Source organism: Kribbella sandramycini (assembly GCF_013131805.1).
GTDB classification, from domain to species: domain Bacteria; phylum Actinomycetota; class Actinomycetes; order Propionibacteriales; family Kribbellaceae; genus Kribbella; species Kribbella sandramycini.
Genome location: NZ_JABJRC010000005.1, coordinates 57,672 through 115,342, shown reverse-complemented (window position 1 = coordinate 115,342; position 57,671 = coordinate 57,672). Strand labels below are relative to the sequence as shown.

44 protein-coding genes (2 of these 44 cut by a window edge) are annotated in these 57,671 nt (G+C 69.2%); 27 read left to right on the top strand and 17 right to left on the bottom strand.

Going from position 1 to position 57,671, the window contains the following annotated elements; all coding sequences use genetic code 11:
- The 8 genes in view from HPO96_RS21220 to HPO96_RS21185 are tightly spaced (at most 31 nt apart) and all read right to left on the bottom strand, a layout consistent with a single transcriptional unit that may run on beyond the window.
- Positions 1-861 carry the 5' portion of an AMP-binding protein gene (locus HPO96_RS21220; RefSeq protein WP_171675269.1) on the bottom strand. It extends 678 nt beyond the left edge of the window, so only the first 861 of its 1,539 coding nucleotides appear in the window; its start codon is at positions 859-861; its stop codon lies off the left edge, out of view.
- A complete protein-coding gene (locus HPO96_RS21215) occupies positions 858-1,967 on the bottom strand; it encodes a Glu/Leu/Phe/Val dehydrogenase dimerization domain-containing protein (RefSeq protein ID WP_171675268.1) in 1,110 nt (369 codons plus the stop codon). Before HPO96_RS21215 ends, HPO96_RS21220 begins: the two co-directional genes overlap by 4 nt.
- Before the next feature lie 16 nt (positions 1,968-1,983).
- On the bottom strand, positions 1,984-2,547 hold the full coding sequence (locus HPO96_RS21210; protein WP_171675267.1) for a glutamine amidotransferase-related protein: 564 nt from the start codon (positions 2,545-2,547) through the stop codon (positions 1,984-1,986).
- Positions 2,548-2,549: 2 nt separating this feature from the next.
- A complete protein-coding gene (locus tag HPO96_RS21205) occupies positions 2,550-3,344 on the bottom strand; it encodes an amino acid kinase family protein (protein ID WP_171675266.1) in 795 nt (264 codons plus the stop codon).
- The gene (gene argC / locus HPO96_RS21200; RefSeq protein WP_171675265.1) at positions 3,341-4,396 is read right to left on the bottom strand and encodes an N-acetyl-gamma-glutamyl-phosphate reductase; all 1,056 of its coding nucleotides are present in this window, start codon (positions 4,394-4,396) and stop codon (positions 3,341-3,343) included. The genes HPO96_RS21205 and argC overlap by 4 nt, the downstream gene beginning before the upstream one ends.
- Positions 4,393-5,250 carry an ATP-grasp domain-containing protein gene (locus HPO96_RS21195; RefSeq protein WP_171675264.1) on the bottom strand — a complete coding sequence of 286 codons (858 nt, stop codon included), beginning with the start codon at positions 5,248-5,250 and terminating at the stop codon, positions 4,393-4,395. Before HPO96_RS21195 ends, argC begins: the two co-directional genes overlap by 4 nt.
- 1 nt (position 5,251) lies before the next feature.
- A complete protein-coding gene (locus tag HPO96_RS21190) occupies positions 5,252-5,437 on the bottom strand; it encodes a lysine biosynthesis protein LysW (protein WP_171675263.1) in 186 nt (61 codons plus the stop codon).
- Between the two features lie 31 nt (positions 5,438-5,468).
- Entirely contained in the window at positions 5,469-6,611 is a 1,143-nt protein-coding gene (locus HPO96_RS21185; RefSeq protein WP_171675262.1) for an isopropylmalate synthase, read from the bottom strand.
- 235 nt (positions 6,612-6,846) lie between these two features.
- Between HPO96_RS21185 and HPO96_RS21180 the strand changes: the two genes are divergently transcribed.
- The 6 genes from HPO96_RS21180 (at position 6,847) to HPO96_RS21155 (ending at position 13,299) form a co-directional block, all read left to right on the top strand.
- On the top strand, positions 6,847-7,911 hold the full coding sequence (locus HPO96_RS21180; RefSeq protein ID WP_171675261.1) for an acyl-CoA dehydrogenase family protein: 1,065 nt from the start codon (positions 6,847-6,849) through the stop codon (positions 7,909-7,911).
- Positions 7,908-9,104, top strand: a complete 1,197-nt coding sequence (locus tag HPO96_RS21175; protein ID WP_171675260.1) for an acyl-CoA dehydrogenase family protein — start codon at positions 7,908-7,910, stop codon at positions 9,102-9,104. Before HPO96_RS21180 ends, HPO96_RS21175 begins: the two co-directional genes overlap by 4 nt.
- 73 nt (positions 9,105-9,177) lie before the next feature.
- Positions 9,178-9,837: a HEAT repeat domain-containing protein gene (locus tag HPO96_RS21170; RefSeq protein WP_171675259.1), complete on the top strand. Its 660-nt coding sequence runs from the start codon at positions 9,178-9,180 to the stop codon at positions 9,835-9,837.
- Positions 9,824-10,813, top strand: a complete 990-nt coding sequence (locus HPO96_RS21165) for a HEAT repeat domain-containing protein (protein ID WP_171675258.1) — start codon at positions 9,824-9,826, stop codon at positions 10,811-10,813. The genes HPO96_RS21170 and HPO96_RS21165 overlap by 14 nt, the downstream gene beginning before the upstream one ends.
- Positions 10,814-10,823: 10 nt before the next feature.
- Positions 10,824-11,576 carry a hypothetical protein gene (locus HPO96_RS21160; protein ID WP_171675257.1) on the top strand — a complete coding sequence of 251 codons (753 nt, stop codon included), beginning with the start codon at positions 10,824-10,826 and terminating at the stop codon, positions 11,574-11,576.
- Positions 11,577-11,598: 22 nt separating this feature from the next.
- Positions 11,599-13,299 carry a right-handed parallel beta-helix repeat-containing protein gene (locus HPO96_RS21155; protein WP_171675256.1) on the top strand — a complete coding sequence of 567 codons (1,701 nt, stop codon included), beginning with the start codon at positions 11,599-11,601 and terminating at the stop codon, positions 13,297-13,299.
- Positions 13,300-13,345: 46 nt separating this feature from the next.
- Here the strand turns inward: HPO96_RS21155 and HPO96_RS21150 are convergent, their stop codons facing one another.
- Positions 13,346-14,263 carry an NADP-dependent oxidoreductase gene (locus tag HPO96_RS21150; protein ID WP_171675255.1) on the bottom strand — a complete coding sequence of 306 codons (918 nt, stop codon included), beginning with the start codon at positions 14,261-14,263 and terminating at the stop codon, positions 13,346-13,348.
- A 28-nt stretch (positions 14,264-14,291) separates the two neighbouring features.
- Between HPO96_RS21150 and HPO96_RS21145 the strand changes: the two genes are divergently transcribed.
- Positions 14,292-14,795: a MarR family winged helix-turn-helix transcriptional regulator gene (locus HPO96_RS21145; RefSeq protein ID WP_171675254.1), complete on the top strand. Its 504-nt coding sequence runs from the start codon at positions 14,292-14,294 to the stop codon at positions 14,793-14,795.
- Here HPO96_RS21145 and HPO96_RS21140 read toward each other — a convergent pair.
- Entirely contained in the window at positions 14,792-16,150 is a 1,359-nt protein-coding gene (locus HPO96_RS21140) for a hypothetical protein (RefSeq protein WP_171675253.1), read from the bottom strand. The genes HPO96_RS21145 and HPO96_RS21140 overlap by 4 nt on opposite strands.
- 166 nt (positions 16,151-16,316) lie before the next feature.
- Here HPO96_RS21140 and HPO96_RS21135 point away from each other — a divergent pair, with 166 nt between their 5' ends.
- Positions 16,317-17,564 carry an MFS transporter gene (locus HPO96_RS21135; RefSeq protein WP_171675252.1) on the top strand — a complete coding sequence of 416 codons (1,248 nt, stop codon included), beginning with the start codon at positions 16,317-16,319 and terminating at the stop codon, positions 17,562-17,564.
- Here HPO96_RS21135 and HPO96_RS21130 read toward each other — a convergent pair.
- Complete coding sequence (locus HPO96_RS21130) at positions 17,556-18,788, bottom strand: beta-ketoacyl synthase N-terminal-like domain-containing protein (RefSeq protein ID WP_171675251.1); 1,233 nt, start codon at positions 18,786-18,788, stop codon at positions 17,556-17,558. The two genes, HPO96_RS21135 and HPO96_RS21130, sit on opposite strands and share 9 nt — an antisense overlap.
- Positions 18,789-18,891: 103 nt before the next feature.
- Here HPO96_RS21130 and HPO96_RS21125 point away from each other — a divergent pair, with 103 nt between their 5' ends.
- The 14 genes from HPO96_RS21125 (at position 18,892) to HPO96_RS21060 (ending at position 37,259) form a co-directional block, all read left to right on the top strand.
- On the top strand, positions 18,892-20,655 hold the full coding sequence (locus HPO96_RS21125) for a non-ribosomal peptide synthetase (RefSeq protein ID WP_171675250.1): 1,764 nt from the start codon (positions 18,892-18,894) through the stop codon (positions 20,653-20,655).
- A gap of 71 nt (positions 20,656-20,726) precedes the next feature.
- Positions 20,727-21,089, top strand: a complete 363-nt coding sequence (locus HPO96_RS39185) for an acyl carrier protein (protein WP_202886279.1) — start codon at positions 20,727-20,729, stop codon at positions 21,087-21,089.
- A 42-nt stretch (positions 21,090-21,131) separates the two neighbouring features.
- Entirely contained in the window at positions 21,132-22,466 is a 1,335-nt protein-coding gene (locus tag HPO96_RS21115) for an aminotransferase class III-fold pyridoxal phosphate-dependent enzyme (protein ID WP_171675249.1), read from the top strand.
- A 14-nt stretch (positions 22,467-22,480) separates the two neighbouring features.
- On the top strand, positions 22,481-22,888 hold the full coding sequence (locus HPO96_RS21110; RefSeq protein ID WP_202886254.1) for a thioesterase family protein: 408 nt from the start codon (positions 22,481-22,483) through the stop codon (positions 22,886-22,888).
- Positions 22,875-23,363: a 3-hydroxyacyl-ACP dehydratase FabZ family protein gene (locus HPO96_RS21105; RefSeq protein ID WP_202886253.1), complete on the top strand. Its 489-nt coding sequence runs from the start codon at positions 22,875-22,877 to the stop codon at positions 23,361-23,363. The genes HPO96_RS21110 and HPO96_RS21105 overlap by 14 nt, the downstream gene beginning before the upstream one ends.
- Entirely contained in the window at positions 23,360-24,463 is a 1,104-nt protein-coding gene (locus HPO96_RS21100; protein ID WP_171675247.1) for a beta-ketoacyl synthase N-terminal-like domain-containing protein, read from the top strand. The genes HPO96_RS21105 and HPO96_RS21100 overlap by 4 nt, the downstream gene beginning before the upstream one ends.
- Positions 24,460-24,873, top strand: a complete 414-nt coding sequence (locus HPO96_RS21095) for a coronafacic acid synthetase component (RefSeq protein WP_171675246.1) — start codon at positions 24,460-24,462, stop codon at positions 24,871-24,873. The genes HPO96_RS21100 and HPO96_RS21095 overlap by 4 nt, the downstream gene beginning before the upstream one ends.
- Positions 24,870-26,189, top strand: coding sequence for a class I adenylate-forming enzyme family protein (locus HPO96_RS21090; RefSeq protein WP_171675245.1), 1,320 nt, complete (start codon positions 24,870-24,872; stop codon positions 26,187-26,189). Before HPO96_RS21095 ends, HPO96_RS21090 begins: the two co-directional genes overlap by 4 nt.
- On the top strand, positions 26,186-27,673 hold the full coding sequence (locus HPO96_RS21085) for an amino acid adenylation domain-containing protein (RefSeq protein WP_171675244.1): 1,488 nt from the start codon (positions 26,186-26,188) through the stop codon (positions 27,671-27,673). The genes HPO96_RS21090 and HPO96_RS21085 overlap by 4 nt, the downstream gene beginning before the upstream one ends.
- Positions 27,670-29,286, top strand: coding sequence for a condensation domain-containing protein (locus HPO96_RS21080; RefSeq protein WP_171675243.1), 1,617 nt, complete (start codon positions 27,670-27,672; stop codon positions 29,284-29,286). The genes HPO96_RS21085 and HPO96_RS21080 overlap by 4 nt, the downstream gene beginning before the upstream one ends.
- Positions 29,283-32,882, top strand: a complete 3,600-nt coding sequence (locus tag HPO96_RS21075; RefSeq protein WP_171675242.1) for a type I polyketide synthase — start codon at positions 29,283-29,285, stop codon at positions 32,880-32,882. The genes HPO96_RS21080 and HPO96_RS21075 overlap by 4 nt, the downstream gene beginning before the upstream one ends.
- Positions 32,797-34,572 carry an acyl-CoA dehydrogenase family protein gene (locus tag HPO96_RS21070; protein ID WP_171675241.1) on the top strand — a complete coding sequence of 592 codons (1,776 nt, stop codon included), beginning with the start codon at positions 32,797-32,799 and terminating at the stop codon, positions 34,570-34,572. The genes HPO96_RS21075 and HPO96_RS21070 overlap by 86 nt, the downstream gene beginning before the upstream one ends.
- The gene (locus tag HPO96_RS21065) at positions 34,562-35,983 is read left to right on the top strand and encodes an FAD-dependent oxidoreductase (RefSeq protein WP_171675240.1); all 1,422 of its coding nucleotides are present in this window, start codon (positions 34,562-34,564) and stop codon (positions 35,981-35,983) included. The genes HPO96_RS21070 and HPO96_RS21065 overlap by 11 nt, the downstream gene beginning before the upstream one ends.
- Positions 35,984-36,002: 19 nt before the next feature.
- Positions 36,003-37,259, top strand: a complete 1,257-nt coding sequence (locus HPO96_RS21060) for an NAD(P)/FAD-dependent oxidoreductase (protein WP_171675239.1) — start codon at positions 36,003-36,005, stop codon at positions 37,257-37,259.
- On the opposite strand, the gene HPO96_RS21055 is transcribed toward HPO96_RS21060, so the two are convergent.
- From HPO96_RS21055 to HPO96_RS21030, 6 genes are all read right to left on the bottom strand, one after another.
- The gene (locus HPO96_RS21055) at positions 37,256-37,693 is read right to left on the bottom strand and encodes a DUF6069 family protein (RefSeq protein ID WP_171675238.1); all 438 of its coding nucleotides are present in this window, start codon (positions 37,691-37,693) and stop codon (positions 37,256-37,258) included. The two genes, HPO96_RS21060 and HPO96_RS21055, sit on opposite strands and share 4 nt — an antisense overlap.
- A gap of 9 nt (positions 37,694-37,702) precedes the next feature.
- A complete protein-coding gene (locus HPO96_RS21050) occupies positions 37,703-38,497 on the bottom strand; it encodes an SDR family NAD(P)-dependent oxidoreductase (RefSeq protein ID WP_171675237.1) in 795 nt (264 codons plus the stop codon).
- Positions 38,494-39,393 carry an oxidoreductase gene (locus tag HPO96_RS21045; protein ID WP_171675236.1) on the bottom strand — a complete coding sequence of 300 codons (900 nt, stop codon included), beginning with the start codon at positions 39,391-39,393 and terminating at the stop codon, positions 38,494-38,496. The genes HPO96_RS21050 and HPO96_RS21045 overlap by 4 nt, the downstream gene beginning before the upstream one ends.
- An 84-nt stretch (positions 39,394-39,477) precedes the next feature.
- Positions 39,478-40,512, bottom strand: coding sequence for an MBL fold metallo-hydrolase (locus tag HPO96_RS21040; RefSeq protein ID WP_171675235.1), 1,035 nt, complete (start codon positions 40,510-40,512; stop codon positions 39,478-39,480).
- A gap of 102 nt (positions 40,513-40,614) precedes the next feature.
- Positions 40,615-45,816, bottom strand: coding sequence for a fibronectin type III domain-containing protein (locus HPO96_RS21035; RefSeq protein ID WP_171675234.1), 5,202 nt, complete (start codon positions 45,814-45,816; stop codon positions 40,615-40,617).
- Positions 45,817-45,916: 100 nt separating this feature from the next.
- A complete protein-coding gene (locus tag HPO96_RS21030; protein WP_171675233.1) occupies positions 45,917-49,075 on the bottom strand; it encodes a S8 family serine peptidase in 3,159 nt (1,052 codons plus the stop codon).
- 106 nt (positions 49,076-49,181) lie between these two features.
- On the opposite strand from HPO96_RS21030, the gene HPO96_RS21025 reads away from it, so the two are divergent.
- The 5 genes from HPO96_RS21025 to HPO96_RS21005 all read left to right on the top strand — a co-directional run.
- Positions 49,182-49,604, top strand: a complete 423-nt coding sequence (locus tag HPO96_RS21025; protein ID WP_171675232.1) for a DUF4345 domain-containing protein — start codon at positions 49,182-49,184, stop codon at positions 49,602-49,604.
- Between the two features lie 115 nt (positions 49,605-49,719).
- On the top strand, positions 49,720-51,405 hold the full coding sequence (locus HPO96_RS21020; RefSeq protein ID WP_171675231.1) for a S8 family peptidase: 1,686 nt from the start codon (positions 49,720-49,722) through the stop codon (positions 51,403-51,405).
- A gap of 169 nt (positions 51,406-51,574) precedes the next feature.
- Positions 51,575-52,576 carry a multicopper oxidase domain-containing protein gene (locus tag HPO96_RS21015; RefSeq protein ID WP_171675230.1) on the top strand — a complete coding sequence of 334 codons (1,002 nt, stop codon included), beginning with the start codon at positions 51,575-51,577 and terminating at the stop codon, positions 52,574-52,576.
- Between the two features lie 9 nt (positions 52,577-52,585).
- A complete protein-coding gene (locus HPO96_RS21010; protein ID WP_171675229.1) occupies positions 52,586-56,548 on the top strand; it encodes a ThuA domain-containing protein in 3,963 nt (1,320 codons plus the stop codon).
- 9 nt (positions 56,549-56,557) lie between these two features.
- Positions 56,558-57,671 carry the 5' portion of an OmpL47-type beta-barrel domain-containing protein gene (locus HPO96_RS21005; RefSeq protein ID WP_171675228.1) on the top strand. The gene runs 449 nt beyond the window's last position, so the window shows 1,114 of its 1,563 coding nt (coding positions 1-1,114); its start codon is at positions 56,558-56,560; the stop codon falls past the right edge of the window.

Genomic DNA, 57,671 nt, shown 5'->3' with positions numbered 1-57,671 from the left:
GACCGTGTGCTGCAGGCTTGAGACGTCGTGCGGATCGGCCTGCTGGACCCGGGCAACCCCGCTGAGGGTAGGAGGGGGTCCGTACAGAAGGGTCGCGCGATAGCGCTCCACGAGGTCCAGCAGGCCGGCTTTGTCGGGACCGTCCTGGAAGGCGACCGTCCCGCCGAGCAGAACGCTGGCGAGCACGCCCTGGCCGAAGCCCGAGTAGTGCACCAGCGGTGTGGTGTTCGCGACGACCAGGTCGTCGCTGAGCATGAACGCGTCCACGTAACCCCGGACACCGGAGTGCACAGTGTTCTGGCTGTGGACGACGCCCTTCGAGAATCCCGTCGTGCCGGAGGTGAACAGCACCACGAACGGCTCGTCCGGCCGCAGCTGGCGACCCGCGAGGTCGGCCGTTTCCTCCCAGCGCGTGCCGATGAAGTGGTCGTGGAACTCCGGACTGTCGAGCAGGAACAGCTGCTCGACCCGCAGGTCGGCGACCGCTTCGGCGGCGATCAGCAGCTTTGCCTCGGTCAGCGCGAGCCGGTGGTGCAGCTCATCGCCCTGGCACTCCGGAGCGATCGGGACGATCACCGCTCCGACCGCCATGGTGGCGAACATCAGCGGCACGATCTCCCACCGGTTCGGCGTCTGGACGGCGACCCGGTCCCCGCGCTCGATCCCCAACTGCAGAAGGGCTCCCGCGAACCTGTCGGTCAGCCGCGACAGCTCCGAGTAGTCGAGGGTGTCGGTGTGGGCCTCTTCGAGCCGGCGACCGGCGATGGCCAGTTTGCGGGGCCGCTCCCGGGCCTGCTTACGCAGGTCGTCGAGGAAGGTGTCGTCCCGCCACCAGCCGCGTTGCCGGTACTCCGCCGTCATTGCCCGCGCTCCGCACGTCGGGTGGCGAGCAGCTCGGGCAGCGGGTCGCCCGCGCCGGACCTGGCAATCTCCAACAGGGCCTCGGTGTTCAGCTTGACCCGGTTGCCGATCCAGTCGAAGACCCACGCCTTGCGCGCTTCGGCGGCCAGCTCGAACGGGACCACCCGCGTGACGGCCAGCGCCGCCGAACCCGCGCCGCCGATATTCGCGATCACGCCCGGCACCAGTACGGCGCCGGCCGCGCGGGCCTTCTCCTGAGCCACCGAGGTGGACGCGATGTTGGCGCCCTCGACCACGAGTTCGGCCCGCAGCCGGTGCACGTTGCCGTCGTTCAGGGCTCGCTTCTGCGCGGCGAGAATGAGCAAGTCCGCGTCGACGTCCAGCCAGGCGTCCGGCTCGGACGACTGAGTTACGCCGTCCGGCAGTCGCGTCCGGTCGATCCGGCCGAACTCGTCGGTGATCGCGATCAGGTCGTCGACCGGCAGCCGTTCGGCGCTGATCGTGCCGTCGATATCGGCGACGCCGACGACCACGTGACCGCGCTGCTCCAGGAACTGCCCCACGGCGCGGCCGACCGCGCCGAAGCCCTGGACGACGACGCGCGCCTGCTTGCGGCCGCTCGCCTCCAGCGCGGTGACCGCGGCGACGCCGACCCCGTGGCCGGTGCAGTCGATCAGCGGCTCGTAGTAGGTGCGCCAGTCGATCGGCATATCCGGCGCGCCGAGGCGGTAGCGCGGGTCGTACTTCGCCTCTTCGAAGAAGATCGCCCGGTCGGCCGGCGTCACGCCCATGTCGATACCGAGGTGGATTCCCCCGTGCAGCAAGGGTTTCACGGTCCGGCCGAAGATCTTGAACGTCGTCTCCCGGTCGGTGCCGTCGGAGACGATGCCGGCCTTCGCGCCGCCGATCGGGAGCCCGGCGAGGGTGAACTTGTGGGTCATGTCGCGGGCCAGCCCGGCGACCTCCTCCTCGGTGACGCCGGTGGTCATCCGGGTGCCGCCCATGGCCAGGCCGTTGTAGAGGGAGTCGATGACCACCCAGCCCTTGATCTCGCCGCCGGCGCCGTTCAGGTGCACGGTGAGGGCAGGTTTGTCGTGCTCAGTCATTGCGATGTCCTTCGGGTCAGAGGAAGAGTTGGGCGAAACCGCGGAGGATCTCCCGGCCGTCGTCGCGGAACTCCAGGTGGGCCTGGGATCCGAAGATCCGGCCGTCGTCGGAGCGCAGGAACTCGACCGGCGCGTGGTCGGAGCGGCCGATCGACCGGAAGCCGGCCGGCGCCGCCTGCAGGTAGAGCGTGTGCCGGTGGAACACCGTCACGGTCGGCTTCACGAAGGTGAACAGCGGCTCGCTCTTGTCCACTTCGGCCTCGTGGCCGCCGACCCGCTGCTGTCCCTCGGCCAGCTCGGCGCCCTGGGACACCGCGATGATCTGCATCCCACCGCAGATCCCGAAGACCGGGACGTCCGACGTCATCACCAGATCGATCAACGGCTTGTAGTACTCGGTGTCGTAGGCGCGCACCTTGGTCCCGCTGAGCACGATCGCCTGGTGGCTGCCGTTCAGCTTGGCCGGGACCTCGGTGCTGCTGACCACGTCGGTCGCGGCGCCGAAGTCCTCGAACCGCTTCCGTAGCTGGGGAAGTGACAGCGTCTTGTTGTTCACGACCAGGACTCGGGGTTGCGTCATGATCACTGCTCCTTGTCTCTGGTGATGACCGTGCCGGTCCGGCCGGCCAGCAGATCCGAGACCGGGGCGCTGCCGATGACGACCTCGCGGACGCCGTGCTCGAGCGCCTCACCGGCCGCCCGGAGCTTCTTCCGCATCCCGCCCCGCGCACCGCGATCCCGGAAGGCCGCGGCCGCCTCGGCGTCGATCCGAGCGACCGGCTCGTCGTCGATCAACAGATGCGAGACGTCGGTGACCAGGACCAGATCGTCGGCTCCGACGGCGCCCGCGATGGCGGCGGCTGCGCGATCGGCGTCCGTGTTGACCTCTTGACCGGCCTCGTTGCGGGCCAGCGGGGTGACCAGATAGGCGTGGCCGGCCCGGAGGTTCTTCAGAACCGACGCGTCGACCTTGGTGATCGGGCCGACCAGGTTCTCCAGCTCCACCAACTGCTTGCCCTGCCACCACCAACGCTCGCCTTGACCGGCGTGCACCAGGCCGTCGCTGCCCAGGACGCGCTCGACGGTGATCCCACGATGCTCCAGCCGGGCGATGACGTCGTCCGCCATCACGGTGCTGACGGTCTTGATGTCGTCGAGGACGTCGGGCGTCGTCCAGCGGCTCTGGTTGCCGTAGCGGTCGCGCAGGATCGCGGACGGGTCGCTGTAGCGCGAGCTCAACTCACGCAGCGGCTTGGACCAGCCGTGCACGAGGATCAGCGGGTGATCCGCGGCGTGCACAGCCAGGTCGTTCCACCACTCGCCGGCCAGGTCGTCCAGGCAGCTGCCGCCCAGTTTGACCACGATCGGGCGGCTCATGCGGGCATCACCGGTTGCATCGTCAGACCCGTCTCCTCGGGAAGGGAGAACCGCAGGTTCGCGGCCTGCACGGCCTGGCCGGCGGCGCCCTTGACCAGGTTGTCCAGGGCGGCGAGGGCCACGATCCGGCTGTTCTCCTCGTCGTACAGAACCGTTACGTCGCAGTAGTTCGAGCCGAGCACCGCCTGCGGGTCGGGCACCGGGATCAGCGTCTCGTCGTGCCGACGGACGCGGACGAAATGCTTGCCCTTGTAGAAGCGGGTGTAGGCCCGGTGGAGATCGCGCTGGGTGACCGGCGCATCGGCGTACACGTAGCTGCTCGTCATCAGGCCGCGGACGTGCGCGACGCCGTACGCCGACATCGCGAGCGACCCGATCGTGCCGGGTTTGCTGCGCTCGAAGAAGTCGCGCACCTCACCGGCATGGCGGTGGCCGGTCGGCGAGTACGGCGCGATCGCGCCGTTGCGCAGCGGATGCAGGTCGGTGGTCCGCAGGGACAGGCCACCGCCACTCGATCCGCTCTTGCCGTCGACGACGACCGTCTTGAGGTCCAGGCCCAGCTCGAGGGTGAGCGGCGCCAGGGCCAGCGTCATCGACGTGGCGTAACAGCCGGGCAGCGAGATCAGGTTGGCGTCGGCCAACTGGTCGCCGATCAGCTCGGGTACGCCGTACACGAAGCGGTCGGCCAGCTCGGTGGTCCGCTGCACCTTCGGGTACCAGCGGGCGTGCAGCTCCGGAGTCCGGATGCGGAACGCGCCACTGAGGTCGACGATCGCGGGCACCTTGTCGGCAAGCAGCGCGGCCAGTTGCGCCGAGACCGGCGCCGGCGTGGCCAGGAACAGTACGTCGACCTGGTCGGCGACGGCTTCGGTCACCGGCTGCACCGTCAGCCCGACGTCGAACCGGAGCCCGGGGTGCAGCTGGGGCAGCCGGCGGCCGATGTTCGAGGACCCACCGAGGAACGTCAGCTCGAACTCGGGGTGCTGCGCAATCAGGCGGATCAGGTCGCCGCCGGCCAGCCCGGAGGCGCCGGCGATCCCGGCGCGGATCATGACAGCACCTCCTTCACATAGCCGCCGATCGCCGCCGCGACATTCGCGCCGGTCGCCTCGGCCACACCCCGGAAACCGGGAGCGTGGTTGACCTCGTTGACGACGAACCCGTCCTTGGTCCGGAACAGGTCGATGCCGTAGATGCCGGGACCGAGCACGTTCAGCACGTTGTCGACGACCTTCACGACCTCGGGGTCGTGCGCGGCGGCCTGGCTGGTGTTGCCGAGCGCCGCGTTGTTCCGCCAGTCGCCACCGGCGCTGGTGAACTCGGCGGCGCCGATCAGCTCGGAGCCGATCACCAGGCAGCGCACGGACGCGCCGCCGGCGAGGAACGGCTCGACCAAGCAGGCCTGCTCGAAGGCATGGCCGAGATCCTCGACGTAGTCGTAGACCGAGTTGGCCAGATCGGAGTCCCGGATCAGGGTGACCCGCTTGCCCATCCCGCCGTACACGGGTTTGAGCACGACCGGCAGCTCGAACTCCGTCAGCGCCTTGGCGAAGTCGGCCCGCGACACCACGAGCCGGAAGTCGGGGACCGGCACCCCGGCCGCCCGCAGGGCAGTCCGGAGTACGGCCTTGTTCTCACACAGGTTGATCGCACGGGCGGTGTTGATCACCTGGGCGCCGGCCTCCTCGGCCAGCGTGGCGATCAGGCCGCCCCGGGTGTAACTACGGCTGCGTAGCAGGACGGCGTCGTACGCCGCCAGCGCGGGCGCGTCCGGATGACCCAGGCCCAACGACTCGTCGTTGATCCAGGTGATCGACAACCCGAGGCCGGGCGCGGCCTCGATCAGCCGGCGCTCCTCCCAGGCGATCCGGTCCGCGACGATCGCGACGGAGATCGGAGCAGCCATCTCACTGACCCCAGTCGCGGAGCTGCACCTCGACCATGGACAGCTGCAGCTGACCGGCCTCGACACCCTCGACGCGCAGCGTCAGCATGCACTCGGGGCAGGCGAAGGTTTCACCGGTGACAACCGGCGGAACGGTCAGGTCGGTCTCGCACTCGGGGCAGATACCGGAAACAGTGGCGGTGGACACAATGAACTCCAAGAGAATTTGAGGGGTAATTTCAGCGGGCCTGGAAATCGATGGCGGCTTTGCGAATTCCGTCCCGATCCAGGAGTTTGCGGCCGTTTTCTTCCTGCCGGGTGATCAGCCACGGGGTAAAAGCGTCGACATCGACGGTGATGCCGGAATCCAGCAGCGCCCAGCGCACCAGGGCCGGGGTCAGCCGGGTCCGGACGAGCAGCTCGCGGGAGTTGCCGACCAGCTCCGCGGGCACGGTCTCGTAGGCCTCGGGGTTGGTCAGCTGGCCGGGCAGCTCGTAGGCGAACGCGTTCGGCGACGTCGGGCCGGACTGGAACGCCGTGCCGAGGCCGGCGCCCTCGAGCGCGACCCGGGACAGCTCGGTCAGGTGCGAGAGGTCGAACCGGGTGTCGCCGTACGCGATCCGCAGCGCCATCAGCAGCTCGGCCAGCGGCGCGTTCCCGCCGCGCTCGCCGATCCCGCCGACGGTCGCCGAGATCCACTTCGCGCCGGCCCGGACCGCGGCGAGCGAGTTCGCCACGGCCATCCCGAGCATGTTGTGGGAGTGGATCTCGATCTCCGAGCCGTCGATCTCGGTCAGGCTCGCGATCTGGTCCTGCATCTGCCAGGGCGTCAGGTAGGCAACGGTTTCGGCGACCCGGAACCGGTCGGCGCCGACCTCGAAACCGGCCGTCACGTACGGGACCAGGCGTTCCTTCGGCGTCCGCGCGCCGTCCTCGCCGCTGAACGTGACGTGGAAGCCGCGGTCCTTGGCCTGGGTGATCGCGGACTTGGCCAGCGTCTGCAGGAACTTCGCGCTCGGCGATCCGAGTTTGAGCTGCGCGTGCTGCTCGGACGTCGGGATCGAGTACATGATGTGCTGGACGCCGAGGCGCTCGGCCTCGTCGAGGGCGGTCGCGACCTGCTGGCGATCGCGGACCACGACGAGCGACATACTGCGCTCCGGCGTGATCGCCTCGTGGGTGGCCAGGATCAGGTCGGCGTCCTTGCTGTTCGGTCCGGAGATCATCCCGACCTCGACCAGTTCGATCCCGGTCTTCACCAGCAGATCGGCGATCACGGCGGCATGCCGGGGGCCGAACTCGACCCCGGCCATATGGGCCGAGTCGCGCAGCGTGGCATCGGACAACCGGGGCGGCGTCCCCGGACTTTCGGCGGTGGTCATGGCGATTTTCGCTCCCTCTGATGGTGGGCGGCAGGTGAGCCGTCAACAACCTTGAAGTCGGCCCGGTAGGCCGCACAAGCGACTTCGTGTCAGGGATTGTGAACGCGTGTGCGGCCCTTTGAAGGGGCGTGTCGATTCATGCCGAGGCGTGGCTTTGTGTGTGCCCGGTGTATTTATCTCCGGCCGCCGCTCTACCGTTCCGGAATCGGTTTTTCTCCGACTGAAGGGAATGCTGATGTATTCGACGGAACGGGTCCGCTATCTGGCCCGGAATCTGGCTCGCGGCACGGCCGCCGACCGCGATCGGCGACGCGAGTGGGACGAACCGCTCTTCAAGGCGCTGACCGTCCCGGACACGTTCGGCGGTGAACTGACCGCCGTGCAGACGTGCGGGTTGCTGGCCGCCTTGGCCGAGGGATCGCACGACCCCGGGCTCGCGCTGGCGGTGACGACGTCCGCCGTCCTGACCAAGCATCCGCTGCGGACTTTCGGGACGCCTGCCCAGCGAGAGCGCTACCTGCAGGACGAATCGCTTGGCGGGCTGTCGTTGCAGCAGACCCGCGGGATGGCCGCCACGGTGTCGGTCCGCGCGGACGACGCGGGCTGGCGGCTCTCCGGCGCCCTCGATTTGGTTGCCCTCGGCCCCAAAGCGCGGTACTTCCTGGTGCTCGGCGAGCACGACGACGGATCGCGGACGGCGTTCGTCCTGGATGCGGATACGCCAGGGCTGCGGCTCGAAGAGATCGAGCCGGCCGCGTTGCGCACCTGTCCTTGGGGTCGAGTGACCCTGGTCGACTGCCAGGTGTCGTCGGATGCGGTGCTCGGCACCGTGGGTGGCGCGGCCGGTGAGGTCGAGCCGTTGCTCACCGCGCTGGACTGGGTCTTCACCAGCGCGCCCTGGCTCGGAGTCTTGCGAGCGTTGGCCGAGGAGGCACTGGAGACGGTCCGGACTCGTGAGGTGTTCGGAGCGCCGCTCGCGCATTCGCAGGCCGCTCGGTTCGCGCTGGCCGACATTGCCATCCAGAACGAGCTGGCCGCCGGCCTGCTCGACCACGCGGCCGCGCAGTTCGACGGCGCGGCGCTGCCGTCGCATCAGGACGCCGCGTCGGCCCGGCTGTTCTTCGGATCCGCCGTCCGGGCAGTCATCGACAGCGCCGCGCAGCTGGCTGGGCCGGGCGGGTCGGAGTTGCTCGAGCGAGCGCATCGCGACTCGCTCTTCTTCACTTCGTCAGGTGGTGGCGCGGAGGTGTTGCGACCGGTCATCGCCGGCGCACTGCTCGGGCTCGGAGGGCTCAAATGACCACGACCTTCGCGGGGATCGCGTCCCGTGCCACGCAGACCGACGCCACCGCCTCGGTGCCGGTCGAGAACTGGCAGGAACTCAAGGAGTCCGGGTACTTCGGGCTGTTCCATCCCGAGCACCTCGGGGGCAGCGGCGCGGATGCCGCGACCCAGGTGCAGGCGATGGAAGCACTCGGCCGGGCCTGCTCGGGGACGTACTGGACGGCGACCGTCTCCGCGCTGCTCTGCGGCAATCTGATCGCGACGTACGGCGATGAGCGGCATCACCACCTGGTCCGGGCGCTGGCGACGGGGGAGAAGCTGGCGGCGTTCGCGATCGTCGAGACGGCGGCCGGGAGCGACGCGTCGACGTACCAGACGCTGGTCCGGCGTACTGGCGGCGGTTACACGATCACCGGGGAGAAGTCCCGGATCACGAACGCGCCGCGGGCCGATATCGCGGTCACGCTGGCTCGGCGCGAGCGGGCTGCCGGGGACGACGGGCCGGAGTGGTGTCTGGCGTTCGTGGAGCTCGATCAGCCGGGGGTTCGCCGGTACGAGATCCCGCACATGGGGCTGCGGGCGATGCCGTGGGGCGGGATCGTCTATACGGACGCCCACGTCGACGAGGCGAATGTGATCCCGGTGCCCTTCACCGAGCTGGCCGAGGGGATGACCTGGGGCTGGCTGCTGGTCTCGATCGCGGCGGTGGCGACGGCCGAGTCGGCGCTGGCGGCGTCCGTCCGGCATGCGTCCGAGCGGGTCTCCTTCGGGCGGCCGCTGGCACATATGGAGGGGGTGCACGCACAGCTGGCCGACTCGCGGGCGCAGATCGACGCGGCGCGGGTGCTGGCGCTGCGAGCCGCGACCGAGCGGGTCGCGGGGAACTCGGCGAAGGACCTGATCGGGATGCTGAAGGTCTACGCGACCGAGATGGCGGTCGAGGTGACGCAGCGCGCCGTCCAGATTCACGGCGCGTTCGGCGTCACGGAGGGGCACGAGGTCGAGCGGCACTATCGGGACGCGCAGATGAACGTCGTCGGCGCGTTCGCGACCAACCGGCTCCGGGAGCAGCTGGCCGAGAACCTCGGACTCGGGCCGGCCGTCTACCGCCCGTTCGACTGGCTGACGCCGAGTGCCGCGCCGGAGTCGCCCCCAAAAGCGACGATCACCACGACCCCGTCGTGGTGGATCCCGTACGCCGGCTACTGAGAAAGCTGGTCGGAATCGAGACTTGAGGTTGACACTGTGACAAGGTCTTCACTTGGAGCAGGAGGTGGTTCCCATGACCGCGACCCCGCGGCAGACCCTGGACCCCCGCCTGCTCGAAGCGCTGACCTCCAGTGACTCGTCCAGGCGGCTGAAGACCGTGCTCACGCTCGGCTCGGAGCCGGACCCGGCGCTGATCGACGCGCTGATCGAGCGCTGCGCCGTCGAGCCGGACTTCTTCGTCCGGGACATGCTGACCTGGGCGCTGGTGCGGTTGCCGGCCGACCGCACCGTGCCCAGGCTGCTGGCGGAGCTGCGGTCCGAGCGGCCGCAGGCCCGGAGTCAGGCCCTGCACACCCTGTCGAAGATCGGTGATCCGTCGGTGTGGCCGTCGATCACCACCGACCTGCTGCATGACGCGGACGACGAGGTCGCGCGCACCGCGTGGCGGACCGCCGTCGTCCTCGTCCCGGCTGGTCAGGAGGCGGCGCTGGCCGCGGAGCTTGTGCGTGAGCTCGGCCGGGGTGGGCGCGACGTCCAGCTCAGCCTGTCGCGGGCGCTGATCGAGCTGGGCGAAGTCATCCTGCCCGTGCTCGCACCGGCGCTGGCTTCGCGGGCGGACGCCGTCCGTCTGCATGCCCGGGCGACCGAGCAGCTGCTCGCGGACCCGGAGTCCACCTTCGCGGTGGAAGAGGCGAAGCGGGTGTACGCGATGGGGCCCGATGCTGATCGGTGAAGTGGCGCGCCGCTCGGGGGTGAGTGCCCGGATGCTCCGGCACTACGACACCCTCGGGCTGGTGCGCCCCACCGGCCGATCGGACGGCGGCTACCGCGAGTACTCCGCCGACGACATCCGCCGGATCTTCCACGTCGAGAGCCTGCGCTCGCTGGGCCTGTCCCTGCGCCAGATCGCGCGCGCCCTCGAAGAAGAGTCCTTCGAACCGGCTGCCCTGGTCACCGATCTGATCCGCCGGACCCAGGAGCGCATCACCCAACAACAAGAGCTCCTGGACCGCCTCCAAGCCGTCGACGCCTCCGCGCCCGCCGACTGGCAGTCCGTCCTCCGCATCGTCGCCCTGCTGCACGGCCTGAACTCCCCGAACCCCGCCCACCGGCAACAAGCCGCCCTCACCCCCACCGACGACGTCGACCCCAACCTCCTGGCCGCCGCCGTCCTCGCCGAACCCGACCCCAACGTCGCCGGCGCCCTCCGCTGGGCCCTCGCCCGCACCCCCGACGAAGCCCTCCCCGCCCTCGCCCAAGCCATGACCACGCCCAACCCCGAAACCCGCCGCCGAGCCATCGTCGCCCTGATCGAGCTCAACGCCCCCACCCCCATCCTCACCGCCGCCCTCGACGACCCCGACCCCGAAGTCCGCAAACACACCGCCCTGGCCCTGGGCGCCCGCCAAAACCCCAAAGCCATCCCCGCCCTCATCGCCCTCATCCTCGAAGGCGCCAACGACGTAGAAGCCGCCGACCACCTGGCCCACCTAGCCCAAACCCACGCCCCCCAAATCCTCACCACCCTCACCCCCCACCTGACCCCCGCCACCCCCACCCCCGCCCGCCTACGCCTAACCCAAGCCCTCATCGACCTCCCCCCACCCCTAGCCACCCCCCTCCTCCACCACCTATCCACCGACCCCGACCAAGCCATCTCCCTAACCGCCACCGCCTACCTCAATCGAATGCCCGAGGCGCGCGGCTAGGCTCCGGGGGATGGGGCTTCTCAGGTTCTATCCGGCTGACTACCGGGAGGCGCACGGGCAGGAGATCCTGGCCGTGCATCGGGAGCTGACAGCTGAGCTGAACCGCCTCGACAGACTGCGGGCGGATGCCGACCTGATCGGTCATGCGATTCGACTACGAGTGGGCTTGGATGCGGCCGCCCCAGCTGGCCGGGTGTTCGCCACGGCCGCCCCGCTCGCGACCGGGGTCGCGACGGCGTACGCCGCCATCCAGCTCATGCGCTGGTACGCCGCCGTCGTCATCTCGCCCGGCTCGACCTGGAGCCAACTGGCGACGACCGACCTTCGCCAGGGAGTGCAACTCGCAGCCCTGGCCCTCATTTGCGCAGCCGGCATCCGCGCCCTGACCCGCGGCCCGACCACCCTCGTCACCATCGGCCTGCTCGCCTACGCCGCCGAGTGGCCCGCGGCCCCCGGTCTGTACGACGCCCCGATCGTACCGATCGCCGCCGTCCTGACCGCCCTGGTCCTCAAAGCCGCCCCACCCGAAACCCGCGAGCGGCGTCTCGCCACGCTCTCCGGCGCGATGGCCGCCGTCGCCTGGTTCCCCGCCGCCCTCGTCCTGACCCGCAACTTCATCGCGAGCACCGACTACGGCCTCTGGCCACTCGCAACCCTCACCCTCACCGCAATCACCCTCACCATCACCCGACGCTCCCTCCACCCCGAGCTCACCGCCGTCGCGATCGCCTCCCCGCTCTTCCTCACCTACGCGATTCACTGAAAATCCAATAGGATGCAGGATCGTGTCAGTCATCGACGTCACGGACTTCGGATCCGACCGCACCGCCGCCGTCGAGGCGGCCCTCGCCCACGCGCGCACCCTCGACGGCCCGAAACGCCTGGTCCTCCCACCCGGAACCCATGACTTCTACCCCGACCACGCGACCCCGCACGAGCTGTATCTCTCCAACACCGCCGGCGCCGATCCCGCCGTTCGCCACAAGCGCTTCGCGTTCTTCGTCGACGGCATCGACGACCTGACCATCGACGGCCAAGGCGCCCACCTCCAGCTGCACGGTCAGCTCGGCCTCTTCGCCGTCCTACGCTCGAGCCGCGTCACCCTGACGAACTTCGCGTTCGACCACACCGCCCCACGCGTCGTCGACCTGGCCGTCGTCGAGACCGGCCCCGGCTACCGCATCCTGCAGGTCCCCGCCGACACCCCGTACGACGTCGACAACGGGCTCACCTTCCGCAGCGACCGCAGCCCGTACGACGGTACGCCGTACTGGCAGTTCACCGCCGATCAGCTCAACTACCAGCAAGTCTTCGACCCCGAAGCCGGTCTGACCACCCGACGCCATCCGCCCCTCTTCGCGGACGCCGTCTCGATCGATGACCTGGGCAACCAACGCCTCCGGGTCAACTACCCGACCGACGCCGTCCCCAGCGGCCTCGGCCTCGTCTACGCCCTCCGCGAGACCACCCGCGACACCGCCGCCGGGTTCATCTGGGAGTCGACCGACGTCACCGTCGCCGGCCTGACCGCGCGCTACCTGCACGGTTTCGGCATCCTCGGCCAGTTCAGCACCGATATCGTTGTCTTTGGCAATGAATTCGCCGCCGACCGCTCCACCGGCCGGGTCACCGGCGCCTTCGCGGACTTCGTCCAGATGTCCGGGGTCAAAGGCAAGATCTCGATCGTCGGCAACACCTTCGACGGCGCCCACGACGACGCGATCAACATCCACGGCACCTATCTCCCCGTCACCGCGGTCGACGGCCGCACCCTGCACCTGCGCTACGCCCACGACGAGACGGCCGGCTTCCCCCAGTTCTACGTCGGCGACGAGCTCGAAATCATCAACCGCGCCTCCCTCCAGCCCGTCGGCGCCGGCATCGTCACCGCCGTCGCCGGCCCGACCGGCCGCGACTCGAACTCCCTGACCACCATGAGCATCGAGCTCGCCACCGACGTACCGGCCGAGGTCGCCGAGCAGCCCGCCGACTACGCCGTCGAGAACACCACCTACACCCCCGAGGTCCGGATCGCCGGCAACACCTTCCGCAACCTCGCCACCCGCGCCGTCCTGCTCACCACTCGCGGCGTCTCCGTCATCGAGGACAACATCTTCGACGGCATCGACATGGAGTCCATCCAGGTCGCCGTCGACGCCTCCGGCTGGTACGAATCCGGCCCGGTCCGCGACCTGGTCATCCGCCGCAACACCTTCCGCCGCCCCACGCCCCGCGCCGTGGTCATCCGCATCCACCCCGAGAACACCGTCGTCGACCCCGCCACCCCCGTCCACCACAACATCCGCATCGAAGCCAACACCTTCGAACTGGCCGCCGAAGCCCTCGTCGTGGATGCCAAGAGCACCAAATCGCTTGCCATCACCAACAACCTGATCACCCGCCCCGGCGTCCCCGAAGCCCCGCTCTACACCTACACCGCCACCACCGACATCGCCGAACACAACAACACCTACCAAGCCCGCTGACGGCCGGCTGAGCAACTCGCCGGCCGTCGAACAGATGCGGGCTGGGTCAGGAGGTAAGTGCGGGCAAGGTGAGAACCACCTTCTGGCGGACGCCGCCCGTCTCCAGATCGGCGTGCGCCTTGGCGATGTCGGCCATCGGGTAGGTGACCGAGTCCCGCAGGCGAAGTTTGCCGGCGGCAACCAGCTCCAGGACGGTGCCGACGCCGTCCGGGGAGCTGTCGGGGCCGGGCGTGCTCATCAGGACGCCGTACTGCTGCGCGCCACGACCGTCGGCGAGTGTCACAACGCGCTGCGGGCCTCCGGCCAGCTCGACGGCTTCGGCCAGACCGCCGTGCCCGGCCGCGTCGACGACAGCGTCGACGGCTGGGGTGACGGCGCGGACGTTCGCGAGCAGGTCGGCGCCGTACCGGACCGGGACGGCGCCCAGGTCGCGGAGAAGCTGATCGTCGGCGGCGCCGTTCGCGCTGATCACCTTCGCGCCGGCCGCGATGGCGAGTTGGGTGAGGATGACGCCGACCGCTCCGCCGCCACCGAGGACCAGCAGGGTCTCACCGGAAACGACGTTGAGCTGACGCAGGACGCGGACGGCGGCCTCGGCCGAAGCCGGGAGGGCAGCGGCGTCGACCCAGCTGACGGCGTCCGGTTTGGGCGACCAGAGCGCGGTGACGACGTACTCGCCGTACCCGCCGAGGTTCGGCAGCCAGGCAGCGACGCCCTGACCGATCTCGACGCCGGTGACGTCGGGGCCGACGGCGTCCACGACACCGGAAACTTCGTAGCCGATCACCGCGGGCAGGCCCAGGAAGGGCAGTTCGCCGCGACGGATCTTCAGGTCGGTCGGGTTCAGGCCGGCGGCGTACACCTGGATCCGGATCTGACCCGGCCCGGGCGTGGGCTGCTCGACCTCGGACCAGACCAGCACCTCCGGCGCGCCGTACTGGGACAACACAGTTGCAGACGACATCAGGACTCCTTGGGTAGGATTACATGATATGTCACGTAACGAGGTGATGGGCGAATCCATTCCCGTCTGGCTGACCGCCGACCAGCAGCGCGCCTGGCTGGCCTATATGCGCGTCCAGCTCCGGCTGAACTACGAGATCAACCGCCAGCTACAGACCGACAGCGGCCTCTCGCTGACCGACTACGACGTCCTGACCGCGCTCTCGACGGCGGACGACAGTCGCAAGAGCGTCACCGCCCTGGCGAACCAGATCGGCTGGGAGCGCAGCCGCGTCTCGCATCACATCCGCCGGATGGAGCGCCGTGAGCTGCTCACCCACGGCCCATCCGCCCAGGACCGCCGGGTCACCGAGGTCACGCTCACGGAGGCGGGCTGGGCGACGTTGCGAGCGGCCGCGGTCGGCCATGTCGACCATGTCCGCAGTCTGTTCTTCGACGGTCTCCCGGCCGAGCTGCTCGCCCCGCTCACCGAGGCGCTCGAGAACATCTACGAGCACGTCCTGACCCACGGCACGCTGCCGCGCCCGGACTAATACCTGCGGTACGAGCGCGCGACGGCCGCGCGGATTCGGGCCGGCCGGTCCGTGACGAAGTGATCGATCAGCGCGAGCAGCGGCCCGGACGACGCCATCGTCCAGTCGGACTGCTCGTCGAAGCCGCCGTTCAGCAGCGACAGCCCGATCGTCTCCAGGTTGTCGACGCCGATGTCGACGTACGAGAGCGTGGTGTCGCGCAGCGTCCGCAGCCGGAAGGTGACCTGTACGCGAGGCCGGCCCCGGACGGCGGCGGTCACGTCGACCGGGCCCATCATCCCGTCGCCCTGCGTCCAGACCGGCCAGTTCTGCTCGGCGATGTCGATCTCCCAGACGATCTCGTCGTCGATCAACAGCTCCAGGCGATGAATCCCCGGCTCGACGCCGTGCGCGTGGAACCAGCGGTGGTACCAGAATGAGATCTCGTACCGCGGCGACGTCGGATCGACCGCGACCACCTGACTCGCCGTAGCGGTGGCGCCGGCCCGGATCGGCCCGCGCGGCGCGATCAGCGCGAGCCGGCCGACGCCGTACATCGCCTTGTTGTCGGACGCCGGCGTCGGCGCGTCGTCCAGCTGGGTGCCGTAGGCGACGACCCCGTCGATCCGCCCGTCGGCGGCGTACTTCGCGGCGATCTCGAGCGCGGCGGCGACGTACTCCTCGGTCGGGGCGAGTGGCGCGTCCAGGTACCGGCCGGTGTAGATCAGCGGGATCAACTCGAGATCGCGCGGCCGGGTGAGCTCGAGAATCGCGTCCAGACAGTCGCCGAGCGACTCGGCGACCGACGTGTTCTCGTGGTCGCCGTCCAGGAACGGGTAGATGATGCCGTCGACGTACTCGCCGTACTTGTCCAGGAACTCCGCGCTGGTCGCCGCCGCGTGGAACGCGCAGGTGTAGAACCGGAAGTCCGGATTCACCGCCTGCGCCGCGCTGACGAAACTCTGCAGGTACTCCGGCGTGAACAGCTGCGCGTTGAACTCGAACTCGAACTCGTCGATCGCCCAGCCCACCAGGTTCTTGTGCCGCGTCGACAACTCCGCCAGCTCGGTCGCCCAGGTCACGAAGTTCAGCAGGAACGGCCGCGACGCCCGCCCGGTCGCATTCGTCTCGGTCGGCGGCACCAGATACGGAATCACGTCGATCCCCGCCGCCGCGGCCGCCGGCAGGAACTCCCGCCGCAGATCGTCGAAATCGGTCGGCGAGTCCCAGATCCCGAACAGATACGTATCCGCCGCCAGATCCCGCAACCGCCGCACCAGCGCCGGCGTATCGATATGCCGAAACCCGTCCGCCCGCGGCTCCCGCTCCCGCACCGCCGCCCCGACCGTGTTCCCCCCAACCAGCAGCGCCTTCATCCGCCCACTCTAAATCGCCACCCGCCCCCCGGCAACAGCTATCTCGCCCTCCCGGAAAATATCTTCGCAATCCCGAAGGTATAGGAGTCCCGTCCGGCCGGCAGGGGTGGCGTTGTGTACATCCGTTGCTCACTCGGTGTTTGCGGGGGTGGGGGAGCCTGTGCCGATGGCTACCAGGTGGGTTCCGGATCTGAGTCGGAGTTTGTGGCGGGTCGGCGGGTTCCGGGATCTGTGGTTGTCGCAGACGGTCACGTTGGTGGGGACCAATGTGACGTTGCTGGCGTTGCCGCTGGTCGGGTTGTTCTTCCTGGATGCGTCGGCGTTCGAGGTCGGTCTGTTGTGGGCGATCGAGTACGTGCCGATCATGCTGGTCGGGCTGCCGGTCGGGGTCTGGGTCGAGCGGTTGCCGTTGCGGATGGTGATGATCGTCGCGGACGTCGGGCGCGCGGCCGCGCTGCTGATCGTCCCGGTCGCCTTGTGGCTGGACTTCCTGAGTATGCCGCTGCTGTACGTCGTCACATTCGTGATCGGCCTCGGCACGTTGTTCTTCGACGTCGCGCAACTCTCGATCCTGCCCGCGATCGTCGAAGAGGATCGCCTCGTCGACGCCAACGGCAAACTCGAGCTGTCCCGCTCGGTGGCCCAGATCGGCGGCCCCGGCCTGGGTGGTGGCCTGATCCAGTGGCTGACCGCGCCGCTGGCGATCCTCGCCGACATGGTCACCTATCTGGCGTCGGCGTACTTCGTGATGCGGCTGCCCAAGGCGCCGCGGCCGGAGCCGGCGACGGAGAAGTTCAGCCTGCGCAGCGAGATCGTCGACGGGATGCGGTTCGTCTTCGGCCATTCGCTGATCCGTCCGCTGCTGTTGTGCGCGACGCTGGCCGAGTTGGCGTTCGCCGCCGTCCTCGCGCTGCAGGTTGTCTTCGCGGCCGACGAACTGCACCTGACCCCGGCGGTGATCGGTATCGCCCTTGCCGTCGGCAACGGCGGCGGCGTGGTCGGCGCACTGCTCGCCGAGCCGTTCGCGCGCAAACTCGGCACCGGTACGGCGTTCATGGTCGCGATCGTGCTCTTCACCGGCGGCTCGATCATCCTGCCGCTGTCACAGGGAGCGGTCACGTTCGCGGCCGGGATGTTCGTCGTCTACCTGGGCGCCTACATCTTCAACGTCCTCCAGGTCAGCCTCTGTCAGGCGGTCACCCCGACGAACCTGCTCGGCCGGATGAACTCGGTGTTCCGGTTCGCGACCTGGGGCGTGATCCCGATCGGCGCCGCCGGCGGCGGCCTGCTGGTCGACTCGATCGGGTTGCGGAACGTGTTCTGGATCGCGGCCGCGCTGAACGTGCTGTCGTTCCTGCCGCCGCTGTTCTCCGCGATCCCGAAGATGCGTAACTACATCGAAGAGTCAGCCTGAGTGTTGCGCGACGATCACGTGCGCGTTCGTCCCGCCGATCCCGATCGCGTTCACGCCGGCCACTCGCGGCCCAGGCCACAGCTGGGTCTTGGCATTCACCACGAACGGCGACGACGCGAAGTCGATCTCCGGGTTCGGCTCGGTGAAGTGCAGGCTGGCCGGTAGGACGCCGTTCTCGACACAGAGCACGGTCTTGATCAGCGCGCTGACCCCGGCCGCCGCGTCGGTATGACCGATATTCGACTTCACCGAGCCGATCCGGCAGAACCCGACCGCATCCGTGGTCTCCCGGAACGCCTTGGTCAGCGCGGCGACCTCGATCGGGTCGCCGATCGGCGTCGCCGTCCCATGCGTCTCCACGTAGCCGATCTCGTCAGCCGTCACGTCGGCCACCAGGTGCGCGGCCCGGATCGCCTCGGCCTGGCCGAGCACGCTCGGCGCGGTGAACCCGATCTTGGCCCGGCCGTCGTTGTTCACCGCCGTACCGCGGAGGACCGCGTGAATGTGGTCGCCGTCCGCGATCGCATCGGCGAGCGGGCGCAGGACGACGATCCCGACCGCACTCGCCCCGACCGTCCCGTCCCCGGCCGCGTCGAACGGCCGGCAGCGCCCGGACGGCGAGAAGATCCCCTCCGGGTCGTACCGCACCCGCGGCGCCCCGACGACCACGCTCGCACCACCCGCGAGCGCGAGATCGCAGTCCCCGGCGAGCAGCGCCTGGACGGCGAGATGGACGGCGACCAGCGATGACGAGCAGGCCGTGAGCACAGTCAGCGCAGGCCCGGAAAGCCCTAGTTTGTATGCAATCCGGCTGCTCAGATAGTCCAGATCGGTCCCTAGCCGAACCTGGCTCTCGGCCACCCCTTGCGCACGCAACCGCGCCGCATGATCGGACGTCGACCCGCCGACGAACACCCCGGTCACCGGCCGCTCACCGCCGTACCCAGCGCGCTCCAACGCATCGGACGCCGTCTCCAGCAGCAGCCGCTGCTGCGGATCGATGATCGCCGCCTCGGCCGCGGAGTACCCGAAGCGCTCCGCATCGAACGCATCGGCCCCAGCCAGGACGCCGTACGCCGGCAGCAGCTCCGGATCGTGGTGGTCGAGCCGCGTGATCCCCTCACGCTCCTCGACCAGCTGCTGCCAGAACTCGGCCACGTTCGCCGCGCCCGGGAACCGGCCGCTCATCCCGATCACCGCAATCTCGCCGCTGTCGTCGGTCATCGCGCGAACCTAGCCACGGGGAGCGGACGGCGAGTGAACACCAGCTGGCCGGTGCCCGAATCCCTTGACAGGCTTGACGATCCGCACCCTACCGTGTCAAGTCATGGACAACGCCGCACTCCTGCCGGGTCGACCACCAGCCGCCGCGCGCACGCTCCTCGACATCCTCGACGCGACGGTCGCCGCCCATCCGGACGCGCCCGCGATCGACGACGGCGACACTGTCCTGACGTACGCCGAATTCGCGCGCCACGTCGCCGAGATCGCCACCCGGCTGCGGTCGGACGGCGTCGGCCCGGGGGATCGGATCGGGATTCGGATGAAGTCCGGCCGGGCCGAGCTTTACCTGACGATCCTCGGCATCCTCGCGGCCGGCGCGGCGTACGTACCGGTCGACGTCGACGACCCCGACGAGCGTGCCGCCGCGGTCTGGGCGGACGCCGAGGTCTGTGGGGTGTTCGATCCCGAGTTCGTCTTACGCGCGCAAACCCAGGGAGCCGGCCGCCCCGGGCCGGACGACGACGCCTGGATCATCTTCACCTCCGGCACGACCGGTCGACCCAAAGGCGTCGCAGTCACCCACGTATCAGCGGCTGCTTTCGCCGACGCCGAGGCGCGGCTGTTCACCGCGCTCGGGCCGGGAGACCGTGTGCTGGCAGGCTTCTCGGTCGCCTTCGACGCCTCCTGTGAAGAGATGTGGCTCGCCTGGCGCAGCGGCGCCTGCCTGATGCCCGCGCCGCGCGAGCTGGTCCGATCCGGTGCAGACCTGTGTCCATGGCTGGTCGAGCGCGGGATCACCGTCATTTCGACCGTGCCGACGCTCGCGGGCCTCTGGCCGGGTGATGCGCTGCCCGGCGTCCGGTTGCTGATTTTCGGTGGCGAAGCCTGTCCGCCCGAGCTGGCCAAGCGGTTCATCACTGCTGATCGTGAGGTCTGGAACACCTATGGGCCGACCGAGACGACGGTCGTCGCGTGCGCCTGGCGGATGGTGGCCGACGAGACGGTCCGGATCGGTACGCCGCTCGACGGCTGGCAGCTCTCGGTCGTCGACGACGCCGGCCGCCCGGTCGAGTGGGGTGCGACCGGGGAGCTGGTGATCGGCGGCGTCGGCGTCGCGCGGTACCTCGATCCGGAACTGGAGGCCGGTCGGTTCCAGAATGCTCCGCGGGCCTATCGCAGCGGCGATCTTGTGCGTGCCGAGCGGGCCGGTCTGATCTTCGTCGGCCGCAACGACGAGCAGGTGAAGATCCGCGGTCACCGGATCGAGCCCGCTGCGATCAGCGCCGTACTGACCACCCACCCGCAGGTCGCCCAGGCCCATGTCGGGGTCGCCGACGGCCGGTTGATCGCGTACGTCGTCCTGCGGAAAACCCTGGAAATGCCGGAACTGCGGCAGTTCCTCGGCCGAAGCATGCCGAGGGCAATGGTTCCGGAGGAGTTCGTCGTCCTCGACGCGCTCCCGGTGACGACGAGCGGGAAGATCGACGTCCGGGCGCTGCCGGTTCCGGAACCGGCAGCGGTGGCAGTGATCGCTCCGGACGCCTCGACGGCGGAGATCGTGACTGCGGTCTGGTCCGAGGTGCTCGGCGTCCCGGAGCTCGGGCCGGACGACAGCTTCTTCGACCTCGGCGGGCACTCGTTGTCGGCCGCCCAGGCGCGTGACCGGCTGAGCGCCGTCCTCGGCCGGCCGATCGCGACCCTCGAACTGTTCACCTACCCGACCGTCCGCGAACTCGCCGCGCGGCTGCGGGATCCCGATCCGGCCAGCACACTGGAAACCTCCCGCCGGTCCGCCGGTGGTACCGCAAGGACGCGGTTGAGCAGGCGTCGCGACCGGTTGGCGAAACCCACCGATCCGCCGTCCTGAAGGTATGCCCGGATACTGAGATTTGACTTGTTTACAAGGAGAATCTCAGCAGCTACCGCAGAGTTGGCCAACTGCTCGACCGGTTAAGTTCACTTGCCATTGCGGCGGCTGTCGTCCGCGCTGGATCGAATGCTCGGCAGCATCCGGAGCATTCGATCCAGAGGAGAGCCATCATCGACAGCATCGAGTCAGCCATCCGGTCGATTCTCGTCACGGACCTGTTCGTCGAGACGCCGGCGGACCGGATCGGTCTGGACGACCGCCTGCGCGCCGAGCTCGGTCTGGACTCGCTCGGCTTCGTCGAGCTCCGCGTCCAGGCCGAGAACACGTTCGGCGTGACGATCTCCGACGACGACTTCAGCCCGGAGAATTTCACCAGTATCCGGACCGTTTCCACGCTGGTCCGCGACCTGCGGTCCCGCGCCCAAGCCTGACACCCGATCCCCACCGTCCGCCCGCGGAGAGGAAGCTCACGCATGTCTGTCACCTGGTTCGACCGGGAAGCGCAGTTCGACCACTACGGCGGTTCCCGGCTCCCGTTCGGGTGCACCGGAGCCGGCGGCCTCGTCCAGCAGTTCGTCGAACTCGAGTCCGGCCGTGCGTTCGACGTCCTCGATGCCAGTGGCGGTTACGGATCCGCATGTCTCGGCGCGGGCTCGCCGGTGATCGCGCGGGCGCTGGCGGACGGCGTCCGCAGCGCCGGATATGTGACGGACGAGGTCGCGTCCCAGGAGCGTTCGGCGCTACTACAGCGGCTCTTCGCGCCAGGCGGGTTGTTCGTCGACCGGTTCCCCGCCGCCGAGTACGCCGTCAGCGGGCGCAACTCGGGGTCGGAGGGGATGGAGCTCGCGCTGCGGATCGCGCTGGAGTCACGGTTCGACGGCCGGCGGCTGCGGCCGGTCGCCGGGGCTGAGAGCCGCGATCTCGTCCTCGCCTTCGAAGGTGCGTGGCACGGGTGGTCCGGTGGTTTGGTGCCGCTGCTGAACCGGCGGCACTACCGAATCGGCTTACCTGCGGTCGCTGCTGAGCCGTTCGGGCTGACGGTCGAGCACATCCCGTTCGGCGAGGCGGAGGCGGCGCGCGAGTGGTTCGTCCAGAACGGCGAGCGCGTTCTGGCAGTTGTCGTCGAGCCGGTTCAGGGCGACGCCGGCATCCTCGTTCCGCCGGAGGGCTACCTGCGCGAGCTGGCCGGGCTGGCTGCCGACAGTGGGGCGCTACTGATCGCGGACGAGGTGCTGACCTTCGCCAAGACCGGCCAGTGGTTCGCGATGACCGATGAGCAGGGCTCGATCCCGACCGATGTCACCGTGATCGGTAAGAGCCTCGGCATGGGTGCGCTGTCGACGTCGATGGTGATCGCGCGGCGTGGGCTGGAGATCCGGGCGACCGGCGCGGTTGCGACGTCCGATCTGCGGCCGCTGACCTGCACGGTGATCCGGGCCGGGCTGAACCATCTGGTCAGTGAGGACCTGCTCCAGCGCTCGGCCGCGAATGGTGTGGAGCTGGGTGAGCTGCTGGACAAGCAGTTGGTGACGGCGTTCCCGGAGATCTTCACCGAGGCCCGTGGCGCCGGTTTCCTGCGCGGCCTCGAGTTGACCGAGCAGGCTGCGGACCGACGCGGCGAACTGCGCGAGTGCATGATCCGGGCCGGTGTGTACGTCGAGCTGATGTCCGGCGCCGGACGGCGTACCCGCGGTCTCCGCTACCTGTATCCGACGATGCGCGTCGCACCGCCGCTGATCGCGACCCGCGCCGACCTGGAGACGATCGTGGATCGCCTGGTCGCAGGCGCGACGGCGTTCGCCTCGTGACCACCTTCCGGCCCGTGCTCCGCCAGGTGGAGCACGTGGATACGGATGCGTCCGGCGTCGTCCACTTCGCCCGCTACGCCTCGCTGATCGAGACTGCGCTGCTGGACAACCTGGAGCGCCTCGGCACCGGTCTCGACACGCTGGCCGCCGCCGGCGCCGAGCTGGTCGTCAGTGAGCTGCGGCTGCGCTACCTGGCCTCTGCGCGCTACCCCGACGAGCTGAGCCTAGAGGCGTCGGTCGACCACGTCGGTGCGGCCCGGGCGCGCATCGCCGGCACTGTACGCCGATCTGCGGACGGAGCCGAGCTGGCCACCGGGACGCTCGTCCTCGGTCTCGTCGATCGGGCCGACGGCTCCCCGCGCACGCTGACCCCCGAACTGCTCAACGTACTGACGGAGGCCGGAACTCATGCAGCCCACTGAGACCTCAACCGCGACCCGCACGATGGGGTTCACCGAGATCAAGAGCTGGCTGCGGCACCGGCACCCGATGCTCTACCTGGACCGCGTCCTCGACTACGAACCCGGTGAGCGGATCGTGGCGAGTCTCGCGGTGTCGGCGCAGATGGATGTGATCGCGGGCCACTTCCCCGAGCGCGCGATCTTTCCGGCCAGCCATCTCAACCAGGCGTTCGCGCAGGCCGGCATCATCCTGTTCCAGCTCAGCACGTCGAAGCTGCGGGAGGACGAGCTGACGCTGGTCGGCGCGATGAACTCGCGCTTCCTGAAGATCGTCGTCCCCGGCGACCACGTGGTGATCACCGTGACCGCGGACCGGTTCGTCGGCGACACCTTCTTCTTCTCCGGGCGCGCCACGGTCGAGGACACGACGGTCGCGGCGTTCCGGGCCAACCTGGTCCGGCGGAACGTCGCCGACATGGGACAGCAGTGGTGGTGACCAGCCGAGTGCTGGTCACCGGTATGGCGTGGGACACCGCGCTCGGCGCCGGCTTGGACGACGTCTGGTCGGCACTGCTGTCCGGCGCTTCAGGCATCCGTCCAGTCCCCAGCGCGCACAAGGTGCGCAACGAGTTGGCTGCGGTGGTGCCAGACCTGCCGGAGGACTACCGGGAACGGCAGCAGGCGTTGGGCCTGCGTGCACTGCGTTCTGCGGTTGCTGATGCCGGTCTGGAGCTGAGCGATCCACGTCTGCAACTGGTGGTCGGCACGAGCTACGGGCCGGACCTGGACGCGCCAGACTCACTAGCTCGGTGGGGCGACGAACTGGGAGCCGCGGCCGGCGTACCCACGGTGACTGTCAGCACGGCGTGTTCAGCCGGTTCGGACGCCGTGCTGGTTGGCGCGGCGCTGATTGCGGACGGTGTGACGGACATCTGCGTGGTCGGCGGGGTCGACATCCTGACTCCGGCGAAACGGCTCGGCCACAGCCTGCTGGGGACGATGTCACCAACCACCCTGCGCGCTTTCGACACTGCGCGGGACGGCATGCTGCTGGGCGAGGGCGCCGCGTTTCTGGTGCTGGAGTCGGCAGAGTCGGCGGCCCATCGCTGGGCTCGGGTGTACGGCGCAGTGTCCGGTGCCGGGTCGGCCAACGACGCGCACGGCGCCACGGCACCGGATCCGTCTGGTGACACGGTAGTCCGGGCGATGGAGACCGCACTACGGTCGGCCGGGCGCGACGCCAGTGAGGTGGCGGTCCTGAACGCGCATGGCTCTGGGACGCCGGTCAACGACGATGTGGAATCGCTGAGCTTCCGGCGGATGTTCAAACCCGCTCCGGATGGGCCGGTGGTCTTTGCCACCAAAGGCGCCTTCGGACACACGTTGGGTGCGACGGGCGCGATGGAAGCCATGGCAGTGCTGTTGGCGCTGCGGGATCAGTGTGTCCCCGCGGTGCCGGGGTTGACCGAGCCGCTGCCGGACTTCCCGCTACGACTGCCCGTCCACGAGCCGTTGGCCTTCAGCGGAGCTGTCGGTCTCAGCGTCACGTTGGGCTTCGGTGGCTTCAACACCTGCCTGGTCTTGGAAGCCCCATGACGAGCACCCGGCGAATTCCGTCCATGTACGTCGACCAGGTCGCGTGGCTGGTCCTGGAGTCGATCGAGCGGGTCATCACCGAGCCCCTGCCGGAGGACACCGGCGTTCTGGTGCTCAGCACGCACGCGACTCGGGACACGATGGAGCAGTTGGCCGGTATGGCGCAGAACGGCCAGATCTCCCCGCTGCGCTTCGCCGGGGCCAATCCGGGTGCGATTGCCGGCCTGCCGTGCCTGCGGCTTGGACTCCGCGGCCCGAGTCTGCTCCTGACCAGCGATCCGGAGCGCAGCCTGCCGGTGGCCCAAGTGGTTGCCCGCTCCTGGTTGCGGTCGGGCGCGGCGAGCCGGGTCGTGCTGAGTGTGCACCGCGGCGACGAGGTGCGCACCGAAGTGTTCGGGGCGAGTGGATGAACGTCCAGCAGTTCCTCACGTTTCTGGACCGCACTGTCGATGCCGACCCATCGACTGTGGACCCAGCACAGATCTTCGCCGCAGTGGCAGCTCTCGACCTCGAGCCCGGTGCGCCGGTGCTGATCGCACTGCCGAACGGCCGCACCATGCTGTCGACCTTCTTCGCCGTTCTCGTTGCCGGTGCCGTGCCCGTCCCGCTCGCGCCGGCTTCAACGGCCTTCCGCATCACCAGCGTCGCCGAGCGGCTCGGTGCGTCCATGCTGATCGCTCCGCGAATCGACCCGAGTCGGTACGGTGCCAGCGAGACGTTCGCACTGCCCGGCGCGGAGGCGGTGCGTTTCGCCGGCGTTCAGCAGCGGTACGAGTCCGGCGACGTCATCCTGATGACCTCTGGCACAGCTGGCGTAGGCACCGGTTGTCTGCACAGCTTCGACGCGCTGCTGCGCAACGCGACCCGGCACGCGGATGCGATCGGTCAGCGCTCGACCGACACCGTGTTGCTCTGCCTGCCGCTGCACTACTCGTATGCCCTGGTGGCACAGGCCTTCGCCGCCTTGGTGCGTGGCTCGCAGCTCATCATCTCCGGACCGCCTTTCACCGCACGTGCGTACGCCGAGGAGGTGGCGGCTCACGACGTCACGGTGTCGTCGCTGACGCCCAGCGCAGCGACTCGGCTGTCGGAGGTCCCGTCGACGCTCCGCGTACTCACGGTCGGCGGCGACACGCTGGACCCGGCACACCTCAAGACGTTGCTGGGCGCCGATCGGGAGCTCTATCTGACTTACGGGCTCACCGAAGCCGGGCCGCGGGTCAGCACGCTCGCCGTGCACGCCGAGCCCGAGCACCGGTGGACGTCGGTCGGTCGGCCGCTCCCCGACGTACAGACCAGTCTGGTCAACGACGAACTGCATGTCGCTTCGGACACCGTGCTACGGCGGCGGCTCCCGGATGGCGCGCCGAGCCCGCTGACGGCCGCTGGCGCGGTCGCGACCGGGGACCGATTCGAGATCGATGCCGACGGCTACCACTTCTTTCGCGGCCGGCTGACTGACTCCGTCGTGGTCGGCGGCGAGAAAGTCTGGCTGCCGTCCGTACGGCGGATCGCGACGGCCGTGCCCGGCGTACAGCACTGCCGAACCACCGTCTACCGCGACGACCGTGACCAACTCCGATACGACCTGGAGGTCTCAGTGGATGACCCAGGCCCGCAGCAGGCCGCAGAGATCCAGCGTGCGCTGAACCGGATGCTGTTGCGCAGCGAACGCCCGCACCGGATCACCTTGCGGGCAGCTGCCGAAGAGGGGTGGCACAAATGACCAACGTCGTGCCAGAGCTTGAAGCGGTGCTGGAACAGGTCGCACTGCGCCCGGACGACGCCGCTGTGGCGTTCCAGGGTGAGGTCATCAGTTACCAGGAGCTGTGGGACCGGTCTGGTCGAGTTGCGGACCACGTGCGCGAGCTGGGCGCCACCAGGGCTGGGGTTCACCTGGAGCGGTCGATCGATCTGGTGGTCGCGGTGGTCGGGCTGCTGCGCGCGGACTGTGCCGCCGTACCGCTGGATGTCGGCTATCCGGTTGAGCGACTGCGCTTCATGTGCGCGGACGCGGGGGTGCGGACAGTCGTCGGGCACGCCGATCCGCTGGCCCGGCTGGGCGGTTACATCGCGGTTCAACAGGGCGGTGCGCTGGTTTACGCAGTGGACGAGTCGGTGCCGGTCCAGCCGGCCGAGGCCGAGCTCGCGTACGTCGTCTACACATCGGGCTCGACCGGTCGGCCGAAGGGCGTCCGGTACGCGCATCGCAATCTCGCCAACCTGATCGCGTGGCAGAGCGAGGCGTCGAGCTGCGGCGTGGGCGACCGGACGCTGCAGTTCGCGCCGTCGTCGTTCGACATCATCTACCAAGAGGTGCTCACCACCCTTGGCGAAGGCGGCACCGTCGTCTGCTGCACCGAAGACGAGCGGCTCGACCCGCAGGAGCTGTGGGACCTGATCGAGCGCGAGCAGGTCAATCGGATCTTCGTGCCGTTCGTGATGATCCAGTCACTGGCGCTGTTCGCGGACGACGTGAGTCCCGCGACGCACCCGTTGCGGGAGATCCTGACCGCGGGTGAGCAGGTGCAGGCCGGTGAGCGGATCCGCGCGATGTTCACCCGGCTGCCCGCCTGCCGGTTGGTCAACCAGTGGGGGACCACCGAGACCCATGTCTCCACGTCGTACGAGCTGCCCGCCGACGTGTCGACCTGGGAGGACCTGCCCTCGATCGGTATGCCGATCCGCGACACCCGCATCCTGGTGTGCGACGAGGACGGCCGCCCGGTGCCGGACGGTGAAGTGGGTGAGTTGTGGGTCGCCGGCACTGCAGTAGGGCCTGGGTACCTCGGCCTGCCGGAGCGGACGGCGCAGAGCTATGTGCCCGATCCGCAGCGACCGGACGAACCGGCGTACCGGACTGGCGACCTGGGCCGGGTCCGGCCGGACGGCCTGCTGGAGTTTCTGGGCCGCCAGGACACTCAGGTGAAGGTGCGCGGGTTCCGGATCGAGCTGGGCGAGATCGAGACCGTACTGAACTCCGACCCGGCGGTGGCCCAAGCAGTCGTGTCAGTGGCCGGTAGTGCGGCCGAGGAGCGCTATCTGCGTGCGCATGTCGTCCCGAAGGCTGCTGGTGACGACAAGCTGCCGGCAGCTCTGTTGGCGACGCTGCGCGAGCGGCTGCCCGCCTACATGGTGCCGACCGGGATAGAACTCGTCCCCGCCCTCCCACTGACCGCCAGCGGCAAGATAGATCGGCTCGCGTTATGACACTCACGCCGTTCCAACGTGCCCTGTACGTCGTGGAGCAGCTCCGCCCCGGCACCGGAATGAACAACGTCCCGGTGGCGGCCCGGTTCCAAGGCCCACTGGACGTTGCGCGTCTACGGGCTGCGATCAGCCAGATCGTCGCGCGGCACGCAGCGCTGCGTACGACGTTCCCCGGACCAGAGCAGGTCGTCGGCGTCGGCCGGGTCGATCTGCCGACCACCCAGGTCGACAGCGAGCACGCCGCGAACGAGTTGGTCCGCAGCTGGGCCGGTGAGCCGTTCGATCTGACCAACGGCCCGCTGCTGCGGACACGGCTGCTCCGGCTGGCCCCTGACGACCACATCCTCGTTGTCGTCATGCATCAGCTCATCACGGACGGACCGTCGCTGCAGGTCTTCTTCGACGAGCTGGCGGACGGCTATGCCGGGTTGGGCGAACGACCGGAGCCTGCCGGCTGGGCACCTGACCAGACCGTCGCCGACGACGACCTGAAGTGGTGGCAAGAGCACCTGCAGGGCGTACCGACCGTACTGCGGTTGCCGACCGACCAGCCGCGGCCGCGGGTCGCGACGTCAGCAGGTGCCAATCACGTGCACGTCGTCCCGGCCAAGGTGATGGCCCCGGTGCTGCGGCGCGCCCAGGAGCTTCGGGTGACCCCGCTCGTGCTGATGCTGACGGCGTACGCCGCTCTGCTCGCGCGGATGGCCGGTCAGGAGCAGGTGCTGGTCGGCGTCCCCGTCAGCCGACGGGATCGCGTCGAACTCGAATCGGCGATCGGGCTGTTCGTCAACACGCTGCCGGTGCTGGTCGACACGACCGGCGCCCCCGGCTTCGGAGACCTCTGCCGCCGCGTCCAGAGCGAGCTGCTAGACATCCTCGAGTACGCCGATGTCCCGTTCGACCGGATCGTCGCGGAGGTGGCGCCAGAGCGCCACCTGAGCCATGCGCCGCTCGTACAGACGTACTTCTCGTTCGAGTCCGCGCCGATCGTGACGCCGCGGCTCGCTGGTACGACCGCGACCGCGATCGAGTGCCCGCAGGACGACGCCAAGGTCGACCTCGACCTGACGATCTTTCGCGCCGAACCGGACAGCGACGACTTCCGGCTCACCTTCACCTATCGCACCGACCTGTTCGCGGCCGGCACGATCGCCGCCCTGGCCGGACAGCTGGAGCAGTTGCTCGCGTCTGCGGCCGCTGACCCGACGTTCCGGCTGCCAGCGGTCCGCAATCGCGACACGACCGCTGCGGCACCACCTGTCGTCGAAGCGGCCGCAGCGCCTGCACAGCCAGAGATCGAGCGCGAGCTGGTCCGCATCTGGCAGGACGTGCTCGGGCGGACCGAGGTCGGCCTGCAGGACAACTTCTTCGACCTCGGCGGGACGTCGTTCACCTTGCTGGCCACACAGTCCCGGCTGCGCGCGCTGACCGGTACGGCGCCACCACTGGTCGCCCTGCTCGAGTATCCGACGGTGGCTGCGCTGGCTGGCTACCTGGGCGGTGCCGCTGGCACAGCGCCGGCTGAGCAGCCGACTGAACGGTTGCTGGCCGGACGTGATCGCCTGCGGCAGCGTCGGCGGACGGCGCGTGCTGACAACGCGGAGCCGACATGAGCGACGACGCCCTGGCGATTGTCGGCATGGCCGGTCGGTTCCCCGGTGCAAGTGACGTCCAGGAATTCTGGGCGAACTTGTTGTCCGACAGCGACCAGATCACCCGCGGGCCGGCTGATGCCATCGGACGGGTGCACGGCCACGGAGTGGTCCCGGAGGCCGATGGTTTCGATGCGGCCTTCTTCGGGTTCTCTCCGCGAGAGGCGACCATCCTCGATCCACAGCACCGGGTCTTCCTCGAGTGCGCGTGGAGTGCGCTGGAGAACGCCGGGTACGACCCGTTCGCCTACACCGGCGCGATCGGCGTCTACGGCGGCTGCGGGTTCACCGACCACCCGACCGCCCTTCAGACCCACCGCCACCGCTTCCCGGGTGCAACGAGCTGGGAGCTGCGCAACGGCTACGGCTCCGACTTCCTGACCGGGCGAGTGGCCTACAAACTGGGCCTCCGCGGACCTGCGGTCTCGGTACAGACCGCCTGCTCCACATCGTTGGTTGCTGTGCATCTGGCCGGACAAGCGTTGCTGGCCGGTGACTGCGATATCGCACTGGCCGGTGGCGTCACGATCCACGTTCCAGAGCCGCAGGCGGCCGATGGCGATGAGGACGTGCTGTCAGTCGATGGCCGCTGCCGCTCGTTTGACGCCAACGCCAACGGCACAGTCGCAGGGGATGCGGCGGGCATCGTCGTACTGCGGCGGCTGGAGGACGCACTCGCGGACGGCGACCGGGTACTGGCCGTCGTTCGCGGCTCCGCGGTCAACAACGACGGCTCCGGCAAAGTCGGCTTCTTCGCGCCCAGCGTGACCGGCCAGACCGAGGCGATCCGCACTGCGCACCTGATCGCCGGAGTCGACCCCCGCACGATCGAGTACGTCGAAGCGCACGGCACCGGCACCGAAGTCGGCGACCCGATCGAGGTCCGCGCCCTGGCGAAAGCCTTCGGCACAACAGAAAAGGGCTTCTGTCGGCTGAGCTCGGTCAAGGCGTCAGTGGGCCATACCGACGCGGCCGCGGGTGTGACCGGTCTGATCACGGTCGTCCTGGCGCTGCAGCACGGCGTCATCCCGGGCACCCAGCACTTCCGGCAGCCGCATCCGGACCTGATGCTCGACGACACCCCGTTCACGATCAGCGCCGAGCCGTTGGCCTGGCCGGAGCGAGACACGCCTCGCCGGGCCGCGGTGAACTCCCTAGGACTCGGTGGCACGAACGCCCACGTCATCGTCGAAGAGGCCCCACGCCAGGCCGGCTCCACCCCGGACCACCGGCCACAGCTGTTCCCCCTCTCAGCCCGCTCCCCAGCGGCGTTGGCAGCAGCAACTCAACGCCTACAGGACGCACTGCCCAACACACAGCTCGCTGATGTCGCGTGGACCCTGCAGACCGGTCGCAGAGCCTTCGCCGAGCGGACAGCGATCGTGGGAACCGACGAGCCGATCACCGGCCGCGCCGAGGACGGCCGGGGCGTCGCCTTCCTCTTCCCGGGCCAGGGCGGCCAGTACGTCGGCATGGGCGCCGACCTCTACCGGGACGAACCAGTGTTCCGCCGCGCGATCGACTCGGCGGCGGACTGGGCCAGCGACGATCTGGGACTCGACCTCCGCGCCGTGCTGTACCCGAAAGCTGAGGCCTGGGCGCAAGAGCAGCTGAACACGATGCGCGTCTGCCAGCCGGTGCTGTTCGCTGTGCAGCACGCACTGTCCGAGCTGTGGCAAGCGCGCGGAGTAGTACCAGCCGCTGTGCTTGGGCACAGTCTCGGCGCCTATGCGGCAGCAACCACTGCAGGTGTTCTGGCACCGGAAGACGCCATGCGCCTAGTGCTGACCAGAGGCCGACTTCTCGACGAGCTACCGGCCGGATCGATGCTCGCAGTCCCGCTGGAGCCCGCAGCCGTCGAGCCGTTCCTCACCGGGCAGCTAGCGCTGGCGGCAGTGAACAGCCCGGACCAGTGCGTGGTCACCGGCCCAGCTGACGAGGTAGAGCAGTTGCAGAAGCTCCTGCAAGCGGACGACGTCGACGTCCGACCCCTGCGGATCGCCGCGGCCGCGCATTCGACCTTCGTGGACGCAGTCCTCCCGCAGTACGCCGCAGTCGTCGAGTCCGTGCCGCGAAAGCCGCCGACGATCCCGTGGATCTCGGACCGTACCGGTCTCCTGACCACGGCGGCCGACGTCCAAGAAGTCGGCTCGTGGACAGCGCACCTGCGGCACACTGTGCGGTTCGCGGACGCCTTGTCGACATTGTTCGCCCAAGGCAGCCAGGCGTTGCTGGAGCTGGGTCCTGGTCACACCCTCAGCACGCTGGCGCGCCGACACCCCGACTGTGACCCGGGCCGGCCGATCGCCCAGAGTCTGGCGGCGGCCGGCGTACCGGATCGCGACGGCGGTGCGCTGAGCATGCTGTGCGGCGCCGGCCGGCTGTGGGTCTCCGGCGTGCGCATCGACTGGTCCGCCCTGCATACCGATCGAGCGCGCCGCCGAGTCGAGCTGCCGACGTACCCCTTCCAACGCACGCGATTCCGCCTCGACGAGGAGTTCCAGCCGGTCGAGGCGGAGCCGGCCGCTGCGCCCGCCACGCCGCTCACAGCAACCGAGCAGCTGCTGGCCAACGCCTTTGCGGACGCCCTCGGACTGCGGACTGTCAGCACAGCAGACAACTTCTTCGACCTCGGTGGCGACTCGTTGATCGCGTCCCGCATCCTCGCGGCGGTGCGTGGGCAGCTGGGCGGTGAGCTGACGCCGAAGTCCTTCTTCCAAGCACCCACAGTCGGCCAGCTGGCCGCACTGGCCGACGCACCGCGTGCGGCCGTCGTACCGGTGGCTGGCAAACAGTGGCTACTGCGGCGCCGGAAACGACCCACAGCGCCGCTTCGGCTGTACTGCTTCGCACACAGCGGTGGCTCACCAGGTGAGTTCCTGGCATGGTCCGACCGGTTGACCGACGTCGAGCTGTGGGCAGTTCAGCTGCCCGGCCGAGGCAGCCGGATGACGGAAACGCCGTACACCTCGATGGACGAGCTGGTGACGGACTTCGTCGCGGCTGTCGACTTCGAGCCGCCGTTCGTGTTCTTCGGCCACAGTCTCGGCGCACTGATCGCCTACGAGGTCGCCCGCCGGTTGCGGGACAGCGGCCGAGCAGGGCCCGAAGCGCTCGTTCTGTCCGCGGCCCGCGCTCCGCATGTGGATCGACTGAGCGACGGCGTCCACGAGCTGGAGAACGCTGAGCTGGTAGCGGCGATCGAAGCGCGGTACGGACGACTCCCGGGGGACCTCCGGGCCAACTCCGAGATGCTCGACCTAATGCTGCCCGTGCTGCGTGCCGACCTCGCTCTGATCGCCAACTATCGCGCACCGGACGCAGCACCGCTGGCCTGCCCAGTCACGGCATTCGGCGGTCTCGACGACACCGAAGCGACCGAAGCGCTGGACGAGTGGCAGGCGTACACCACTGGGCCGTTCGAGACGCAGATCTATGCCGGTGATCACTTCTACTTCCGGGAGCAGACCGATGACTTCCTCCGACACCTCGCCGAGCGTCTTGGCCGAGCTGTACGCCGGACGGGTGCGCACGGACCTGCTGACGCCCTTCCCTGAGCAGGACTCTGACGACGTCCAAGCCGGTACGAACGCCGTCGCACTGCTGGAAGGTCTCCTGGCCGACCACCTCGACCCGGAGACGGTCGAGTCGACCGGGGAGCTGCCGGACGGACTACTGGAGAAGCTCCAAGGCGCAGGCCTGCTGCGGCTGATGGTCGAGCCCGCGCTGGGCGGTCTCGGTCTGTCCTGGCTGAACGCATGCCGCGTCGTCGAGGCGGCCGCTTTGCGCTCGGTGGCAGTCGCTTTCGTGCTGTCCATCCAGAACGGGTTCGGCTCCGCGACCTACTTGCCCGCGCTCAGCGATGGGCCGTTGCGCGAGCTGATCGCGGAGAAGGTCGCTACCGGCATCGTCTCGGCGGCCGCCGACGCCGAGCCCGCGGGCGCCGCGAACGAGAGCCGGCAGACGGTCGCCGTACCGGTCGAGGACGGCGCCGCCTACCTGCTGACCGGCGAGAAGCTGTTCATCGGCAACGGCGCGGTCGCCGACTTCCTCGATGTCTCGGCAACCGTCGCGGGCACCGTGCGGTTGTTCTTCGTGGACACGAGCAGCCCGGGTTTCGAAGTGGTGGCTCGGCACGAGTTCATGGGTTTGCGTGGTGCGCCGTTCGGCAGGCTGCGGCTGACCGATGTCCGGGTGCCGGCTGAGCAGCTGATGTCGGCCGACCAGGACTGGCGGATGCGGCCGGACGTCGCCGTCCGCGGCATGGACGTCGAGCGGGACCTGGGCCTCCGGGCCGCCCTCGGCCGGCATCTGGTGATCGGGCCGCCGTCGCTGGCGATCGCGCGGCTGGCGCTGGAGTGGGCGCGCGAGTTCGTCGGCCGCCGGGTGATCGACGGGCGTCCGCTCGGCGAGTACGAGGAGATCCAGCGGTCGGTCGGTGAGATCGCCGCGGAGATCCACACGATCGAGACCGTTCAGCAGTGGTGCCTGCTCGGCCTCGCGCGGGCGAACACCGAACCCGAGCTGGCGGCGGCCAAGAACATCACCTCACGCGCGGCCGGGCGCGCGATCGACCGCGCCATGGCGATTCTCGGCGGCGAAGGATACGAAACCGCACGCAGCAAGGCCGCTCGCGGCGTCCCGGCGCATCCCGTCGAGCGCTACCTCCGTGACGCCCGCGCACTGCGCGTCGCGGGTGGCGTCGACACGATGATGGATCGTTGGTCGTTCCAGGCGAACCACCGCCCGTCCGTCCCAGCCGCACCCGGTGACTCCTATCTGGCGGTCCAGGCGCACCGGTTCGCAACGACCTGCCAGAGCCTGGCGGAACCGACGCAACGCCAATCGGCGCTGCTCGGCCGGCTGGGCGGCGAGCTGCTCACCCTGACCCTGCTGACAGCGCGGACCGGCTTCCCAGCCGCCGAGGAGCAATCCCGGCGTCGGCTGGAGCTGCTCTGGACCGCCGTCGACGACGAGCTGGAGCCCGGCGCGAGCCCGGCCACTCAACTCGGGAAGCAGTTGCTCGACCCGACCGAAGCGATCGTCACCGCGCTGTGGATCGAGGCGTTCGGGACCGCGGACGGCGACTTCTTCTCGCTCGGCGGCCATTCGATGGTCGCGGTCCGGCTGGCCGCGAGGCTGCGGGAACGACTGGGCGTCCGGGTGCCGGTGCGCGTGATTCTGGAGAAGCCGACGGTGGCGGAGCTGGTTCGTCATCTGAGCGAAGGAGACCACCGTGAGTCATGAGGTTGTTGTCGTAGGCAACGGATCGCTCGGCCTGTCGCTCGGGCTGGTGCTGGCCCGGCGCGGCGTCCGGGTCGCGGTGCTCGGGCAGCCGCATCGACCGGCCGCCGCGTCGGCCGCCGCCGGCGCGATGATCGGCACGTTCGGCGAGGTGACCACCACGCTGCTGGGCAGCGACTACGGACGAACCAAACTCGACTGGGCCTACCAGGCATCGAAGCTGTGGCCCGACTGGCTGGAGTCGATCTCGCCCGACACGGACGGCAGTGAGCTGCTGACCGCCGACGGCACGGTCGTCATGCTGAACTCCGTCGGCCTGCCGGAGATCGACACCGAGAACTACAAGGCGATCCGGCGTGCGCTCGGCGAGTACGACGAGAAGTTCGAGGATGTCGATCCGGACGACATCGAGTGGCTCGACCCCGAGCCGACGGCCCGCCCGTTGCAGGCGATGTTCCTGCCGAACGAGCACGCGGTGAACGCGCACGAGCTGCTGATCCGCCTCGACCAGGCGTTCGCAGCGGCGGGCGGCGTGCAGATCCCGCAGCAGGCGGTTGGCGTCACTCGGGACGGCGACCGGGTCACTGGCGTGACTCTGGCCGACGGTACGGCGCTCGCGGCCGAGCAGGTCGTCCTGGCCGCCGGTGCCGCGACCCAGGCCGTTCTGGACACGCTGCCCGACCAGGCTGCCGTCATCCCGCGGCTGATCAGCGGGTACGGCGTATCGGCGCTGGTTGACACCGTTGACGGCCAGAACGCGCGCAGCGTGATCCGGACGCCGAACCGGGCGTTCGCGTGCGGGCTGCACGTCGTACCGCGCGGCCCGGGCCAGGTCTACGTCGGAGCGACGAACGTCATCTCGCCCGAGCCGCGAACCAAGGCGCTCGTCTCTGACGTGCTCTTCCTGATGGACTGCGGTGTCCGACAGGTCCGCCGGAATCTGGCCCGCAGCCCGTTCCGCAAGCTGCAGGTCGGAAACCGACCGGTCGCACTGGACGGAATGCCACTGCTGGGCCAGACCGGCGTTGCCGGACTCTGGATGATGACTGGTACCTACCGGGACGGTCTGACGCTTTCACCCTTGCTGGCCAGGGAAATGGCCGCACTGCTCGTTGGAGAACCGTCCGCGGTCGACCTTGAGCTGTTCGCGCCGGTTCGGCGTCCGATCCAGCCGTTCCAGCGGGCCGACATCGTGAACACGACGGTCACGCACATGATGGCGACCGGCTACGAGACCAACTGGACGCTGCCGGCCGAGCTGCCGCTCACGATCGAGCACTACCTGCGGCTGGCGTACACGCGGATCGCCGACGAGTTCGACCCGGAATTCACACCGCCGCCCGAACTGCTGGCCGCGTCCCGCATCCACTTGCCCATTGCCCAGTCGCTGCGCGACTACTACTCGGCCGTCTGACGGCGGAGGAGGAACACTCATGACGTACGACGTTCTGGTCGTCGGCAACGACGCGTTCGGGTTGTCCCTCGGCCTGGCGCTGGCCCGCCGCGGCACTCAGGTCGCAGTGGTCGGCGCTCGGCGTCCGGAGCCCGCTGTCGGGCTCGTGGAGACCTTCGGTGGCCTCAGCGACGCGCATGAGCCAACCAAAGTGGCGTGGAGCCACAAGTCGGCGCAGCTGTGGCCGGAGTGGCTCAACTCGCTGGACAGCGACGTACAGACCGCAGACGGCAGTTTGGTCATTCTCAACACAATGGGGCTGCCTGACGTCGACTCTGCGAACTTCGCCGCCGTCCGCGCGGCGTTGGAACAGTACGGCGAGCCGTTCGAGGTAGTCGACCCAGCGGAGTTCGACTGGCTCGACCCCGAGCCGACCGCCCGTCCGTTGCAGGCGCTCTATCTGCCCAACGAGTTCGCGGTGGACACGGCAGAACTGATGGCCGGTCTCGAACGCGCTTTCCAGGCGGCCGGTGGTGTACTGATCGTCGAGGACATCGTCCAGGTCGGCGATGGGGTCGAGCTGCACGACGGTACGTCGCTGACCGCCGGAGCCGTCGTTCTGGTCAACACAGCGGCGCCTGCGGCCGCTGAGACCCTGCAACTGGTCGACAGTGCAGAGGTCTCCGTCGTGGTCGACACCGAAGGCGATGCGATCCCGCCGTACCTGGTCCGGACGCCGCGCCGCGCGTTTGCCGCCGCGACGTACGCCGCCCCGCTGCGCGTCGGTCAGCTCCAACTCGGGGGCACCGAGGTCGTGGCGTCCGAGCCGGTCGGTGCTGCGCCGGTGGGCGACGTACTGCACGTCTTGAACGCCGCCGCCCGCCAGCTCCGCCGCGATCTGGGCGAGAGCAGCGTGCAGGAGATTCAGCTAACCAACCGGCCGGTTGCCATCGACGGTCTCCCGCTCATCGGCGAAACCGCGCTCCCCGGGGTCTGGCTGCTTAACAGCTCCGACCTCTCACTCGCTCCGCTCCTCGCCGACGAACTCGCCACCGCGCTCCGCGGCGAGGAGCCCACCCTCGACCTGACGCCGTTCGGCCCGAGCCGCGCCCCGATCAGCGCCCTGACCCGAGCCGGCGCGGTGGCGGCCACCGTCACCCAGCTGCTCGCCGGCGGCTACGAGTCGAACTGGACGACGCCGGTCGAGTGGCCGGCTCTCCTCGAAGCCACCCTCGTCACCGAGCTGCACCGCAACCCGCCGGAGGTCACCACTGCCCTGCAGGCCCGGCTGCGCTAGCCTCGCGGCAGCGGCAGCACCCGCGCGCAGACGGCCACGACCACAGCGCCGATCACAACGTGCATCACCATCAGGGCGATCACGGCGCCCCAGCTGGTCCCGGGGAACGAGTTGTTGAAGCCGACGACGAAGTCCGGGATCCAGCTGATGGCGACGACTGCCGGGACCAGCGTGCGCAGCACCTGCCGGGGCTTCGCGGATCGAGCGCGGACCACCGCCCAGCCCCCGAAGCCGGCCAGCACGCCGACGATCGTCCACATGGCGTACGCCGACAACTGGAGCGGCTGGAAGTCGGCGGAGGCGCCGGCGGCCAGGGCGATCGCGGCGACGGCGGCGTTCAGGGCGATGGAAACGGCCGCGGCGCCAACGATGCCGAGGGCAATGATCCCGGCCGAGCTGCGGGCGGGGCGGACGGTTGCGGACTGGCTGGACATCGGATCCTCCTACTGGCTGACGGTTGACTGGGCGGCGGCGGCCATCGTCCGGCCGGAGATCCGCCGGGACATCGAGGCCGGCAGACTGTTGAGGACCCGGGCGGCCAGGCCGGGCGTCACCTCGACGTCCCCGGCTTTGAGCGCCTTCAAGGCGGTGCTGACGGCGTTGCTCACCGTCGTCCCACCGGTCTCGGGCAGCGCGCGGCGACTCTGCAGTTCGGTCCGCGTCGGACCGGGGGTGAGCACGGTCAGGTTGAGGCCGCGCTCGGCGAACTCGGCGTGCAGACCGCGGGCAAGGGTGTTGGTGTAAGCCTTGGCGGCGGCATGTGCGGCCGCCCACGGGATCCCGCTCTCCGCGCCCGCGGCGCCGACGAGCAAGACGCCGCCTGCACCGCGCTCGGCCAGCCGCTGCCCGAAATGATGGGTCAGCACCAGATGGCTGCCGGCATTGAGCTGCCAGGAGTCGAACGCGTACTGCAGCTCACGGCCCAGGAACTCGCCAGGGACCAGGTCGCCGGCGTTCGAGACAAGCAGCCCGACGTCGAGGTCGGCGGTCGCCTCGATCAAGTGGTGCGGCCCGTTCGGCTGGGACATGTCGGCGACCACGGCCCGGTGCCGGACGTCGTACTGCTGCTCGAGTTCGGCGCCGAGCTCGGCCAGCGGCGCCGCGCGACGGGCACTGATGACGACGTTCAGCCCGCCGGCGGCCAGTTGCCGCGCGAACTCGCGCCCGATCCCGGCCGATGCCCCGGTCACCACGGCCCACGGCCCGAACTTTGCCGTCGGCAACTCCACGTGCGTCATTGGCTTGCTCCTCTCACGGACAGATACCGGACTCCGGTCAGCTCCTCGGCGGCCGCCCAGAGGCGCTGGCCGACACTCGGATCGCTTGCCTGCGGGGCAAGCCGCGCCCGACCGACCGGGCCGCGCAGTTCGCCCGGCCCGGACGGGCCGTAGAAGTCGCCGCCCCGCACACTCGGATCAGTTGCCGCATGCAACTGTGGCAGTACGCCGCGCTCCACCGGCTGGCCCGCGAGCAGCGCGACCCGCGAAACCAGCCGCCCGGCCCGGCCGTGCTGCTCCAGGGCGCGCGGCGTCAGTTTCGTCCGCGTCATCCCCGGGTGTGCGAGCACGCTGATCATCGGCGACCCGGCCGCCCGCAATCGTCGGTCCAGCTCCACCCCGAAGACGGTCGCGGCCAGTTTCGAGCGCGCGTACGAGACATTCGCCCGGTAGCCGCGTTCGAACATCAGATCAGCGAAATCGAGGTGCGCGCCGCGATGGGTCGCCGAGCTGACGTTCACCACCCGCCCGGACCGGAAGCTCCCCAACAGCAACCCGGTCAGCGCGAACTGACCCAGGGCGTTGGTCGCGAACTGCAGCTCGAACCCGTCCGCCGACGTCCGCCGCGGCCCGAGCAACATCACTCCGGCGTTGTTGACCAGCAGATCCAGCTTCGGGTGGTCATCGATCAGCTCCGCGGTGAACGCGCGGACCGACGCCATCGACGCGAGGTCCAGCTCCCGAACCTCGACCGTCCCGCCGATCCCACGCACCGCCTCCAGCCCGGCCGGAACATTGCGCACGGCAACGACCACTCGGGCGCCCCGCTCCGCCAGCCCGCGCACCGTCGCCAGCCCGAGCCCCGAGTTCCCACCCGTGACCACGGCCACCTGACCCGTCAGCTCCACGTTCTCCATACTTCGAAGCTAGGCCCGCGGCAGCCCGCCTCGATCGCACCGATTTCCCTAGGATCGCCAGACCCACCCTGCCGACGCAGCGGCTCACAGGTCCCGCGGGGCGTCGACGACGTGCGAGAGGGCGACGGTGATGATGTTCTCCCGGGTGAAGACGTCGACCGCGCCGAGCCGGGAGAGCCACTTGCGCTGGATGATCGGCTCGACCTTGTCGGCGACGGCCTCCAGCCAGAGCCGGAAGCCGGCCCAGTTGTTACCGGCTTCGACCATGCCGAAGAAGCCGCCCATCGGCGTCGCCGCGATCGCCTCGGTGGTGTGGTTCCACAGGTCGTGGACGAACTCGCGGGAGACCCGGATGTCCTCTCGGGTGCCGAGCCGGTGCACATGGCCGCCGATGAAGGTGTCGATATCGAGTTTGGCCAGCTCGTCGTGCGCGCGCAGGACGCCGGGCACGCTGTCGGCCGTACCCCAGGCCCGGAACGGCGCCCAGCCCGGCATCACGACGTCGATCATCACCGCGGTGCGCTGGCGGGGCGCGTGGATGATGATGTTGCCGGCCTCGTGGTTGACGCCGGGGTAGCTGAGCTCGAGCCGCTGGTCGCCGACCGTCAGCGTGTACCGGTCGGTGAAGGTCTGGGTCGGTAGCGGCCGCTGCGGGTCGCGCTCGCCCTTGATCAGCCGCGCGGTCTCGGCGTGCGCGATGCGCGTGACGCGGCCGAAGGCGCCGGCGTTCGCAATGTGGTCGGCGTGGTGGTGGCTGTAGATCAGGTGGGTGACCGGCCGGCTGGTCACCTTCTTGATCGCGGCCGGCAGCGCGTCGGCCAGCGATGGCGGCGCGTCGATCACGATCACGCCCTTGCTGCTGACGACGAACGCCGCCTGCGTTCCGCCCGCCGTCACGGCGTACATCTCCGGCCCGACCTTGTCGAGCCGGTACCCCTCCGGCCCGACCGGCAGCGGTTTGGCTCCCACCGGCAGCGGCGCGAACTTCGTCGGCGTCGCCGGCTCAGCCGCGTTCGCGGCCTGCCCCGCCAGCGCGACACCGGCCCCGGCGACCGCAGCCGCCGACCCCCACTTCAGCAACCCCCGGCGCGACGGCGTCCGTCCCTCGATCGTTCCCATCACACAACCTTCTCTCCGATGAATGAGAAGTTGAACGCTCAACTTCTGATCTGGAGAGTAGCGGGTCGTTCGAGTTTTAACAACTGATGGGCAGGGGGACTTTCAGATCCGGCGGATCAGGGTCTGGGTTCCGAAGGCGCCGCCGCTGCCGGGGACGCCGAGGAACTGGGTGTAGACCGCGAGGGTGCCGTCGTCGCTGGTGTCGGCCATCACCACCGATTCGCTCGGGGCGAGCAAGCTGGTCGAGGCGCCGGCGCGGTTGAAGATGTAACCGGGGTGGGGGCCGGTCCCGCTGCCGATCCCGACGGTGTAGAGGACCTTCGTCCCGTTCCGGTTGAGGTTCATCGGCGTCACCAGCTGGTCCGCGGCGTAGTTGGCCCGAACGGCCTGCGGGGTGATCCTGCTCGCGCCGATGGGAACGACCGCCAGGCCTTCGTTGCTGCCCGCGGCGTTGGTGTACGACGCCGTGAGGTAGCTGCCGTCGTCGGAGAGCTTTGGGGTCTGGGCCTGCTCACGCTCGACCGGCTGTGCCAGCAGATCGGTGACGGTGCCGGCGGCCCAGCGCAGGACCCGGCAGTTGCGGTTCGGACCGGCGCACGTCTCCCAGGCCAGCGTGTTGCCGGAGCCGTCCATGTCGAAGTACGGGGTCTCATGGTCATCGGCGCAGCTGATGAAGCACCCCGCGATCTCGGTTGCCGCTCCGCCCGACCCCGGCAGGGCGCGGTAGATGTTGGCATCGGGGGCCCGGCTGGGCTTGATCGGCGGCCGGGTGGCGAAGGCGAGCACCGTGCCGTCGTCGTTGAGCTTCAGGGTCTCCAGGATCTCGCCGGACGGGAGCGGATAGCGCCCGATGATGCGCCCGGAGGGCAGGTCCCGGACGACGACGTCACCGGTCCAGTGCGGGTTCCGCCATTCCTGATAGGCGATCCGGTCGCCGGTGCGGCTGGCGCCGATCGCGACGCCTTCATGCCCGGGGAACCCCATCGATCCCGGGTCGATTGCCTGCGGGGTGACGCCGTCGGCAGTCCGGGAGACCAGCTCGATCCGGCCGGTGCCCAGGCTGCGGCGGACCAGGTACGGGTAGGCGACGCCGTTGCGGGCTTCGAGTGGCACGACATTCGAGTTGCCGCCAGCAACGAAATAGACGTACTGGCCGTCCCCGGTGATCTTGAACGTCATGTCCCAGGCCTGCGTGTTGGGCACGCCGAACTCGGTGGTGTTGAGGTTCTGCGCGGTGCCGGTGATCGTCATCCCGAGACTGGCCGGGACGACTTCGGCGCTGAGCGGGCTGAGCGGGCCCGTGCCCAGGCTGGTGACGGCGGCGACCTGCACCCGGTACGTCCGGCCCACGGTGACGCCGAGCAGCCGCGCGGTCCGGGCCGGGGCCTCGACCCAGGTCGTGGCGGTCGCGGGAACGGTCGTGATCGCGTACCTGAGGATCGGCGAGCCGCCGTTGGCGGGCGCCCGCCAGGAGACGTTCAGCGAGCCGGCGCCGGGTTCGGCGTACGGGGCGGCCGGCGCTGCCGGGGGACCGCTGCCGACCAGGATGCCGACCTCGAAGTTCATCTCCTCGCCGGCCGGGCTTTCGTCGATATGCGCCCGGACCACGGCGGCGCCGGGGTCGGGGGAGACGTAGGTGCCGTCGGCGGCGACCGATCCCGGCCCGCGGACGACGGACCATTCGACCTGCGGCGGCGTCGTGGGCACACCCCCGACGATCACGGTCGGCGTCAGCTTCAGTGGTGTGTTGGCGGCGATCTCGGCCTTCGCCGGCTCGACCTTCAGCCCGGCGAACGGGCCGCCCGCATGGGCGATCGTCACCTTGGCCTCGAAGAGCGAGTCGTCCTCCCAGCCGAACTCCTGGCCGAAGATCTTCTTCATGTCGTCGCTGATGCCCAGATAGGCGCCGAGCTGGACGCCGAGATCGAGTGTCCACCAAGGATTCTGACTGAGATCGACCTCGAGTTCGGTGAACGGGCTGGCCAGGATGCCCGGGCCGCCGACGTCCCACAGGTACACGTAGAAGCCGATCATCGGCGCCGCCAGCCGCGCGGTCGCGGCCGCGTAGAACTGGATGTCGCCCGCGTTGACGTCGTACGTCCGGTTGATCACCTCCGGCGTGACCTTGGTGCCCTCGGTCGTGATCTTTGCGCCGATCTCGCGGCCGTAGCTGTACCGCAGCTGGACGCCGACGTTGCCCTCGACGTCGAGCCGGATCATCACCTTCAGCTCGGTGGTCAGCACGATCGGCACCGGCCCGGCCATCACGACCACCCGCGGCCCCCGGATCCGCTGCACCTCCCATTCCTTCGACAGCAGTTTCGCGACGAAGCCGGCCCGCCAGCGGACGTCGGCATGCGCGTCGACCGTGTAACCCCACTCGGTCTTCGTCGGCGTCCCGAAGTCGATCTTGGTGATCAGGTTCGGCTTGATACTCACCGAGCCCTCGACCGCGCCGGCGAAGCCGTTCTCCGCGCCCACCTCGGCGAAGAACGTGAACGTGTACTGACCGTCCATCAAGGTGACCTCGCCACCCTGGATCTTGTTCGCCTGCTCGCGCCGGGGCGCGCCCTGCTGCCGGGTCTTACCGTCGATGAGCGGCTGGGAACGCTTGGCGCCCGGCGCGCTCTGCACCTCGGTCGTGGAGTCGTTCGTCAGCACCTGGTCCGAGGTGATCCCACCTGCGGTCAGCAGACCGCTGAGCGGCATCTGCTCGGTCGACAACACGACCGCGGGCCCTTGGGTGGCCCGATTGGTGACGCGGCGCATGATGCCCAACGGCAGCTTCGCATCGGGGAGCGAGGCGATGACGTCGCCGACTTTGAAGGCAGCGACCTGAGCTGACGGTCGGGCGAAGATCAAGGTGCCGTCGGTGCGGTAGTCGGTCAGACCGGCCAGCGACTCTGCCGACAACAAGTTCGGCGTGACGCTCGTGGCCGTGACCGATGCGCGCGTCGGCTCGGAGACTTCGGCCGTACCGGTGCCGGCCGCGTTGGACGCCGTCGTCCGCACGGTGTAGCTCGTCGCGGCATCGAGCCCGGTGATGGTCGCCGTCCGCGCCGTCGCGCCGACTGTCGCGCTCCGGCCGCCGGGCTCGGCGGTGACGGTGTACCCGGTGACTACGCTCGTCCCAGGGTCGGTCGGCGGCTGCCAGGTGACGACCAGGCTGCCGCTGGCGATACTCGAAACACTCACATTCAGCGGGCGGCCAGGCACCCGGGTGACGACCGGGACCAGACTGCCGCGCGTCGCCGGCTCACTCGCACCAGCCTTGTTCACGGCCACCACGCTGGCGCTGTACGACGTCCCGTTGGTCAGGTTCCCGAACGCCGCGACCGTCGTGTCGGCCTCGATGACCTGCTCCTGCCCGCCCGGCGTCAGCGTCACTCGGTACGACGTGATCGGCGACCCGCCATCGGCCGGCGGCGCCCACTGGACGTCGATCCGATTCGGCCCCGGGACGACGCTGTCGAGCACCGGCGCCATCGGAACCTCCGCGGGGCGCGTGGTGACCGGCTTCGACAAGGGCGACGCCGTACCGGTGCCGTGCGCGTTCGTCGCCGCGATCGTGAACCGGTACGTCGATCCGTTCGTCAGCCCGGTGACCGTGGCCGTCGTCGCGTCCGCGGGAGCTTGAACAGTCCGGCCGCCCGGCTGCACGGTGATCGTGTAGCCGGTGATCGCGCCTGCGGTCTCCGGAGGCGGTGACCAGTCCACCTGGACCGCCGAGTCCCGCCCGGCAACGCCGGTAATCATCGGAGCGCCCGGCGGACCGGCCTTGGCCGGAGTGACAGCGGCGCTCGGCTGCGACGGCGCCGACGTACCGGTCGCGGTCCGGGCGGTCACCTCGAAGGTGTAGGCGGTGCCGTTGTCGAGGTTCGGGATCGACGCCGTGGTCGTGGTCGACGAGATCTCCGCACCGCCCGGGCTGACCTGCACCGTGTAGCCGCTGATCGGGAGATCGCCGGCGTCCGTGGGGGCCGTCCAGGAGACCGTGGCTGAGCGGTCGCCGGCCTGCGCGGTCACGTTCGTGGGTGCTTGCGGTTTCCCTGGCGTGACCGCGTAGCCCTGGGCTTCGACGTACAGGCGGGCGCCCGCGTTTGTGCGGTTGGCGATGGTGATGTCGCCGGCGGCGCTCGGCCGGACCCAGACCTGGTTGAACTGGTGTGGGCTCGGGGCGAAGATCACATCGGTAGCAGGCGGCGCGGATGCGCCCGCGCTGTAGACCCGGAAGTCGCCGGAGGTGGCCGACCCGGAGGCGATCAGGTTGATCGCGACCGCCGCGACATTGCTCGTCGGGATGCCGCCCGCGCCGGTCACCCGCAGGTTCACGGTGGCGCCGGCCGCGATCTGTGTGCTGCCCGTGTCGAGGATCCGGCGGGGCGACAAGGCGACGACGCGGCTCGAGGCGACGGTCGCGTTCGAGGCGCTGGTGAAGTAGCCGGTGACATCGACCGTGAAGTGCGACGTACCGGTCGAGTTGTTGGTCAGCGACAAACGGCCGTCGGCGGCGAGCTTGACGATCGAGCTGTTGGTCTTCGGGCGGGTCTGCAGATGCAAGCCGTGGTTGACGGTGGGGCGGGTGGCGCCCGCCGGGTACAGCGTCCAGCCGCCGGCGGCCGTCGGGACCAGAGCCGTGACGTTGACCGCGACCGCCGAGATCGACGAGGCAGCCGGCAGACCGGCGAGCCCGGCCACCTGGAACGTGATGGTTTTGTCCGCGCCCACCGGCGTAGTGCCCGGGACGCCGACCTTGGAGCGCGTGTCGACTACCCGGGACTGTCGCAGCGGAACGAATCGCGAGCCCGCCGTCGTCGCCTCCGCGCTGGTGAAGTAGCCCGTGACATCGACGCGAATCCGCAGTGTTCCGGAGCTCTTGTTGGCGAAACTCGCCTGCCCCGACGCGTTCAGCCGGATCACCGCCGACCCGGACATGTAGTTCATGTTCGCGGCGAACAGCAACCCCGACACAGCCGGCTGCGCCTCCCCGGCCGGCCACGCGGGCAGCGATCCACCCGCAGTCGGGCTGAGCACCTGCACCGTCGCGGCGATCGCGCTGACCCCGGTCGCCGGAATCCCACCCTTCCCGGTGAAGGTGACGGTCTTCGTCTCCTGCGCCTGCACCAGCGTCGATCCGGAGTCATAGATCCGCTGAGTGGTCGCCAGCGGGACGTACAACCCCGCCCCGGTGCCCGGCGCGGCCTCCGCCCGACCGATCGACGTCACCGCCAAGCCGGTAACCAACACGGCCAGCACCACAAAACACCCCAGCAAACGCCGCACTGGGTCGATTGACTTACGCATCGGGGAAGACCTCCAGTACGGGCGGACGAACCGGCGGACGTCGATTGTGGTAACCACAATCGACACCCCCCTGCCCGTACTCCGCCCGTACCGGCGCGACCTACCCGGTCAGCTTGTAGGCATGGATGACGGTCTGTTCGGATCTATTGCCTGCGGCATCTAGTGCGGTGGCTCGAAGGGATACGTAGCCGTTGCCGTGGGGGTGGTCGAGAAGGGCTTTGTCGCCTTGGAGTTTTGCGGGTCGCCAGGTGGCGCCGTCGTCGTAGGAGGCTTCGACCGCGGTGAGCTTGCCGGCGGACAGTTGGACCGGGACGGCGTACCGGGTGCCGCTGGGCGCCTGGTTGCGGTGGTCGAGGTTGGGGGCGAACCGGATGAACAGCAGGGGTAGTGGGGTGGGTTCGGCGGTGGTGCTGGAGCGGAACGTCCAGGCGGCTGATTGCCGGGTCGAGAACGGCGTGATGCTGCGGGAGCTCTCGACCTCCAGGCGGTAGGTAGCCGAGCCTGCTGGTACGTCGGCGGTCAACTCCCCGGGGTAGTCGAACGCGGCAATCTCGACACCGTCGCGGAGCAGGCGCGTACGGCCGGAGTCGACCAGCGAGTCGCCGGTGTGGTCGAGATCCTGATCGGAGTACATCCAGAGCTGAACGTCGATTGCGTCGCCGGTACGCCGACTGCCCCGATCGGTGTCGTCGGCCGGCATGAACGGCCCGACGTTCCAGCGGGCAGGCGGCGCGACGCCCTTGGTGGCAAAGAACCTGGGCGTGCTCTTGCCCTGGCTCATCAGCAGTTGGCCGTCGGCGCTGCGCCGGGTCAGGGTGCCCGGCTCGAACTCGTACCCCGGTGAGTAGCGTTCGACGATCTTTCCCGGCGTGCTGACCGTGGTGACCAGGTCCTTCGTGACCAACTCGCCGGGCGCCTGAGCCGCGATGACCGTCGTCTGCTCGGCCAGGTCGCGATCCCGGAACCGGCGGTCCAGAGTGCGCGGCACACGGCCGTCCTGGTGCCACTTCAGGTGGTACTGGTACGGACTGCCTGACCAGCCACCGTGGCCGTCCAGCTTGGCCAGCAGGGCTTGGGCGCTGAAGAAGTACGCGCCCGGCGCCGACGTCTGCGACGGCCGAACTCGGGTTTCGTTGGCCATCGGGAAGGCTTCGGTGCCGCCGGTCGAGCCGCCGACGGACGCCTTCCCGCCGTACGGCGTATCCCGCCAGCTGTCGAAGCCCAGCGCGGCCTGATCGGCCTCGGGGCGATCGCTGCGCAGGACGAGCGGCACGGTATCGCGCGCATCGAGAGTCAGCATGGTGTCCGTCGCGATCGCGAAATTCGGCTCGAAGAAGTGCTCCGAGCCGAACGCGAACGGCTGCTCGCTGATCATCCGCTCCTGGAAGCCCTCCCAGTAATAGGTTCCCTTCGGCAGCCGCAGGACGAACTGCTCCGCGGATCCGTCCCGGACGACGAATCCGGGCCGATCCACATTGGCGATCATGAAGTGGCTCAGCGGCGCCGGCTGCCCGTCGTGACCGATGGCCCGGACGGTCACGTCGTAGCTCTCGGGTTCGCGGTAGAGCGCCACAGCGGTGCGCACCCGGGTGGTTCCGGCGGTCGCCACGACGCCGCCCTGGTAGGTCCCGTCCGGACCGCTGACCGCGGGGTTCGCAACTACGTCGACCGCGGCCGAGCCGTGTGCCGGCACGGTCACCGTCGTTGCCGACAGTACGAACATCCCTGCGGGGACGGCGGCACCTTGCGGGCCTTTGAGGTCGCTGGTGCTGAGCGTGAGCGTGACCGGCTGGTCGCCGTCGTTGCGGTAGTTGACGGTCCGCCGTACGGGCTTGTCGTCGTCATGCGGCCAGCGGGCCTCGCCGAAGTCGATGCTGCCGGCATCCGCTCGGACCTGCTGGGTCGCCGCGCGTCCGACGTCCGCTCGGCCGGCGCCTTGCTGGTAAACCGTGAGCGCCGGGTTCGGTTCGGCACTGCCCATCAGGGCGGCCTTCAGTTCCGCGGGCGTCCACTCCGGGTGCTGGCCGGCCAGGATCGCTGCAGCACCGGCGACGTGTGGCGCGGCCATCGACGTACCGTCCATGGCCAGGTAGGACGCGTCGACCGGCGTACCGATCACTGCGTTCTTGGCCCGGGCGGCCACGATCCCGACGCCGGGCGCGGTGAGGTCGGGCTTGATCGCGGCGTCACCGGCGCGCGGTCCACGGGACGAGAATTCGGCCAACCGATCCTCGTGGTCGACCGCCCCGACCGCCAGCGCGGCGTCGGCCGCGGCCGGACTGCTCACGGTCTGGCTGCCGGGACCGTTGTTGCCGGCCGCGGCCACGAACAACGTGCCGGTCTCCGCGGTGAGCCGGTCGACGGCCAGGTCGAGCGGGCTCTTCCCATCGGTCGGGAACTTCGAACCCAGGCTGAGGTTCACCACCTCCGCGCCCTGCGCGGCGGCCCACTCCATCCCGGCCAGTACGGCGGACTCCGAGCCGTCGCCGTCGTCGTCCAGCACCTTGCCGTTCAGCAGTTTCGCGCCCGGCGCGACGCCTTTGTACTTCCCGCCCGACGCTGCCCCACTGCCCGCGATCGTCGAAGCGACATGTGTCCCGTGCCCCGACCGATCGTCCGTACCGGACCCGCTCTCGGTGAAATCCTGCGCCTGGACGACGGCGTCGGTCAGATCGGGATGCGAGGTGTCGATCCCGGAGTCCAGTACGGCGACCTTCGTCCCCGACCCGGTCTGCCCGGCCCGCCAAGCCGTCGGCGCGCCGATCTGCGGCACACTGCGATCGAGCGTGGCCGTGACCTTGCCGTCCAGCCAGACCTTCGTCATACCGGTCGTCGCTTTCGCCTTGTGCTGCAAGCTCTTCCAGAACTCGCCCACCCGATCCTTGGGCTCCCGCCGAACCCCGGCCGCGGCCCGCGCCGTCCCCTCGACGATCAACGGGATATCACCCCGCGCCCGATCCCCGTACCCGAGCGCGGCAAGCTTCGTGACATTGAACAGCCGCCGATCCACCTTGCCCGCCCCGGTCAGCCGCAGCGCGTCGTACGGCACCACAAACGTGTCTCCACCGACCCGGCTGACCTGAAACCGCATCCCGCCCCGCCCCGGCCCCGCCGTCGCCACCGGAACTCCCGAGGCGCGCATCACCACCGTGTCCCCAGTAACCAACGTGATCGTCTCCGTCGGCCCACCCGCCGCAACGGCCGGCCCAGCGAAACTCCCACTGGCAACCACCGCCAGCGCCACAACAACTCGCCCCACGAACAAAGCCCTACCTCCGCATCGACGTAACTACCCTTCCGATGCGTAACCCCGCCCCGATGTCACACCAGACATCGACGGCCTGGGGCTGATCTAGGCTCGGGGCATGGCGGAGACCAAGTCACGTAAGGCGTTGCTGGCGACACTGGGTGTGTTGGGTGCGGTTCCGGTGGCCAGTGGGTTGAGTGGGATTCTCGGGGGGCCGAAGGCGGCGCCGGGTGGCGGGCCGACGACGGCGAGTGTCGACAGCGAGTACCGGTTCGTGAACACGTTCTGGGCGATGGCCGGGCTGGTGTTGTGGTGGTCGATTCGGCGGCCGGAGGAGCGGGCGACGGTGACTCGGGTGGTGCTGGGGACGGCTGCTGTGGGCGGGGTGCCGCGGCTGATCTCGGCGCGCCGGACCGGTAAGCCGCATCCGGTGTTCCGGGCGGCGACGGTGCTGGAGCTGGTGATCGTTCCGATCGTGATCGGGTGGCATGCCGCCGTCGTCCGGCGGAACGGCGGTACGGCTGATCAGGCAAGCGATTGATTGGGAATTTGGCCCGAAACTGCCTAGACCTCTGACAACGTCGTCGTCTTCTCGGGTGCTGGACTTCGACCTAGCGTGAGCCTCGTCCATGTGTGTTCAGGGGAGGGGTTCACTGATGAGAGATGTCCGAAGAGGTCTACTGGCGGCGGCCGGGGCGTTCGTCCTGGTCGCCGGCGTGGTCGTGGCGCCGGTGGGCGCCGGGGCGGGTGTTGCTGGGGGCAACACCGAGTATCTGGTCCTGCTCGAGGAGGGCGCGGACCGGAGCCAGGCCGTTGCGGCGATCAAGCAGGCCGGCGGTGAAGTGGTCAAGGAGAACGCGAATCTGGGCACGGTGACCGTGCGGGCGGCGGCGTCCGGGTTCGTGACCCGGGTGTCGGCGTCGAGTGTGATCGAGGGAGCGGCCCGGAGCCGGCCGGTCGGCGTCGCGCCGCAGCAGAAACCGCTCACCATCGAGCACGAGAACGGCCGGACCGGTCGCGGCCCGGCGGCCAAGCGGCCGGTCGGGATGGACCCGCTGGACGGTCAGCTGTGGGGTCTGCGGATGGTGCGCTCGGATCTGGCGCGCACGGTCCAGCCGGGCAAGAAGGCGGTCAAGGTCGGCGTCCTCGACTCCGGGATCGACGCCCGCAACCCGGATATCGCGCCGAACTTCGACTGGAACCTGTCCCGCAACTTCGCACCGGATATTCCCGAGATCGACGGCGTCTGTGAGTTCAGTGGCTGTGTCGACCCGGTCGGCTGGGACGACAGCGGGCACGGCACCCACGTGGCCGGCACGATCGGCGCCGCGGCCAACGGCGTCGGCGTCTCCGGCGTCGCCCCGAACGTGACGCTGGTCGAGATCCGCGGCGGTCAGGACAGCGGGTACCTGTTCCTCGGCCCGGTCACCGACGCGCTGACGTACGCCGGCGACGTCCGGCTCGACGTCGTCAACATGTCCTTCTACGTCGACCCGTGGCTCTACAACTGCACCGCCAACCCGGCCGACAGCCCCGAGTCGCAGGCCGAGCAGCGGACCATCATCCGGGCGATGAAACGCGCCCTGAACTACGCCCACAACCGGGGCGTCACGCTGGTCGGCTCTCTCGGCAACAACCACGAGGACCTCGGCAAGCCGCGCACCGACCTGTCCAGCCCCGACTTCCCGGCCGGCCAGGAATACCCGCGCCCGATCGACAACGCGACCTGCCTCGACCTCCCGGTCGAAGGCCCGCACGTGATCGGCGTCTCGGCTCTCGGCCCGACGACCACCAAGGCCGACTACTCCAACTACGGCACCGAACAGATCGAGGTCTCCGCCCCCGGCGGCTGGTTCCGCGACTACTTCGGCACCCCGCAACACCGCACCAACGGCAACCTGATCCTGTCGACGTACCCCGTCAACAAGCTCCAGGTGAACGGCCACGTCGACGCCGCCGGTGAGCTGACCGCCGCCGGGATCGCCGCCGGCGCCCAGAAGCAGTGCCCGCCCGGAGTCACCGACTACACCCGCTGCGGCTACTACTTCGTCCTCCAAGGCACCTCGATGGCCTCCCCGCACGCCTCCGGCGTCGCCGCCCTCATCGTCAGCGAGTACGGCAAGAAGACCCGCGGCGACTTCGGCCTCGACCCCGACAAGGTGGGCCGCATCCTGATGGACACCGCCCAGCCCCGCTCCTGCCCCAACCCGCCGCTGCTGACCTACACCAACGAAGGCCGCCCCGACGAGTTCAACGCCCTCTGTGAAGGCACTCGCAACTTCAACGGCTTCTACGGCCACGGCATCGTCGACGCCTGGGCCGCCGTAACCCGCCGCCACTGAACCCCAACCACCCACCGCAAGGCGCCGAGAACCTCTCGGCGCCTTGCCAGTTTCTGACAACGTGCGACAGAAAGATGCGGCAAGGTCTTAACATTTTCGGGCTGGCTACGTAGGGTGCGGGCTGAACTACACCTGGAGACACGCGTTCCCGCCCGAACGGAGTCCCTTGATGGTCGAGCATGCCCGAAATTCGCGGTTGTCGCGGCGATCGGTGTTGGTGACACCGGCTGCGGTGGCCGGGGGAGCGGTGCTGAGCGGTTCGGCGTCTGCCCCGGAGAAAGCTGGCGTGGTACGCCAGATCACCTTGTACGCCGAGCCGTTGCCCGGAGATCTGTACGGGTACGGGTTGGCGCCGGGGGAGGCGACGATCCCCGGGCCGTTGCTGGAGATCTACGAGGGGGACACCCTCGAGATCGAGTTGGTGAACAACACCGACAAGCGGTTGTCGATCCACGCGCACGGCGTCGACTACGACGTGAACTCGGACGGGAGCCCGCTGAACGACTCGTTCAACGAGCCCGGCGAGACCCGAACGTACACCTGGCGGTCCCGGAAGCAGGTTGACATCGGTGGCAACCGCTTCCTGCCCGGGACCGCCGGCTACTGGCACTACCACGATCATGCGCTCGGGAACGACCACGGCACGATCGGGATCCAGAAGGGCCTGTACGGCGGTCTGATCGTCCGCCGCCGCGGTGACCTGATCCCGGATCGGCAGTTCACGGTCGTGTTCAACGAGATGCTGATCAACAACAAGAAGGCGCCGAACACGCCGATGTTCGAGGCCCGGCAGGGGGAGCGGGTCGAGTTCGTCTGCATCGGGCACGGCAACCTGCCGCACACGTTCCACCTGCACGCGCACCGCTGGGCCGACACGCGGACCGGCATGCTCACCGGCGCCAACGACCCGAGCCCGGTGATCGACAACAAGAACCTCGACCCGGGCAGCTCGTTCGGGTTCCAGGTGCTGGCCGGCGAAGGCGTCGGTCCGGGGGCGTGGATGTACCACTGCCACGTGCAGATGCACTCCGATCAGGGGATGGTCGGCCTGTTCCTGGTCCGCAACCCCGACGGGAGTATGCCGCCCGGCGCGCAGGCGGCGATCGACCGCTTCCGCCAGCACCACCATGTGGCCGCACCGCAGGCCGATCACTCCAATCATCACGGCTGAGGGGGAACGATGAGGCTCAACCGTCGGCGGCGTAGCGCTGCCCTTTTGACCATTGCGGCACTGACGTTCGGCACCCAAGTGGCGCAACCGGGCAGTACGCCGCCGGTCGCACAAGCCGCCCCGGTCGCCGCGACCGCTGCCGACGATGTCGCGGTCAAGGTCCTGGTGTTCCGCGGCGAACCCGACGACCAGCTGGATCCGGTCGAACGGGCGACCGACGCGATCGCCGGCATCGGGCAGGCCAACGGGATGACCGTCCACGTCAGCTCGGACCCGGCCGTGTTCACCCCGGCGAAGCTGGCGACGTACCGCGCGGTCGTGTTCCTCTCCGCGGAGGGCATCACGCTCAGCCGCGAGCAGGAGACCGCGCTGCAGAACTACATCAAGGCCGGTAACGGCTACCTCGGGATCGCCGACGCGTCGAAGTTCCAGCCGGACTCCGAGTGGTTCACCGGCCTGGTCGGCGCGCGTCCGGTCGGCGCTCAGCTGCCCCCGCCGCGGCCGGTGGCCACGGTTACGGCGAGCGCGGAGAACCCGCCGAACGAGACCAAGGAGAAGCTCACCGACGCGAACCCGAACACCAAGTGGCTGGCCTTCGCGCCGACCGGCTGGGTCGCGATGAAGCTGGCCGAGCCGGCCGCGGTGACCAGGTACTCGCTGACCTCGGCGAACGACTTCGTCGGCCGCGACCCGAAGAACTGGACCCTGCAGGGCTCGAACGACGGCGAAGCCTGGACCGATGTCGACAGCCGCAGCAACGAGGTCTTCGGCGATCGGCTCCAGCGCCGGGTGTTCACGATCGCGAACCCGGCGACGTACGCGCACTACCGGCTGAACATCACCGCGAACGGCGGTGAGCCGCTGATCCAGCTCGCCGACCTGCTCTACTACACCGGCGACTCGACGCCTCCGCCGGAGCCGACCCCGCAACGCGCGGTGGTCAACATCCTCGATCGCCAGCACCCGGCCAACGCCGGCCTGCCGCTGACGCTCACCCGGACCGACAAGTGGCGCAACTGGGCGATCAACCCGATCGGCACCGTGCACACCGTCGCCCAGGTCGAGGAGCGGCACTACAACCCCGGCCCGGGCGCCAACGGCCCGTTCCACCCGATCTCGTGGTGCCGTGACTACAGCGGCGGCCGGTCCTTCTACACCGGCATGGGCGGTACCGACGGCAGCTACGGCGAGTCCGCGTTCCGCAAGCACATCCTCGGCGCGCTGAAGTGGACGACGGGAATGGTCCGGGCCGACTGTCAGGCGACGATCGCCGCGAACTACACGGTCGAACGGCTCACCCTGCCCAACCAGGCCGGCCAGCTCGACCAGATCGGCGAGCCGCACGGGATGACGATCGCGCCGACCGGCAAGGTCTTCTATGTCGGTAAGGCGGCCTGCCCGACCGGCCCGGTGGTCTCCTGGGACAACCCGAACGTCGGCCTCGGCTGCGGCACCATCCACCAGTGGGACCCGGTCGCCAAGAAGGCGAAGCTGCTGGCCACGCTGCCGGTGATGGGCAACCGCGGCTCCGGCGACGAGCTGGTCAAGAACGAAGAGGGCCTGCTCGGCATTGTGCTGGACCCGAAGTTCGCCGACAACGGCTGGTTCTACGTCTACTGGATGCCGCACGACACCGTCGACCGCGTCCGGCACACCGGCAAGCGGACGATCTCCCGGCTGACCTACAACGCGACCAGCCAGACCATCGACCTGTCCACCCGCAAGGACCTGCTGCAGTGGGAGGTCCAGCAACACAGCTGCTGCCACGCCGGCGGCGGGATGGCGTTCGACTCCAAGGGCAACCTGTACGTCGGTTCCGGCGACAGCAACTCGTCCGGCGGATCGGGCGGCTACTCCGGGAACAACTGGACCCAGGAGTTCGGCGGGCTGTCGTTCCAGGACGCCCGGCGGACGTCGGGTAACACCAACGACCTGAACGGCAAGATCCTCCGGATCCACCCGGAGGCCGATGGCACCTACACGATCCCGGCCGGCAACCTGTTCGCGCCGGGGACGGCGAAGACGCTGCCCGAGATCTACGTGATGGGCGTGCGGAACATCTCCCGGCTCGCGATCGACCCCGAAACCGACTGGCTGACGGCCGCCTGGGTCGGGCCGGACGCCGGTACGCCGAGCCCGGAGCTGGGGCCCGCGAAGTACGAGACCGCGACGATCATCACCGAGGCCGGTAACCACGGCTGGCCCTTCTGCATGGGCAACCGGCAGCCGTACCGGAACCGCAGCAACACGGACGCGTCCGTGCTGACCGGCTGGTACGACTGCGACAACCCGCTGAACACCTCGCCGCGGAACACCGGTCTGGTCGAGCTGCCGCCGGTCAAGGACAACATGATCTGGTACTCGCCGGGTGGCGGCGGCCCGGTGTTCCCGAAACGGCCGGGCAGCTCGATCCCGACGTACAACGACGCGGATGCGACGTACACGCAGCAGTACTTCCGCGGCGGTAGCGGGCAGGCCGTGATGTCCGGGCCGACGTACCACTACGACCGGGTGAACACCAAGAGCGGTGTGGCCTGGCCGAAGTACTGGGACGACAAGTGGTTCATCGGCGACAACTCGACGCCGACCCGCCGGGTCGCGATCACGGTCGACCCGGCCGGCGTCCCGACGGCGCAGCCGCCGGCGTTCGGTGAGACCTTCCAGCACATCGTTGCTGGCGGCAACGGTGCCAACCAGGTGCAGAGCTGGATGGACGCCCGGTTCGGTCCGGACGGCGCGCTCTACGTCCTCGACTACGGCGGTGGGTTCTTCACCCTGCACCCGAACCAGAAGCTGGTGAAGATCAGCTACAAGGGCGGTGCGCCGACGCCGCTGCCGAAGGCGACCGGGATCGCCGTCCAGAACAAGCCGCTGACGTACGCGTTCAACGGCGCCAAGGCCGGTGGGGTGTCGTACGCCTGGACGTTCGGCGACGGCGCGACGTCGACCGAGGCCAACCCGCGGCACACGTACGCCGCACCTGGCCTGCAGACCGCCAAGGTCACGATCACCTACGCCGACGGGACCACCGCGGTAGCATCGGTCGCGATCAACGCCGGTTGTGTGATGGCGGATCAGGGCGCTCAAGTGACGATCGGGGACACCTCGACGACAGTGCCGAACCGCAACGCGGGCGGCGGCTGCAAGGCGGATGATCTGATCGACGACGAGAGCACCTGGGCCACCCACGCCCTGTTCGTCACCCACGTTCAGCAGGCCACCCGGCAGCTGCGGCAGCGCGGGATCATCACCGTCGCCGAGCGGGACAGTTTGATCGCGGTCGCCCGCGCGTCGAATATCGGCAAGCCGGGGGTGACCGGGTACGAGCCGCTGTTCGACGGCACGGCCGAGTCGTTCTACGACTGGGCGCAAGCGCCGTCAGGTGAGTTCGCGATCCAGCCGGACGGGACGTTGAAACCGTCCGGTGGGCTCGGCATGCTCTGGTTCGCGAAGAAGCCGTACGGCGACTTCTCGCTGAAGCTCCAGTTCCGCGACGTCGCGCCGGACGCCGTCCGGGCCAACAGCGGCGTGTTCGTCCGGTTCCCGGATCCGCGGACGCCGCTCGATCAGCGGCCGCTCGGCAGCTGTGGAACGGTCGGCTCGGCCCGGACCTCGCAGGCCTGGGTCGCGATCTACTGCGGTCACGAGATCCAGCTGTACGACGGTGAGACGGGCGAGCCGCAGAAGACCGGTTCGATCTACAACTTCGACCCGAACCCGTTGACCGCGGCCCGGCCGACCCCGAAGGGGGATTGGAACGAGTACGAGGTCAAGGTCGTCGGGCAGCGCTACACGATCATCCGCAACGGCGTGGTGATCAACGAGTTCGACAACGCGCCGGGGCTGCAGTCGTCGCGCGCGGGTGATCCGCCGAGCGACCTGCGGCAGTACCTCGAGGGCTACATCGGGCTGCAGAACCACGGCAACAGCGACCTGATGGAGTTCCGAAACATCCGGCTGCGGACCCTCTAGGAGGCTGCGATGCGACGACTCATAGCTGGGCTCACCGCCGTACTGCTGTTACTGGCGCCGCAGTCCGCGCTGGCTTCGGCGCCGTTGGAGCCTGCCGCCGTCCAGGTGCTGAACTGGACGGCGGGGAACAGCGTCACCGCCTACACCACGGCACCGACCCAAGCGGTCGCCGGCGTGACCACGATCGTCTTCGAGAACAGCGAGGCGACCGGCAACACCACCGACATGTCGCACACGCTGACGTTCGACCTTTCGACACCGGGGTACAACCACGACGTCGATCTGAACATCTTGGCGTACCCGGATGACGGGAGCGACGGCCGGCACGAGGTCGAGGTGACGCTCACGCCGGGCAAGTACCGGTACTTCTGCGCGATCCCGGGGCACAGCACGATGGTCGGTGAGTTCATCGTCACCGAGGACGGCGACGACACCACCCCGCCGACCGTCACCGCTGCCGTCACCGGAACGCAGAACTCGGACGGCCACTACCTCGGCCAGGCCACCGTCGCCGTGACCGCAACGGATGCGCAATCGGGTGTGGCCTCGGTCGAGTACGAGCTGGACGACACCGGCTTCAAGCCGTACACGGCGCCGGTCGTCGTCAGCGCGCTCGGCGATCACACCGTGCAGTACCGGGCCACCGACAACGACGGGAATGTGGCGCCGACCAAGTCGGTGGGCTTCCGGGTGGTCGAGCCGCCCGAGGACACCACTCCACCCACAGTGACCGCCGCCGTCACTGGCCAGCAGGATGCCAACGGCAACTACATCAACACGGCCCGGGTCGCCGTCACCGCCACTGATGCGGGCTCCGGCGTCAAGTCCGTCGAGTACCAGCTCGACGGCGGCGCCTGGACGCCGTACACGACCCCGGTGAACGTCAACACGCCCGGCATGCACATGCTGCACTACCGCGCCACTGACAACGCCAACAACCTCTCACCCGAGGGTATGGCGCACTTCACCGTAGTCGCCCAGGACACCACTCCGCCCACCGTCACCGCAGCCGTCTCCGGCACCCAAGATGCCAACGGCAACTACGTCGGCAAAGCCTCGGTAGCGCTGACCGCAACCGACGCCGGCTCCGGCGTCAAGACCGTCGAATACCAACTCGACGGCG

Bases quoted from the DNA above. Each gene is read 5' to 3' on its own strand.
- HPO96_RS21145 (WP_171675254.1), top strand. From the start codon at position 14,292: ATGTCACGTAACGAGGTGATGGGCGAATCCATTCCCGTCTGGCTGACC.
- HPO96_RS21105 (WP_202886253.1), top strand. From the start codon at position 22,875: ATGCAGCCCACTGAGACCTCAACCGCGACCCGCACGATGGGGTTCACC.
- HPO96_RS21205 (WP_171675266.1), bottom strand. From the start codon at position 3,344: ATGAGCCGCCCGATCGTGGTCAAACTGGGCGGCAGCTGCCTGGACGAC.
- HPO96_RS21135 (WP_171675252.1), top strand. From the start codon at position 16,317: ATGGCTACCAGGTGGGTTCCGGATCTGAGTCGGAGTTTGTGGCGGGTC.
- HPO96_RS21115 (WP_171675249.1), top strand. From the start codon at position 21,132: ATGTCTGTCACCTGGTTCGACCGGGAAGCGCAGTTCGACCACTACGGC.
- HPO96_RS21165 (WP_171675258.1), top strand. From the start codon at position 9,824: ATGCTGATCGGTGAAGTGGCGCGCCGCTCGGGGGTGAGTGCCCGGATG.
- HPO96_RS21080 (WP_171675243.1), top strand. From the start codon at position 27,670: ATGACACTCACGCCGTTCCAACGTGCCCTGTACGTCGTGGAGCAGCTC.
- HPO96_RS21170 (WP_171675259.1), top strand. From the start codon at position 9,178: ATGACCGCGACCCCGCGGCAGACCCTGGACCCCCGCCTGCTCGAAGCG.
- HPO96_RS21130 (WP_171675251.1), bottom strand. From the start codon at position 18,788: ATGACCGACGACAGCGGCGAGATTGCGGTGATCGGGATGAGCGGCCGG.
- HPO96_RS21045 (WP_171675236.1), bottom strand. From the start codon at position 39,393: ATGGAGAACGTGGAGCTGACGGGTCAGGTGGCCGTGGTCACGGGTGGG.
- HPO96_RS21125 (WP_171675250.1), top strand. From the start codon at position 18,892: ATGGACAACGCCGCACTCCTGCCGGGTCGACCACCAGCCGCCGCGCGC.
- HPO96_RS21025 (WP_171675232.1), top strand. From the start codon at position 49,182: ATGGCGGAGACCAAGTCACGTAAGGCGTTGCTGGCGACACTGGGTGTG.
- HPO96_RS21215 (WP_171675268.1), bottom strand. From the start codon at position 1,967: ATGACTGAGCACGACAAACCTGCCCTCACCGTGCACCTGAACGGCGCC.
- HPO96_RS21095 (WP_171675246.1), top strand. From the start codon at position 24,460: ATGACGAGCACCCGGCGAATTCCGTCCATGTACGTCGACCAGGTCGCG.
- HPO96_RS21140 (WP_171675253.1), bottom strand. From the start codon at position 16,150: ATGAAGGCGCTGCTGGTTGGGGGGAACACGGTCGGGGCGGCGGTGCGG.
- HPO96_RS21150 (WP_171675255.1), bottom strand. From the start codon at position 14,263: ATGTCGTCTGCAACTGTGTTGTCCCAGTACGGCGCGCCGGAGGTGCTG.
- HPO96_RS21040 (WP_171675235.1), bottom strand. From the start codon at position 40,512: ATGGGAACGATCGAGGGACGGACGCCGTCGCGCCGGGGGTTGCTGAAG.
- HPO96_RS21085 (WP_171675244.1), top strand. From the start codon at position 26,186: ATGACCAACGTCGTGCCAGAGCTTGAAGCGGTGCTGGAACAGGTCGCA.
- HPO96_RS21070 (WP_171675241.1), top strand. From the start codon at position 32,797: ATGACTTCCTCCGACACCTCGCCGAGCGTCTTGGCCGAGCTGTACGCC.
- HPO96_RS21050 (WP_171675237.1), bottom strand. From the start codon at position 38,497: ATGACGCACGTGGAGTTGCCGACGGCAAAGTTCGGGCCGTGGGCCGTG.
- HPO96_RS21185 (WP_171675262.1), bottom strand. From the start codon at position 6,611: ATGACCACCGCCGAAAGTCCGGGGACGCCGCCCCGGTTGTCCGATGCC.
- HPO96_RS21060 (WP_171675239.1), top strand. From the start codon at position 36,003: ATGACGTACGACGTTCTGGTCGTCGGCAACGACGCGTTCGGGTTGTCC.
- HPO96_RS21180 (WP_171675261.1), top strand. From the start codon at position 6,847: ATGTATTCGACGGAACGGGTCCGCTATCTGGCCCGGAATCTGGCTCGC.
- HPO96_RS21210 (WP_171675267.1), bottom strand. From the start codon at position 2,547: ATGACGCAACCCCGAGTCCTGGTCGTGAACAACAAGACGCTGTCACTT.
- HPO96_RS21090 (WP_171675245.1), top strand. From the start codon at position 24,870: ATGAACGTCCAGCAGTTCCTCACGTTTCTGGACCGCACTGTCGATGCC.
- HPO96_RS21175 (WP_171675260.1), top strand. From the start codon at position 7,908: ATGACCACGACCTTCGCGGGGATCGCGTCCCGTGCCACGCAGACCGAC.
- HPO96_RS21055 (WP_171675238.1), bottom strand. From the start codon at position 37,693: ATGTCCAGCCAGTCCGCAACCGTCCGCCCCGCCCGCAGCTCGGCCGGG.
- argC (WP_171675265.1), bottom strand. From the start codon at position 4,396: ATGATCCGCGCCGGGATCGCCGGCGCCTCCGGGCTGGCCGGCGGCGAC.
- HPO96_RS21160 (WP_171675257.1), top strand. From the start codon at position 10,824: ATGGGGCTTCTCAGGTTCTATCCGGCTGACTACCGGGAGGCGCACGGG.
- HPO96_RS21020 (WP_171675231.1), top strand. From the start codon at position 49,720: ATGAGAGATGTCCGAAGAGGTCTACTGGCGGCGGCCGGGGCGTTCGTC.
- HPO96_RS21195 (WP_171675264.1), bottom strand. From the start codon at position 5,250: ATGGCTGCTCCGATCTCCGTCGCGATCGTCGCGGACCGGATCGCCTGG.
- HPO96_RS21015 (WP_171675230.1), top strand. From the start codon at position 51,575: ATGGTCGAGCATGCCCGAAATTCGCGGTTGTCGCGGCGATCGGTGTTG.
- HPO96_RS21010 (WP_171675229.1), top strand. From the start codon at position 52,586: ATGAGGCTCAACCGTCGGCGGCGTAGCGCTGCCCTTTTGACCATTGCG.
- HPO96_RS21075 (WP_171675242.1), top strand. From the start codon at position 29,283: ATGAGCGACGACGCCCTGGCGATTGTCGGCATGGCCGGTCGGTTCCCC.
- HPO96_RS21035 (WP_171675234.1), bottom strand. From the start codon at position 45,816: ATGCGTAAGTCAATCGACCCAGTGCGGCGTTTGCTGGGGTGTTTTGTG.